Here is a 55897-nt window from a genome sequence, read left to right on the forward strand (position 1 = left end):
GCGATCAGCTCCACTTCCATGGTGATGTTGTCGCCCGGCATCACCATCTCGGTGCCCTCAGGCAGCTTCACCACGCCCGTCACGTCCGTCGTGCGGAAGTAGAACTGCGGACGGTAGTTGCCGAAGAACGGCGTGTGACGTCCGCCCTCTTCCTTCGTCAGGATGTAGGCCTCGGCCTTGAACTTCGTGTGCGGCTTGATCGAGCCCGGCTTGCACAGCACCTGGCCGCGCTCCACGTCCTCGCGCTTCGTGCCGCGCAGCAGAACGCCCACGTTGTCGCCCGCCTGGCCCTGATCGAGCAGCTTGCGGAACATCTCCACGCCCGTCACCGTGGTCTTCTGCGTGTCGCGCAGACCCACGATCTCCACTTCCTCGCCGACCTTCACAATGCCGCGCTCGACGCGACCCGTCACCACCGTGCCGCGGCCCGAGATCGAGAACACGTCCTCAATCGGCATCAGGAACGGCAGATCCACCGGACGCTCCGGCTGCGGGATGTAGCGGTCCACCTCGGCCATCAGCTCGAGAACGCGGTCACGCCCGATCTCCGGCGAACGGTCCTCCAGAGCGCACAGGGCCGAGCCCTTCACGATCGGGATGTCGTCGCCCGGGAAGTCGTACTTCGACAGAAGTTCGCGCACCTCGAGCTCGACCAGGTCGAGAAGCTCGGCGTCGTCCACCATGTCGACCTTGTTCATGAACACGACAAGCGCCGGAACGCCCACCTGGCGCGCCAGAAGGATGTGCTCGCGCGTCTGAGGCATCGGGCCGTCCGCCGACGACACCACCAGGATCGCCCCGTCCATCTGCGCCGCGCCCGTGATCATGTTCTTCACGTAGTCGGCGTGACCGGGGCAGTCCACGTGCGCGTAGTGCCGGTTCGTCGTCTCGTACTCCACGTGCGCGGTCGAGATCGTGATGCCGCGCGCCTTCTCTTCCGGAGCCTTGTCGATCTGGTCGTACGCCGTAAACGTCGCCCCGCCCGACTCCGCCAGAACCTTCGTGATCGCCGCCGTCAGGGACGTCTTGCCATGGTCCACGTGACCAATCGTCCCAATGTTGCAGTGCGGCTTATTGCGCTGAAACTTTTCCTTCGCCATCGTGGCACCCGTTCCTTTGATCGTTCAAATATTCGCTTAGTGGGTTCAGGCGTACTTCGCCTGAACCTCGGCAGCCACGTTCGACGGCACCTGCTCGTAGTGGTCGAACTGCATCGTGTAGTTGGCCCGGCCCTGGCTCATGGAGCGCAGGGTGTTCACGTAGCCGAACATGTTGGCGAGCGGGACCATCGCGTTGATGACCACGGCGTTGCCGCGCATGTCCTGGCCCTGGATCTGGCCACGACGGGAGTTGAGGTCGCCGATGACCGAACCCGTGTAGTCCTCGGGAGTCACGACCTCGACCTTCATCACCGGCTCGAGCAGAACCGATCCGCCCTTCTGGAGGGCCTCGCGGAGAGCGGCGCGAGAAGCGATTTCGAAGGCCAGGGCCGACGAGTCGACTTCGTGGAAGGCGCCGTCGACGAGTTCGACCTTGAGGTCGACCACCGGGAAGCCGGCGATCACGCCAGCGCCCACGACCGACTGGAGGCCCTTTTCGACGCCCGGGATGTATTCCTTCGGAACCGCGCCGCCGACGATCTTCGACTCGAAGGAGAAGCCCGCACCCTGCTCGTTCGGCTGGACGACCAGCTTCACGCGAGCGAACTGGCCCGTACCGCCGGTCTGCTTCTTGTGGGTGTAGTCGATCTCGGCCTTCTTCGTGATCGTCTCACGGTAGGCGACCTGCGGAGCGCCGATATTCGCATCGACCTTGTAGGTCCGACGGAGAATGTCGACCTTGATGTCGAGGTGAAGCTCGCCCATGCCCTTCAGGATCGTCTGTCCCGACTCCTGGTCGGTCGAGACGCGGAAGGACGGGTCCTCGGCGGCCAGCTTCGAGAGGGCGAGGCCCAGCTTCTCCTGGTCGGCCTTGGACTTCGGCTCGATCGCGATCTCGATGACCGGCTCCGGGAACTCCATGCGCTCCAGGATCACGGCCTTGTTCGGGTCGCAGAGCGTGTCGCCGGTACGGACGTCCTTGAGGCCGGCCAGGGCGACGATGTCGCCGGCATAAGCCTCCTTGATGTCCTCGCGGTTGTTCGCATGCATGAGCAGCATGCGGCCGACGCGCTCCTTCTTGTCGCGGGTCGAGTTGAGGATCGAGGAACCGGCCTCGACCTTGCCCGAATACACGCGGCAGAAGGTGATCGTGCCCACGAAGGGATCGTCCATGATCTTGAAGGCGAGCATGGCGAACGCGTCCTCGTCGGACGGCTTGCGGACGGTCTCTTCCTCGGTCTTGAAGTCGATGCCTTCCACCGCGCCACGGTCGACCGGGGACGGCAGGAAGTCGACGACCGCGTCGAGAAGCGGCTGAACGCCCTTGTTCTTGAACGCCGATCCGCAGAGAACCGGATGGAACGCGCGACGCTGCACGGCGGTACGAACCAGGCGACGCAGGGTCGCCTCGTCCGGCTCCTGGCCGTCCAGGTAGGCCATCATGGCCTCGTCGTCCATCTCGACGGCCGCTTCGATCAGCTTGCCGCGATACTCGACGGCCTGGTCCTGCAGGTCGGCCGGGATCTCTTCCTCGCTGAAGGAAGCGCCCAGAGCCTCGCCGTTCCAGACGATCGCCTTCATCTTGATGAGGTCGATCACGCCCTGGAAGTTGCTCTCGGCGCCGATCGGCAGCTGAAGGCAGACGGGCTTGCCGGCCACGCGGTCGATGATGTCGGCCACGCACTTGAAGAAGTCGGCGCCGGTCTTGTCCATCTTGTTGACGAACACGATACGCGGAACGTCGTACTTGTCGGCCTGGCGCCAGACGGTCTCGGTCTGGGGCTCGACGCCCTGGTTGCCGTCGAGAACGCAGACGGCGCCGTCGAGCACGCGCAGCGAACGCTCGACCTCAATGGTGAAGTCGACGTGGCCGGGGGTGTCGATGATGTTCAGGCGCTTGCCGTTCCAGAAGCAGGTGGTGGCAGCGGACGTGATCGTGATGCCACGCTCCTGCTCCTGCTCCATCCAGTCCATGGTGGCGGCACCCTCGTGCACTTCACCGATCTTGTGGGACTTACCGGTGTAGTACAGGATGCGCTCGGTCGTGGTGGTCTTGCCGGCATCGATGTGGGCCATGATGCCGAAATTGCGGTAGTCCTCAATCGCGTGCGTGCGGGGCATCGCTCAGCTCCTCAGGCCGTTACCAGCGGTAATGCGAGAACGCACGGTTGGCTTCCGCCATACGGTGGGTGTCTTCGCGCTTCTTCACGGCATTGCCGCGGTTGTTGGATGCGTCGAGCAGCTCGGCGGACAGGCGCTCGACCATGGTCTTGTCGTTGCGGCCGCGGGCGGCCTGGATGATCCAGCGGATCGCGAGAGCCTGGCGGCGCTCGGCACGAACCTCGACCGGGACCTGGTAGGTGGCGCCGCCGACGCGGCGGGAGCGCACCTCGATCGCCGGGGCGACGTTGTCGAGAGCCTGCTTGAAGACCTCGAGCGGGTTCGCCTTGGCGCGGCTCTCGATGCTGTCGAAGGCACCGTAGACGATGCTCTCGGCAGCGGACTTCTTGCCGTCGTACATGATGGAGTTCATGAACTTGGTGACGACGATATCCCCGAACTTCGGATCCGGGATGATCTCACGCTTTTCGGCGCTGTGGCGGCGGGACATGAGCTGACCTCAATAACGGTTGACGGCTTACTTCGGCCGCTTCGCGCCGTACTTCGAACGGCGCTGCTTACGATTCTTCACGCCCTGGGTGTCGAGAACACCGCGGAGGATGTGATAACGGACACCCGGAAGGTCCTTCACGCGGCCGCCGCGGATCATGACCACGGAGTGCTCCTGAAGGTTGTGACCTTCGCCCGGGATGTACCCGATGACTTCGAACCCGTTCGTCAGACGAACCTTGGCGACCTTACGCAGAGCCGAGTTCGGCTTCTTCGGGGTCGTCGTGTAAACGCGCGTGCACACGCCGCGCTTCTGCGGGCAGGCCTCAAGCGCGGGGACCTTGTTCCGGCTCTTTTGCGCCGTCCGCGGCTTGCGGATCAGCTGAGAGATCGTTGGCATCCTGTGCCCTCTTTCACCAGCCACCGACCCGGTGGCCTTCTGAGTGTCTTCAACGGTTGAACGCTGCGCCTCGCTTCTGCGGACCTTTTGGGTTGCACAAAGCGAAGCCACGCCATTGACTTGGGATAAGCCCCTGGCGCGGTGCGATTGCAGAGGACCACGATCTTTTTTACCGCGGTCGTGCCCTAAATCTGACAAGTGTCAGTCAAGGTTGAGTTCGGCAGCGTTTAGGTGGCATCGGTCGAAGCTAGGCGCTTCGACTGGCGAAAACCTACGGCCAGCCGGAAAGTCCGGTCTCTCTAGCGCCCGAGTCGCGGAAAGTCAACAGGTTTCCGCTAACCAATCGGAAAGGAACCGACCGGGAGGGCTCGTCGCCGGGCTTGTTCTTCATGTGGGGGTCGAACCGGTCGGCGCAAGGGTCTTGTCCCGGCAGCCGGGCTGCCCTGCCCCGGCCGTTCCGCCGACAAGGACGGGCAGGCCGCCAAGCTTGTCAGGGGGCCTGCCTCCCGGAATCGAAAAGGCCGCCCTGAGGCGGCCTTTCCAATCTTGCCGAACGTCTGGAGCCTTACTCGGCCGCCGGCGGCAGCTCGCTGACCTGGGCCTGGGACTCGGAGCGCTTCTGCTGCAGGATCAGCTCGTCGCGATGGGTCGCGACGGCCTTGACCTGGGCGGTGAGCGCGCCGGTGCCGGCCGGGATCAGGCTGCCGACGATGACGTTCTCCTTGAGGCCTTCGAGAGTGTCGACCTTGCCGTTGACCGCCGCCTCCGTGAGGACGCGGGTGGTCTCCTGGAAGGACGCGGCCGAGATGAACGAGCGGGTCTGCAGCGAGGCCTTGGTGATGCCGAGCAGAACCGGCACGCCTTCGGCGGGCTTCTTCTTCTCGGCCACGAGACGCTCGTTGATCTCCTCGAACTCGAGGCGATCGACCTGCTCGCCGGTGAGCAGCTCGGAATCGCCGCCCTCGGTGATCTCGACCTTCTGCAGCATCTGGCGAACGATCACCTCGATGTGCTTGTCGTTGATGAGCACGCCCTGGAGGCGGTAGACCTCCTGGATCTCGTTCACCAGATAGGCCGCCAGCTCCTCGACGCCCTTGATCGCCAGGATGTCGTGGGGCGCCGGGTTGCCGTCGACGATGAAGTCGCCGACCTCGACCACGTCGCCGTCCTGCAGGTGGATGTGCTTGCCCTTCGGGATCAGGTACTCCACCGGCTCGGAGCCATCGTGCGGATTCAGCGTCAGGCGACGCTTGCTCTTGTAGTCGCGACCGAACTGGATCGTGCCGGACTTCTCCGCAATGATGGCCGCATCCTTCGGACGACGGGCTTCGAACAGCTCCGCCACGCGCGGCAGACCGCCCGTGATGTCGCGGGTCTTGGCGCTCTCGGTCGAGACGCGGGCCAGGATGTCGCCGGCCTTGACCTTCGAACCGGGATCGACCGCCAGGATCGCGTCCACGGGCAGCAGGTAGCGCGCGTCGCCGCCGCGGGCGACCTTGGCCACCTTCCCGCCGGCGCCCTGGATCACCACCGCCGGACGCAGGTCGGCCGTGCGGGGAGAACCGCGCCAGTCGATGACCACGCGCTTGGCGATGCCCGTCGACTCGTCCATGGACTCGATCATGGACGCGCCGTCCACCAGGTCCTCGTAGCCCACCGTTCCGTCGATCTCCGTGAGGATCGGACGGGAATACGGATCCCACTCGGCGATGCGCTGGCCACGCTTGATCGTGTCGCCCTCGTCGACCTTCAGGCGCGAGCCGTATTGCAGGCGGTGAACCGCCCGCTCGGCGCCATCCTGGCCGATGATCACGACAGCCACGTTGCGGCCCATGACCACGAGGTCGCCGTCGGAGTTGCGCGCAATGTTCTTGTTGCGGAACCCGATCTTGCCCTCGAAGCTCGACTCGATGAAGGACGAGTCGGCGATCTGGGCGGCACCGCCGATGTGGAAGGTGCGCATGGTGAGCTGCGTGCCCGGCTCGCCGATGGACTGCGCCGCGATGACGCCCACCGCCTCGCCGTGGTTGACCGGGGTGCCCCGGGCCAGGTCGCGGCCGTAGCAGGTGGCGCAGACGCCGTTCTTCGACTCGCAGACCAGCACGGAGCGGATCTTCACCTCCTGGATGCCGGCAGCGCCGATCGCCTCGAGGTGATGCTCCTCGATCATCGTCCCCTTGGGAACGATCACCGAGCCGTCCTGGGCCACCAGGTCCTCGGCCGTCGAACGGCCCAGGATGCGGGAGGCCAGCGACGCGACCACCTGGCCGGCGTCGATGATGGCCCGCATCTTGATGCCCTTCTCGGTGCCGCAATCCGGCTCACGGATGACTGCGTCCTGGGCCACGTCGACGAGGCGGCGGGTCAGGTAGCCCGAGTTCGCCGTCTTGAGCGCGGTGTCGGCCAGGCCCTTGCGGGCGCCGTGGGTCGAGTTGAAGTACTCGAGAACGTCGAGGCCTTCCTTGAAGTTCGAGATGATCGGCGTCTCGATGATCTCGCCCGACGGCTTGGCCATGAGGCCGCGCATGGCCGCGAGCTGCTTCATCTGGGCCGGCGAACCACGGGCGCCCGAGTGGGACATCATGTAGATCGAGTTAACCGGCTTGTCGCGACCCTGATCGTCCTTCTGGACCGTCGAGATGCGGTTCATCATCTCGGCAGCCAGACGGTCCGAGCACTTCGCCCAGGCGTCGACAACCTTGTTGTACTTCTCGCCCTGGGTGATGAGGCCGTCCTGGTACTGCTGCTCGTAGTCCTTCGCGAGGGCACGGGTCTCCTCGACGATCTGCCACTTGTTCTCCGGGATCACCATGTCGTCCTTGCCGAACGAGATGCCGGCGCGGAACGCGTTGTAGAACCCGAGGCCCATGATGCGATCGCAGAAGATCACCGACTCCTTCTGACCGCAATGCCGGTAGACGGCATCGATCATGTTGGAGATCTCCTTCTTGGTCATGAGCTTGTTCACGACGTCGAAGGACAGGGCCGGATGCTTGGGCAGGAGACGTGAGAGCATCACGCGGCCGGGGGTGGTGTCGACGATCTTGGAGACCGGCTTCCCATCCTCGCCGAGGCCTTCCCAGCGGTAGCGGATCTTGGTGTGGAGCGTGATGACCTTCTCGTTGAGGGCGTGCTCGATCTCGCCCATGTCGGCGAAGGCCTTGCCCTGACCGGGCTGGCCGTCCGACACGATGGAGAGATAGTAGAGGCCGAGAACGATGTCCTGCGACGGCACGATGATCGGCTGACCATTGGCCGGGTGCAGGATGTTGTTCGTCGACATCATCAGCACGCGGGCCTCGAGCTGGGCCTCGAGCGAGAGCGGCACGTGGACGGCCATCTGGTCACCGTCGAAGTCCGCGTTGAACGCGGCGCAGACGAGCGGGTGCAGCTGGATCGCCTTGCCCTCGATGAGGGTGGGCTCGAAAGCCTGGATGCCGAGGCGGTGGAGCGTCGGGGCGCGGTTCAGGAGCACCGGGTGCTCGCGGATGACCTCGTCCAGGATGTCCCAGACTTCCGGCTTCTCCTTCTCGACGAGCTTCTTCGCCTGCTTGACGGTGGCCGACAGGCCGCGCGCGTCGAGCTTGGCGTAGATGAACGGCTTGAACAGCTCGAGCGCCATCTTCTTCGGCAGGCCGCACTGGTGCAGCTTGAGCTCCGGACCGACCACGATGACCGAACGGCCCGAGTAGTCGACGCGCTTGCCGAGGAGGTTCTGGCGGAAGCGGCCCTGCTTGCCCTTCAGCATGTCGGCGAGCGACTTCAGCGGACGCTTGTTGGCGCCCGTGATGACGCGGCCGCGGCGGCCGTTGTCGAACAGGGCGTCGACGGCCTCCTGGAGCATGCGCTTCTCGTTGCGGACGATGATGTCCGGCGCACGCAGCTCCATCAGGCGCTTCAGGCGGTTGTTGCGGTTGATGACGCGGCGGTAGAGGTCGTTCAGGTCCGAGGTCGCGAAGCGGCCGCCATCGAGCGGCACCAGCGGACGCAGGTCCGGCGGGATCACCGGCACGACCGTCATGATCATCCATTCCGGCTTGTTGCCCGACTGGACGAACGCCTCGATGATCTTGAGGCGCTTCATGAGCTTCTTGGGCTTCAGCTCGGACGTGGTGACGGCGATTTCCTCGCGGATCTCCTGCGCGGTCTTCTCGAGGTCGAGCTCCTGCAGGATCCGGCGGATCGCCTCGGCGCCGATCATGGCCGTGAACGAGTCCTCGCCGTACTCGTCCTGAGCACGGATGTACTCCTCCTCGGTGAGGAGCTGACGGTCCTTGAGAGGGGTCAGGCCCGCATCGACGACGATGTAGGACTCGAAATAGAGGATGCGCTCCAGATCCTTCAGGGTCATGTCGAGCAGCAGACCGATGCGGCTCGGCAGAGACTTCAGGAACCAGATGTGCGCGACGGGCGCGGCGAGCTCGATGTGGCCCATGCGGTCGCGACGGACGCGGGCCAGCGTCACCTCGACGCCGCACTTCTCGCAGATGACGCCCTTGTACTTCATGCGCTTGTACTTGCCGCACAGGCACTCGTAGTCCTTGATGGGACCGAAGATGCGCGCGCAGAACAAGCCGTCGCGCTCGGGCTTGAACGTACGGTAGTTGATGGTCTCCGGCTTCTTGATCTCGCCGTAGGACCAGGACAGAATCTTCTCAGGGCTCGCGATCGAGATCTTGATCTGATCGAAGCTCTGCGGCTGGGCCGTCTGGTTGAAGAGATTCATGACCTCTTGATTCATCGCCGTCTCCTGGGCTGAAGGGCGCTTACATAAGCACCCTCACCGGCAATTGCATGGGGCCGCGGCAGGAAAGCCGCGGCCGAACGTCAAACTTGAGGCGCCTGGGGCGCGCTTATTCCGCCGCCTCGGACGGAGGCAGCTGCTCCGCCTCGTTGGCGGCGCGCTTGGAGTTGGTCAGCTCCACGTTCAGGCCGAGCGAACGCATTTCCTTCACGAGAACGTTGAAGCTCTCCGGGATGCCCGACTCGAAGGTGTCGTCGCCGCGCACGATGGCCTCGTAGACCTTCGTGCGGCCGGCCACGTCGTCCGACTTGACCGTGAGCATTTCCTGCAGCGTGTAGGCGGCGCCGTAAGCTTCCAGAGCCCAGACTTCCATTTCGCCGAAGCGCTGGCCGCCGAACTGGGCCTTGCCGCCCAGCGGCTGCTGGGTGACGAGGCTGTAGGGGCCGATGGAGCGGGCGTGGATCTTGTCGTCCACGAGGTGATGGAGCTTCAGCATGTAGATGTAGCCCACGGTCACCTTGCGGTCGAACGGCTCGCCCGTGCGTCCGTCATAGAGCGTCACCTGACCGGACGGATTGAGACCGGCCTTCTCCAGCATAGCCTCGATATCCGCCTCCTTCGCGCCGTCGAAGACGGGCGTGGCGAACGGGACACCGCGGCGCAGCTTGTTGCCGAGCTCGACGAGCTCCTCGTCCGAGGCCTCGTCGATCTCCTGCATGTGGCCGTAGATCGACACGAGCTGCTCCCGCAGGCCCTGCGACTTGCCCGACTTCATGTAGGCGTCGACGGCCTGCGCGACCTGCTTGCCGAGACCCGCGGCGGCCCAGCCCAGGTGCGTCTCGAGGATCTGGCCGACGTTCATGCGGCTCGGCACGCCGAGCGGGTTGAGCACGATATCCGCGTGGGTGCCGTCCTCCAGGAACGGCATGTCCTCGATCGGCACGATCCGCGACACGACACCCTTGTTGCCATGGCGGCCGGCCATCTTGTCGCCGGGCTGGATCTTGCGCTTCACCGCCACGAAGACCTTGACCATCTTCATGACGCCCGGAGGCAGCTCGTCGCCGCGCTGCAGCTTCTCGACCTTGTCGAGGAAGCGCTGCTCGAGGCGCTTCTTCGACTCGTCGTACTGCTTCTGCATGGCCTCGATCTCGGTCATCAGAGCATCGTCTTCGACCGCGAACTGCCACCACTGCGACCGCGGGTACTCGTTGAGGAGCTCGCGGCTGATCTGCGTGTCCTTCTTGAAGCCCTTCGGGCCCGCAACGGCGCTCCGGCCCGAGAGGATCTCGGCCAGGCGCGCATAGGTGTTGCGGTCGAGGATCGCCTGCTCGTCGTCGCGGTCCTTGGCGAGACGCTCGATCTCCTCGCGCTCGATGGCCTGGGCGCGCTCGTCCTTGTCGACGCCGTGGCGGTTGAAGACGCGGACTTCCACGATGGTGCCGGTCACGCCCGGGGGCACGCGCAGCGAGGTGTCACGGACGTCGGAGGCCTTCTCGCCGAAGATGGCGCGCAGAAGCTTCTCTTCCGGCGTCATCGGGCTCTCGCCCTTCGGGGTGATCTTGCCGACCAGGATGTCGCCCGCATGGACCTCGGCGCCGATATACACGATGCCGGCTTCGTCGAGGTTCTTCAGCGCCTCTTCCGAAACGTTCGGAATGTCGCGCGTGATTTCCTCGGGACCCAGCTTCGTGTCGCGGGCCATCACTTCGAACTCCTCGATGTGGATCGAGGTGAAGACGTCTTCCTTCACGATCCGCTCGGACAGCAGGATCGAGTCTTCGAAGTTGTAGCCGTTCCAGGGCATGAACGCGACGAGCACGTTCCGGCCGAGCGCCAGCTCGCCGTATTCGGTCGAGGGACCGTCGGCGATGATGTCGCCCTTGCGGACGAGGTCGCCGGCGCGCACCAGCGGCTTCTGCGTGATGCAGGTCGACTGGTTGGAGCGCTGGAACTTCTGCAGGCGGTAGATGTCGACGCCCGGACGGGTCGGATCGGTGTTCTCCGTCGCACGGATGACGATACGGGTCGCGTCCACCTGGTCGACCACGCCGGTACGGCGGGCCGCGATGGCGGCGCCCGAGTCCCGGGCCACGACGGCCTCCATGCCGGTGCCGACGAACGGAGCGTCGGCCTGGACCAGAGGCACGGCCTGGCGCTGCATGTTCGAGCCCATGAGGGCGCGGTTCGCGTCGTCGTTCTCGAGGAACGGGATGAGCGCGGCGGCGACCGACACGAGCTGCTTGGGCGAGACTTCCATCAGGTCGACGCGATCGGGAGCCGCCACAATGTTCTCACCGGCGCGGCGGCAGATCACGAGCTCTTCCGTCAGGGTACCCTGTTCGTCGAGCGGCGAGTTGGCCTGGGCGATGTTGTACTTCGCCTCCTCCATGGCGGAGAGGTAGATCACCTCGTCCGTCACGCGGCTGTCGCGCACGCGGCGGAACGGCGTCTCGATGAAGCCGTACTTGTTGACGCGGGCGAAGGTCGCGAGCGAGTTGATCAGACCGATATTCGGGCCTTCCGGCGTCTCGATCGGGCAGATGCGGCCATAGTGCGTCGGGTGCACGTCGCGCACCTCGAAGCCGGCGCGCTCGCGGGTCAGACCACCCGGGCCCAGGGCCGAAAGGCGACGCTTGTGCGTGACTTCCGAGAGCGGGTTCGTCTGGTCCATGAACTGCGAGAGCTGCGAGGAGCCGAAGAACTCGCGCACGGCGGCGGCCGCCGGCTTCGCGTTGATCAGGTCCTGCGGCATGACCGTGTCGATGTCGACGGACGACATGCGCTCCTTGATCGCGCGCTCCATGCGGAGAAGACCCAGACGGTACTGGTTCTCCATGAGCTCGCCGACCGAACGCACGCGGCGGTTGCCGAGGTGGTCGATGTCGTCGATCTCGCCCTTGCCGTCGCGCAGGTCCACGAGCGCCTTCGTGACCGCCAGGATGTCCTCGCGGCGCAGGGTGCGCACGGTGTCCTCGGCGTCGAGGTCGAGGCGCATGTTCATCTTCACGCGGCCGACCGCCGAGAGGTCGTAGCGCTCGGGATCGAAGAACAGCGAGTTGAACATGGCCTCCGCCGTCTCGAGGATCGGCGGCTCGCCCGGACGCATGACGCGGTAGATGTCGAACAGGGCGTCCTCGCGGGAGGAAGCCTTGTCGATGGCGAGGGTGTTGCGGATGTACGGGCCGACCGTGACGTGGTCGATGTCGAGCACCGGGATCTCGGTGAACCCGGCATCCTCCAGGCCCTTCAGCAGCTTCTCGGTGATCTCGTCGCCCGCCTCGGCGTAGATCTCGCCGGTGGAGGGGTTCACGAGATCTTCGCCGATGTACTGGCCGTAGAGGTCCTCGTCCGAGGCACGCAGGTTCTTGAGGCCCTTCTCGGCGAGCTGGCGGGCGGCGCGCGCCGTCAGCTTCTTGCCGGCCTCGAGCACGACCTCGCCGGACTTGGCGTCGACCAGGTCGACGGAAGCCTTGAAGCCCTTCATGCGCTCGGCGTCGAACGGCACCGACCAGGCGTCGCCGTCCCGGGTGTAGATGACGTGGTTGTAGAAGGTGTTGAGGATCTCCTCCCCGTCGAGGCCCAGGGCGTAGAGCAGCGACGTGGCCGGGATCTTGCGCTTGCGGTCGATACGCGCATAGACGATGTCCTTGGCGTCGAACTCGATGTCGAGCCAGGACCCGCGGTACGGGATGATGCGGGCGGCGAACAGCAGCTTGCCCGAGGAGTGCGTCTTGCCCTTGTCGTGGTCGAAGAACACGCCCGGGGAGCGGTGCATCTGAGACACGATGACGCGCTCGGTGCCGTTCACGATGAAGGTGCCGTTATCCGTCATGAGCGGCATGTCGCCCATGTAGACGTCCTGCTCCTTGATGTCCTTCACGGAGCGGGCGCCGGTGTCCGGGTCCACATCGAACACGATGAGGCGCAGCGTGACCTTGAGCGGCGCAGCGAAGGTCATGCCCCGCTGACGGCACTCGTCCACGTCGTATTTCGGCGGCTCGAACGTGTACTTCACGAATTCGAGCAGGGCGGTATTCGAAAAGTCCGAAATCGGGAAAACCGATTTGAAGACGGCTTGCAAGCCCTCTTCCGGCCGGCCACCCTTTGGCTCTTCGACCATCAGGAACTGGTCGTAGGATGCCTTCTGAACCTCGATCAGGTTCGGCATCTCCGCCACTTCCTTGATTTTCCCGAAGAACTTGCGAATGCGCTTCCGGCCGATCAGTGTGTTGGCCATCTGGACCTCGTTCCTCTACACGGCTAATCGAGAACCCCGGAGGGTCAGGCTTCTCGATTAGCCGCCCGGCGAAAAGCGCCGGTTTTTCGAACCAATCCGGGCTCGCGGGGAGCCCTTCCAAAACGCCGTCAAGGAAGCCCGGCCTCTTTGACGACACAACGGCCCCAAGCGAAATTGCCTGGGACCGCGTATTTTTGAGCCCCGATATCTCGGGGGCAACCCTGCAGCCCTGACGGGCCGCAAAATTACTTAAGCTCGACCTTGGCGCCGACCTTCTCGAGGGTCGCCTTGATCTTCTCGGCTTCGTCCTTGGAAACGCCTTCCTTGACGGGCTTCGGCGCACCTTCGACGAGGTCCTTGGCTTCCTTCAGGCCCAGGCCCGTGATGCCACGGACTTCCTTGATGACCTCGATCTTCTTGTCGCCGGCAGCAGCCAGGACGACCGTGAACTCGGTCTGCTCTTCGGCCGGAGCGGCGCCAGCGCCACCGGCGCCCGGAGCAGCCGCGACGGCAACAGCCGCAGCGGCGGAAACGCCCCACTTCTCTTCGAGCATCTTCGAGAGCTCGGCGGCCTCGAGAACGGTCAGCGACGACAGATCGTCAACGAGCTTGGCAAGATCAGCCATTTCTTAGTTCCTTAAAGTTCAGTTCGAACGGTTTGATGGTTGAGGTTACGGCCTCACGCCGCTTCGCCTGTCTTGGCATAGGCCCCGAACACGCGGGCGAGCTTCGCCGCCGGCGCAGTGCTGAGCTGAGCGATCTTCGTAGCCGGAGCCTGGATAAGGCCGACCAGCTTGCCGCGCAGTTCGTCGAGGGACGGAAGGGTGGCAAGCGCCTTCACTCCGTCCACGTTCAGGGCGGTCGTTCCCATTGCGCCGCCGAGGATCACGAGTTTCTCGTTAGCCTTGGCGAAATCAACAGCGACCTTGGGCGCCGCGACCGGATCGCTCGAGTAAGCGATCAGGGTCGGACCTTTCATGAGGCCCGAAATGGACGCGACGTCCTTGCCTTCGAGAGCGATTTTGGCGAGGCTGTTTTTTGCGACCTTCACGGTGGCGCCGGCCTGCTTCATCTGCGCGCGCAGCTTCTGCATGTCGGCGACCGTGAGACCAGCATAGTGGGCGACGACGACAACGCTCGTGGTGCTAAACACGTCGTTGAGAGTCGAGACGAGCTCGCGCTTTGCTGCTCTTTCCACTGGGCTCTCTCCGGTTGGCGGATATGTCCGCCGGTTGCATTTGCCGTTCAAGGCCCGGACTTGCATCCGAGGGCATCCCTGAACGACGCTCTCGCAAGCCCTGTCCCCCAAATGACGCCTGGCGGCGCACCGGGTGAGATGGTTCGAACCGACTCTCTTCACCTGCGTTGAACAGGTGTCAAACTCGGCTTCCCCGTCTATGCAGGCCCTTTCGAATTAAACCGGCTCGCCGGCACCTGCAGTCTCGGACAGGACATAGCCGGAACGCGCCAAAGGTCGCCCTTTGGCTCGCCGGCTTGTCACCGCCCCGTCTCCGGGACGGATTCGTAGCCAGAAGCCCGCGCAAAAGCGGAGCCTCGGCCTATGTTGGAAACTCAACGCGTTCTATTAAGCCTTTCTGAAGCATTTGCCAAGAGGAATTTTCCCGAGTCGGGGAACTAATTGACGTTACGTCGTTTCCGCAGGCCGTCCGCGCCCGTGCGGGCAGCCGGGAGGCCACGGCGAAGGCTTCAGAATGCAACGATATGGTGGCTCCGGAAGGCCCTTTCAAGAGGGGAACGGTGGCGCCCGGGATCAGGAAGGGCTCACCCGTCGTCGGTCGGGCCGGCCGCTCTCGTCCGGCACAGGGCTGCCCGTTCGAGAAGGAAGGCCTTCTCGCGCTCGTTGCCGCTCAAGGACGCCGCAAACTCGAACTGAACCCTGGCTTCGGCCGCCCGGCCGGCCCGGAGCAGGACATCGCCCCGGGCGGCCGGCAGCGGGGCGTAGCGGGGCAAGGCGGCGGGATCGATCAGGTCCAGCAGCGTCAGGCCTGCCTCCGGGCCGAACGCCATGCTGTGGGCGATCGCCCGGTTGAGGTCGACCACGGGCGAAGGCGTCACGGCGCGCAGCTCATCGTACAGGGCGGCAATCCTGCGCCAGTCCGTGTCCTCCGGGCGGTTCGCCCGGGCATGGCAGGCGGCGAGCGCGGCCTGAAGGGCATAGGGGCCTCCGGCGCCGCCCAGGGCTTCGGCGCGCTCCAGAGCGGCCAGGCCTCGCCGGATCAGGAGCCGGTCCCAGCGGGCCCGGTTCTGCCGGGTCAGCGGGACCGGCAGGCGGTCCGGAGAAAGGCGGGCCGGCAGGCGCGAGGCCTGGATCTCCATGAGGGCCAGGAGGCCGAAGACCTCGGGCTCGTCGGGTGCCAGGCCGGCCAGGATGCGGCCCAGGCGCTGGGCCTCGGCGCAGAGGGTCGGGCGGGTCAGATCTGTCCCGGACGTCGCCGCATAGCCCTCGTTGAAGATCAGGTAGACGACCTCCAGGACCGAGGCGAGGCGCTCCTGCCGCTCCCTGCCCCGCGGCACCTCGAAGGTCAGGCCCGCTTCGCCGAGGGTTCTCTTCGCCCGGACGATGCGCTGGGCGATGGCGGCCTCGCTCGCCAGGTAGGCGCGGGCGATTTCCTGTGTGGTCAGCCCGCCGATCAGGCGCAGGGTCAGAGCCGAGCGGGCGTCGGGCGACAGGACCGGATGGCAGGCCGTGAAGACGAGGCCCAGCAGCTCGTCCCCGACATCGTCGTCCAGGGCGGTCTCGAGCGCCTCGATGCCGGTCTCGTCCCATTCCGACAGGTCACGGCCGAGCTCCGCGTGCTTTCGTGCGAGCATCCGGCCGCGCCGCAGCCGGTCGATGGCCCGGCGCTTGGCCGTGGCCGTCATCCAGGCGCCGGGATTGGCCGGAATGCCGGCTCGCGGCCATTCGGCCAGGGCCGTCACGAAGGCGTCCTGCGCCAGCTCCTCGGCCAGATCCACGTCGCGCGTCATCCGGGCGAGGACCGCGATGATCCTGGCCCGCTCGATCCGGAAGATCGCCTCGATCGCCCGGTGGGTCTCGGCGGCCGTCATGGTCTCACGCAGGAGGTCGCCGGACGTCCGGGCGGATCATCCACGGGCTCAAAGCCCGGGAGTCTTTGCACGGAGCTGCTTTTCCCGCTCGGCGATGTCCGGGGTCACGACATCGCCGAAATCCGCCATCTCGTAGAAGGGCCGGATTTCGATCTCGCTCGGGCCGAACATCGGGTTGGGGCAGCGCTTCACCCACTCGACCGCCTCGGCCATGTCCTTGACCTCCCAGACCCAGAAGCCGGCCACGAGTTCGCGCGTTTCGGCGAAAGGCCCGTCGATCACGGTGCGGCTCGGGCCGTCGAAAGCGACCCGCTTGCCCTGCGAGGACGGCTTGAGTCCGTCCCCGGCCAGGAGAACGCCGGCCTTGACCAGCTCCTCGTTGAATCGGCCCATGGCCTCGAAAAGCTCGGTCGTGGGCATGACGCCCGCTTCGCTGTCCTCGGTGGCCTTGACCAACACCATCACGCGCATCGTCTCATCTCCTTGTGAACCAGGGAGGCCTCACGGGCTCTCCTGTCCCTTACGACGAACGGGCATCGGCCGGATCGACAACCCGCGGAGACTTTTTTGCACCAGGACGGCCGCAAAGGGGACTCGGAAATGAAAAAGCCCGGCGCAGGGGCCGGGCTTTCTCGGTTTTCATGGGGATGGGCTTGATCAGCCGCCGATCACCGACGAGGGATCGACCTTCACGCCCGGGCCCATCGTCGAGGAGATCGCGACGCGCTGGATGTAGGTGCCCTTGGCGCCCGTGGGCTTCGCGCGGGAGACCGCATCGGCGAACGCCTTGATGTTCTCCACCAGCTTGCCCTCGTCGAACGAGGCCTTGCCGATGCCGGCATGGACGATGCCGGCCTTCTCGACGCGGAACTCGACGGCGCCGCCCTTGGCGGCCTCGACGGCGCCCTTCACGTCCATGGTGACCGTTCCGACCTTCGGGTTCGGCATCAGGCCGCGCGGGCCCAGAACCTTACCGAGACGGCCGACCAGCGGCATCATGTCGGGAGTGGCGATGCAGCGGTCGAAGTCGATCGTGCCGCCGTTGACGACCTCGAACAGGTCCTCGGCGCCCACCACGTCGGCACCGGCCGCCTTGGCCTCATCGGCCTTGGCGCCACGGGCGAAGACGGCAACCCGGACCGTCCGGCCGGAGCCGTTCGGCAGGTTGCAGACGCCGCGGACCATCTGGTCGGCGTGGCGGGGATCGACGCCGAGATTCATCGAGATCTCGATGGTCTCGTCGAACTTCGCCTTGGCGCGTTCCTTGATCAGCTTCACCGCGTCCTGGATCGGGTAGAGCTTAGTGACCTCGATGCCCTCGCGGGCGGCGCGGATGCGCTTTCCTTCGTTTGCAGCCATCATGCCCTCCTTACGCCACTTCCATGCCCATCGAGCGCGCGGAGCCCTCGATCATGGCCATGGCGGATTCAACGGTGTCGCAGTTGAGATCGACCATCTTCTTCTCGGCGATCTCGCGGATCTGGTCGCGGGTCACGCGGCCGACATTGCCGCCCTTGCCGGGGGTCTGCGAACCCTTGTCGATCTTCGCGGCCTTCTTGAGGAAGTACGAGACCGGGGGCTGCTTCATCTCGAAGGTGAAGGAACGATCCTGATACGCGGTGATGATCACCGGGATCGGGGTGCCCTTCTCCATCTGCGAGGTCTTCGCGTTGAAGGCCTTGCAGAATTCCATGATGTTCAGGCCGCGCTGACCGAGCGCAGGACCGATCGGCGGCGACGGGTTGGCTGCGCCTGCGGGCACTTGAAGCTTAACGTAGCCCGAGATTTTCTTTGCCATAGGACTGCTCCCAATGGACCAACCGCCCGGCGCCAACCGAGCGGAATGGCAGTTGCAGATCGCGGTGCAGCCTGTTGCCCCCGGCTGGCGACCGGGCAGACCTCCCGCGGATGAAGGCTCCTCTCAGGAAGCCTGGAAAGCGGCACCGTCGAGGTGCCACTTCCCTCCGGTCAGATCTTTTCGACCTGGCCGTATTCGAGTTCGACCGGCGTGGCGCGGCCGAAAATGGAGACCGCCACCTTGAGGCGGGCCCGGGAATGGTCGACTTCCTCGACCACGCCGTTGAAGGAGGCGAACGGACCGTCGGAGACGCGAACCTGCTCGCCGACCTCGAAGCTGACGGACGGCTTGGGGTGGTCGACGCCCTCGGCCACCTGGCCCTTGATCCGCTCGGCCTCCCGGTCCGGGATCGGGACCGGCTTGGACTTGTCGGCGCCCAGGAAGCCCGTCACCTTGGGGGTATTCTTGATGAGGTGATAGACCTCGTCGGTGAGGTCGCACTTGACCAGAACGTAGCCCGGGAAGAACTTGCGCTCGGTGTCGACCTTGCGGCCGCGGCGCACCTCGACGACCTTCTCGGTCGGGACCATGACCTCGTCGAACTTGTCCTCGAGGCCGCGCTGCGCGGCCTGGTCCTTGATCGACTGGGCGACCTTGTTCTCGAAGTTCGAATAGGCGTGGACGATGTACCAACGCTTCGTCATTGCATCCGCCTCTTAACCGCCAAGCCCGAGGATCACCGAGCGAACACCCCAGCCGATCGCCTGATCGACGACCAGGAAGAACAGGCTGGCCACCACCACCATCACGAACACCATAGCGGTCGTGATCATGGTCTCCTTGCGCGTCGGCCAGGTCACCTTCGCGGCTTCCGAGCGGACCTGCTGTATGAAATCGAACGGGTTCGTCTTCGCCATTTCCTTAACGTCCACATCACCTTGAGAGCGGCTGCGAACGTCCTCCATGGGCATGCTTGAGCCCAAATTGAAGGGGCGCGAGGCTGCTTTTCGAGCCTCGCGCCACCTGTTCAAACCATCTACGGGGCGCCTCTCTAGCGCAAAACGCCCGCTTTGTCGACCGCTGGCAGGAGTGGAGGGACTCGAACCCCCAACCCCCGGTTTTGGAGACCGGTGCTCTAGCCGATTGAGCTACACTCCTCCGGCGGTCAACAGGCGGCGGAAGCCCGCCACCTGGATCGGTGTTAGTCCATCACGGCGGCGACGACGCCGGCGCCGACGGTACGGCCGCCTTCGCGGATGGCGAAGCGCAGCTTCTCTTCCATGGCGATCGGGGCGATCAGCTCCACTTCCATGGTGATGTTGTCGCCCGGCATCACCATCTCGGTGCCCTCAGGCAGCTTCACCACGCCCGTCACGTCCGTCGTGCGGAAGTAGAACTGCGGACGGTAGTTGCCGAAGAACGGCGTGTGACGTCCGCCCTCTTCCTTCGTCAGGATGTAGGCCTCGGCCTTGAACTTCGTGTGCGGCTTGATCGAGCCCGGCTTGCACAGCACCTGGCCGCGCTCCACGTCCTCGCGCTTCGTGCCGCGCAGCAGAACGCCCACGTTGTCGCCCGCCTGGCCCTGATCGAGCAGCTTGCGGAACATCTCCACGCCCGTCACCGTGGTCTTCTGCGTGTCGCGCAGACCCACGATCTCCACTTCCTCGCCGACCTTCACAATGCCGCGCTCGACGCGACCCGTCACCACCGTGCCGCGGCCCGAGATCGAGAACACGTCCTCAATCGGCATCAGGAACGGCAGATCCACCGGACGCTCCGGCTGCGGGATGTAGCGGTCCACCTCGGCCATCAGCTCGAGAACGCGGTCACGCCCGATCTCCGGCGAACGGTCCTCCAGAGCGCACAGGGCCGAGCCCTTCACGATCGGGATGTCGTCGCCCGGGAAGTCGTACTTCGACAGAAGTTCGCGCACCTCGAGCTCGACCAGGTCGAGAAGCTCGGCGTCGTCCACCATGTCGACCTTGTTCATGAACACGACAAGCGCCGGAACGCCCACCTGGCGCGCCAGAAGGATGTGCTCGCGCGTCTGAGGCATCGGGCCGTCCGCCGACGACACCACCAGGATCGCCCCGTCCATCTGCGCCGCGCCCGTGATCATGTTCTTCACGTAGTCGGCGTGACCGGGGCAGTCCACGTGCGCGTAGTGCCGGTTCGTCGTCTCGTACTCCACGTGCGCGGTCGAGATCGTGATGCCGCGCGCCTTCTCTTCCGGAGCCTTGTCGATCTGGTCGTACGCCGTAAACGTCGCCCCGCCCGACTCCGCCAGAACCTTCGTGATCGCCGCCGTCAGGGACGTCTTGCCATGGTCCACGTGACCAATCGTCCCAATGTTGCAGTGCGGCTTATTGCGCTGAAACTTTTCCTTCGCCATTGATCTCTACCTTGCATAGGCCAGGAACAAAAAACCCAGGGGCGTCCGATATTGCGGTTAGGCTCTTTGTGCAAGAGCCAATTTCGATATTGCAAAACCTTGTGCCTGATAACCCGCTCCATGGGCCTCCCATGGGGCGAACCGTCACGCATGTCCTCACCGGGCGGGTTCGGCCTGTATAAAGGCGCTGGAGGCCAAAAATACAAGCTGGGCTGGACGCGTCGCGGAAGGTGGAGCGGGTGAAGGGAATCGAACCCTCGTATTCAGCTTGGAAGGCTGCTGCTCTACCATTGAGCTACACCCGCATGCCCTTCTGATTGGGTGGTGGGGGAAGTAGGACTCGAACCTACGAAGGCATAGCCAGCGGATTTACAGTCCGCCCCCTTTGCCGCTCGGGACATTCCCCCTTAAGACCCAACCCGAACGCAAAACGCCGAGGCTGTTCTGCAGAGCGCTTGCCGTGGCCGACGCTCCGTGGCGCTCTTATGGTGACCTGCATGGCCGGTGTCAACCTCAAAGCGCGTCGAAATCGGACGGGTCGTGAACCGGCCCGCTCTGTGCTATGGCGGCTGCATCACCACACGAGATCCCAAGAGCATGAGCGACCGCCCTTTCCCGCCCCGCAAGCCGAGATTCCAGCGCCCGCATGGGAAACCTGGCCGCCGCGATCCCCAGGCGAGACGACCGAATTTCGAGATCGACACCACGATCCTCTATGGGTTCCATCCGGTCGTGGAGGCCCTGCGCAACGGAAAGCGGACGATTCGACGCCTCCTGGCCACCGAGAACTCCGCCAGGCGGCTGAGCGAGGAGCTGGGGGCGCCGCTGGCGATCGAACCTGAGATCGTCCGGCCGGACGAGATCAACCGCCTCCTCGAGCCGGACGCGGTCCATCAGGGCCTCTATGCCGAGGCCGATCCCCTGCCCTCGCCTTCGGTCGATACCCTGAGCGGCAAGCGGGTCGTCCTGGCCCTCGACCAGATCACCGATCCGCACAATGTCGGGGCGATCGTCCGCACGGCCGCCGCCTTCGACGTGGAGGCCATCATCACCACGGCCCGGCACAGCCCGGCCGCCACGGGCGTGCTGGCGAAGTCGGCCTCCGGCGGTCTCGAGCACGTGCCCTTCATGATCGTGCGCAATCTCGGAGACACGCTGACCGCCCTGGGCGAGCGCGGCTTCCAGCGAATCGGCCTCGACTCCTCCGGCGACGCGAATCTGGACGAGGTCGAGATCAGCCTGCCGGTGGTGCTCGTGCTGGGTTCGGAGGGCAAGGGCTTGCGTCAGAGGACGCGGGAATGCTGCGACGTCATGGGCCGGCTCGACATGCCGGGCGCGATCAAGAGCCTGAACGTCTCCAACGCCGCCGCCATCTGCCTTTATGCTGTGGTCAAAGGGGCCTCCAGGGGCGCTCGGAAGTAAAGCCGAGCCTTCGCTTAAATATCTGCGGCCGCTCATTGATTTGATCGACCGGGGGACTTCTTAGACGGAAGTCGCAAATACCAATTGTGAATTGTGGAAAGAAAGGCCGGAGTTAGCCTCCCGTTCGATGGAATTCTTGACTGCCCGTCGCAGTCACGAGGCCTCGGCCCAGAGCCTGCCCGGCAGGCTTGCGGCCAAGAACCCGGATCACCGGGCATACGAACGGAAGGGAACCCTATGGCAACAGCAGCTACCACGCCTCATTCGGCCGCCGCGACGCGGCCGATGACGCGGGAGGAAAAGAAGGTCATTCTGGCCTCCTCCCTCGGTACCGTCTTCGAATGGTACGACTTCTATCTCTACGGCTCGCTCGCCACGATCATCGGCGCGCAGTTCTTCTCCGCCTTCGACGTGACGACCCGTAACGTCTTCGCCCTCCTGGCCTTCGCGGCCGGCTTCCTGGTGCGTCCGTTCGGGGCCATCGTGTTCGGCCGCATCGGCGACCTCGTCGGCCGGAAATACACCTTCCTGGTCACCATCCTGATCATGGGCTGCTCGACCTTCTTCGTGGGCCTGCTTCCCAGCTACAACCAGATCGGCTGGGTCGCCCCGGTGGTCCTGATCGCGCTGCGCATGCTCCAGGGGCTGGCGCTCGGCGGCGAATACGGCGGCGCCGCCGTCTATGTGGCCGAGCACGCTCCGGTGGGCCGCCGCGGCTTCTACACCAGCTTCATCCAGATCACCGCCACGGTCGGCCTGCTCCTGTCCCTCGTGGTCATCCTCGTGCTGCGCACCTGGATGGGCGAGCAGGGCTTCCAGACCGGCGAGGGCTGGCCGATCGCCGGCTGGCGCATCCCGTTCCTGCTCTCGGTCGTGCTGCTCGGCATCTCGGTCTGGATCCGTCTCCAGATGAACGAATCGCCGGCCTTCAAGAAGATGAAGGAAGAAGGCACCCAGTCGAAAGCCCCGCTGAAGGAAGCCTTCGGCCAGTGGAGCAACCTGAAGATGGTGATCATCGCCCTGGTCGGCCTCGCCATCGGCCAGGCCGTGGTGTGGTACACGGGTCAGTTCTACGCCCTGTTCTTCATCCAGAGCATCCTGAAGGTCGACCTGCTCACCTCGAACGTGCTGATCGCCTGGTCGCTGATCCTCGGGACGGCCGGCTTCGTGATCTTCGGCGCCCTGTCCGACAGGATCGGCCGCAAGCCGGTGATTCTCGGCGGCTGCCTGATCGCGGCGATCACCTACTTCCCGCTCTTCGGCGCTCTCACGAACGTCGTGAGCCCGCGGCTGGCCCAGGCGCTCGAGACCGCCAAAGTCCAGGTCGTGGCCGATCCCGCCACCTGCGGCTCGGTGTTCGATCCGGTGGGCATCCGGACCTTCACGGCCCCGTGCGATGTGGCTCGCGTGGCTCTGGCCCGCGCGGCCATCAAGTACGAGCTCGTTCCGGCCGCGGCCGGCTCGCCCGTCAAGGTGACGTTCAACGGCACCGAGGCGCCCATCGCCCCGGCCGTGCCGGCCAACATCACCGCCTTCAGCGAGGCGGCGGCGGCGGCAGGCTACCCGAAGGCCGGCGACCCGAGCATCCTCAAGGTCAGCGGCTTCTTCAACGCCCTCGGCAACGCACAGGCGCTCAAGGCCATCGGCATCCTGACCATCTTCGTGATCTACGTCACGATGGTGTACGGCCCGATCGCCGCGGCCCTGGTGGAGTTCTTCCCCACCCGCATCCGCTACACGGCGATGTCCCTGCCCTACCACATCGCCAACGGCTGGTTCGGCGGCCTGCTGCCTCCGACAGCCTTCGCGATGGTGGCGGCCACGGGCGACATCTACTACGGCCTCTGGTACCCGATCGTGATCGCCCTGGTGACCTTCGTGGTCGGCCTCCTGTTCGTGCCGGAAACCAAGGACCGGGACATCATGACGTTCGACGGTCTTGCCACGAAGCGCTAAGCGTTCGGACGGTTCGACAAGGAAAGCCCCGCCTTTCGGCGGGGCTTTTCATTGGGCCCTGACAGCAGGACCGTCTCAGTAGCAGGTCGTCACCCGGCGGACGATCCAGCCCTCGCCCTCGACGAAAAGGCGCTTGCGGGAAATGTCGCAGGTTCCATTGTCCGGCGATCTCGTCTCGATGGAGGACGTGGTCTCCACGTCCTTCGCAGCGACCGGGGTCACGGGCTCCCGGGCCGATGCCACCATCTGCCGGTCGGGCGTCGCCCCGACGCCCTGACCCGCATGAGCGGCATCCGTGCGCTGCGCGGCAAGGCCGAAGCCCAATGTAACGGCCAGAACGGCCAGGATTTTCAGACCGCCGCCGAGCGGCGAAGATCGTCTACGAGCGGAAGCCCCTGAGGTCTTCATGACACCAACTCCGTCATCAGGTTTTCCAGACAATTCCAGAATTCGGGGTTGGTTTCGGTGTGCCAGGACACTTAATATTTACATTTGTGTGGAACTTGCGTCCTGCCTCCCGGACTGCTACCTGAGCACCCGTGACATCGGCCGGTGTAGCACAGCGGTAGTGCAGCGGTTTTGTAAACCGAAGGTCGGGAGTTCGATCCTCTCCACCGGCACCACATTCCTTCGACGGGTCGCAACCCCTTCAGCAATCACGGAAAATGCGCACGCCGACGGGCGTCCGGGCGTGCCTGACGGGCGCCGCCCACGACCTCGCGACCGGCCAAACGCCTTCGTGCCGCGGGCCGACGAGCGGCCGGCCGTTGCGGCATGCCGACGATCGGGTCGAAAGCGCCTCAGTTCATGACGACGCTCAGATAGACGGCGACCATCAAGGCCAGGAAGCTCAGCCTGAGCGCAGCCAGCAAGGCGAGCCAAAGCGATCTCGTGTCGTCGGCATTCATCGTCAGCCCCATCGTAACGGCCTAGGATAACGGTGGAGGAGCCGCGCTTATTCCCGTCTCGCGCAGATCGCGTCGAGGCTTCTCGCAGAATGACCTTGTCCTGCCGCACGAGGCATGGTTGCCCGGACGCGTTATTGCTGCCTTCGGTCTTTCCGATTACAGGTGGCAATCTGGATCCGACGTTGCGGATGTGGGGGCAATCATGGCGACATTCACCTGGACTGGAACCTACGGGTTTCAGCCGTACCTTTTCGATCTGAGCAACCTGGTGGGGGCTGACAGCTTCGAGCGTTCGTCGACGACGTTCAAGGCGGTCTACGGCCCGTTGAAGCGGTCCTGGGACAAGTTCGACGGGCACGGCTTCACCTACACGGCCGATGGCATTCCGTCCGGCGGGACGGTGACCGGCTACACCGGAGTCGACGGGGGACGAAAAGTCGCCTCTCTGACCGGTGTCAGCATTGCCGTCACGAAGCTCGTCGACGCGGCTTCGACCTATTCCACGGCCGACGATCTCAGAATTCTCCGTTCGGCCCTCTCGGGCCAGGACGCGATCACCGGTGGCAGGTTCGACGATTCGCTGAGCGGCTACAACGGCAACGACACGTTGACCGGAGGCGGCGGTGCCGATTGGCTGTCGGGCGGGAAGGGTGCCGACCGGTTCGTGTTCAAGTCGGTGTCCGATTCCAGAGGCTACAACAACGACGTCATCACCGACTTCTCGCGATCCCAAGGCGACAAGATCGATCTCTCGAAGATCGACGCCAAAGCCGGCCTCGCAGGCAATCAGACCTTCACGTTCATCGGCACCGCCGAGTTCTCGGGCGAGAAGGGACAGCTCCGCTACGACGTGCTCGAAAGCGAAGACGAGGACGGTCGCATCTCCTACACGTCCTATGTCGAGGCCGATGTGAACGGCGACAGCGTGGCGGATTTCGAACTCACGCTCCAGAAGGTCGGGTCGATCACCAAAAGCTATTTCATCCTTTGACCACGGCCGGGGCGCCGACGAGGCGCCCTCTCCCCATTCCGGCCTTGGAGAGACGTGCCGGATTGAACGGGAGGGGATCAGGCCTCCGGAGCAGCCCCGGTTGAACCATGGTCTTTGGGGGCCATGAGCCGGGCGGGATTCCGGCTATCCGCCACCGTTCCCGCCGGACGAACCGCCGCCGCCCTGCCCTCCGGATCCCCCTGAACTCTGACCGCCCTGCGAGCCGCCCCCGGTGCTGCCGGTGCTGCCCGGATTCCCTGAATCCGGGCTGCCGCTGCTCGAACGGCCGGGAGATCTGGTGAGGGGCTGGCAGACGCCTCCGATCTCCTGCTCGCCCTGCATGCAGTTCCGCGTCGCCGGGTCGGACTGAGCCAGGGCGGCGCCCTGTGAGCCCGCCAGGAGCAACGCCGTCAGAACCGGCAACGCCAACGCTTTCATCGTCGCATCCTCAATGGTTGAACGTTCCTGTCGACGGGTGAGCCGCGCGATAGTTTCGAAGCCGGGTGCGATTTCGGCTCTGGAAGGCTTCACATCATCGGGAGCAACGCCCTTGGAGCGCCTACCCCATCGGCGACCGTGGGAACGCCCGCCGAGGTAGTCCGAGTGCCCATGCAGGACTTCCCGCAACGGCGCCTAGGCTGCACCGTCTGAAGACGTGGTGGAGGCACCTGTGGACGTGCTCTTGCTGAACGTGATGGGCTCGGCCGCTGTCGCGTCTGCGGTTGTTGTCGCCGCGATGACGAACCGGCTCTCGAAAGAACTCGCCGGAGGGTCACGCCGCGCTCCCGCGGCGGACCCGAGGCGAGGCAACTGAATGCCTCGGCGGCGGAGGCCGCAAGCTCTCGGCCGCCACTCCCGATCCCCTTCCGTTGTGCCGGAACCGGCAGGGGACTAGCGCATCGTGCGGACCCGAACGCTGCGCCGTTCAAGGAAGTGAGCATCGGATCCGATCCCAAAAGTGGGTCCACTTTTCGCTGACGCGGCCCTCTGGGTCACGTCCGATGCTCTAGCGGACCCGCTCCTTGCCCCAATTCTCGTGAGCGGCCTGATCCGCCATCTCCTTCTCGGCTTGCGTCAGCCTGCGGCGGCGGCTGAAGACGGCCATGAAGATGCCGATCAGCAAAGGCCCGCCGATGATCACCAGGGCCCAGACCCAGCCGTCGGCAATATCCCAATCCATCGATCGTCTCCCTGCGGAGGACCGCGCCTGGCAGTCCCTGCTGTCTCGGGGGGCTAACAGGAATGCCAAGTCGTTGTTCCCGAAGTCGTTGTTCCCGAAGTCGTTGTTCCCGAACCGCCCCTCATAGGCAAAGGCGCATTCGGGGATTACACAGACGCGACAACCCGAACCGTCTTCCATCGACCGAGAACCCATGCCGATTGCCGTGACAGATCCCGACGATCCCCGCATCGAGGCCTACCGCGCCGTGCGGGAGCGCGATCTCGTGGGCCGCCAGCACCGCTTCATCGCGGAGGGGGAAGTGGTGCTGAGGCTCCTCCTGAAGCAGTCGCGCTTCCGGATCGAATCGCTCCTGCTGGCGGAGAACCGCCTGGAGAGCCTCGGCGATGCCTTGGGCCGGCTCTCCCCCGATGTCCCGGTCTATACGGCGAACCGGGCCGTGATGGACGCCGTCGTGGGCTTTCCGATCCACAGGGGCATCCTGGCCGTCGCCCACCGCGCCCCGCTGCTGCCGGTCGGAGAACTGCTTTCGCAAATGCCCGAGACTGCGCTCGTCGTGGGCCTGATCGGTCTGGCGAACCATGACAATGTCGGTGGGATCTTCCGGAATGCAGCGGCGTTCGGCGCCGCCGCAATCCTGCTCGACCCGCAGACCTGCGATCCCCTGTACCGCAAGGCCATCCGGGTGTCGGTCGGCGCCGCCCTGGCGGTTCCCTTCACGCGGGCAGCTTCCGCGGACGCCATGGTGCAGGCCCTGCAGGACGCTTCGTTCGACGTGGTCTCGCTGTCGCCGTCCGGCCGGGAGATCCTCTCCCATGTCCAGCCCTCCCGGCGGACTGCCCTGCTCCTCGGGGCCGAAGGACCCGGCCTGCCGCCGGATCTGCTGGCCCGGACCAGGACCGTATCCATCCCCATGAGCGGCGGCTTCGATTCGCTCAACGTGGCGACGACGAGCGGAATCGCCCTGCATCATCTCTCGGGAGCAGGCCGGGAGGGCGACGGTGCTCGCTGACTTGTGAAAACCCGATGCCTTGTTTCCAAGCATGGCCGTTCTAGCCTCCTGGTCCCATTCCTGGAGACGCTCATGACCATCACACGCCGCACCGTTCTGGCCAGCACCGCCCTCGCCGCCGCTCCCCTCGGCGCTCCCGCCTTGGCTCAAGCGCCCGCCCCGGCTCCGGCGCAGGGATCCGGCAGCCGCCAGGCGCCCGGCTTCTACCGCTACAAGGTCGGCGACATCGAGGTGATGGCCGTCAACGACGGGTCCGCGCCGCGTCCCCTCGAGGGCTTCATCCGCAACGCGGAACTCCCGGCCGTCCAGCAGGCCGCCCGCGAGGCGTTCCTGCCCCAGGACACGATCCAGAACACCTTCAACGGCCTCGTCGTCAGGAGCGGCGACCGGCTGACCGTGATCGATACCGGCAACGGAGACATGGGCGCACCCACGACGGGCCGCTGGATGGAGAACTTCCGTGCGGCCGGCTTCGACCCGGCGCAGGTCAACACCGTGGTCATCAGCCATTTTCACGGCGACCACATCAACGGCCTTCGCCGCAAGGACGGCACGGCCGTGTTCCCGAACGCGGAGGTCATGGTGCCGGCCGCCGAATGGGCCTTCTGGATGGACGATGCCCGCATGAACCAGGCTCCCGAGAATGCCCGAGGAGGCTTCCAGGGCGCGCGCCGGGTGTTCGGCCCCATCGCCAAGGACGTGAAGCAGTACGACATGGACAAGGAGGTCGTGCCCGGCCTGACCAGCATCGCGGCTCCGGGACACACGCCCGGCCACACGGCCTTCATGCTCTCGTCGGGATCGGGCCGCCTGCTGATCCTGTCGGACACCGCGAACCATCCGGCGCTGTTCGTGCGCAACCCGGACTGGTCGGCCATCTTCGACATGGATGCGGATCAGGCCCGGGCCACCCGCCGGAAGATGCTGGACCTCGCCGCCGCGGAGCGGGCGCAGGTGGCGTTCTATCATGCGCCTTTCCCGGCGACCGGTCACATCGCCAAGGAGGGCAACGGGTTCCGCTTCGTGCCGGTGCAGTGGAGCCCGGCCGTTTAAGGTCCGCGTCAGGACGTCTCGCCGATCAGCCACTCCAGGGTGGCTGCATCCGCGCCGGCCGGCTCGATGAAGAGCACGACGGGCGTCTCGTCGGGGTGCCTCTCCTTGAGAGCCCGATTCACCTCATCCTGAAGGCCCCGGCGGGTCTTCAGGATGGCCGCCGCCTCCTGACCCTGTTCGACGCGGCCCCTCCACGCGTAGACGGACCGCATGCCCGGCAGAACGTTGATGCAGGCGATCAGCCGGTCCCGGACGAGGCCCTCGCCGATCCGCAGGGCGGTGTCCATATCGGGAAAGGTCGTATAGACGAGAAGTGGGCGATCCATGCTATGCCTGTCCTCCGCATCCGACCGGACGCCACGAGGGTAACTGGGCATGGCCCGCCGTTTCAACAGCATCGCATTCGTCGCCAGCGCCGCGCCCGACGCCCAGAGCGCCCTGAAGACCCTGCAGGCCCGCTACGCCAACGTGTTGCCCGAAGAGGCCGACGCCATCGTGGCGCTCGGCGGCGACGGCCTGATGCTCCAGAGCCTGCACCGCTTCATGGGCACGGGAAAGCCCATCTACGGCATGAACAAGGGCACGGTCGGCTTCCTGATGAACGACTATCGGGAGGAAGACCTGTTCGAGCGCCTGGACGAGGCCGAGCGCAGCGTGGTGCATCCCCTCCTGATGGTGGCCTGGGACGTGCACGGGGTGGCCCACACGGCCCGCGCCATCAACGAAGTCTCGATGCTGCGGCAGACCTATCAGGCGGGAAAGCTGCGCGTGAGCGTCGATTCCCATGTGCGCATCGCGGAGCTCATCGCCGACGGCATCCTGGTGTCGACGCCGGCCGGCTCGACCGCCTACAATCTTTCGGTCGGCGGGACGATCCTGCCGCTCAATGCGCCCCTGCTGGCCCTGACCCCGATCTCCGCCTTCCGGCCCCGCCGCTGGCGCGGCGCCCTTCTGCCGGACCACGCCAAGATCCAGATCGAGGTTCTGGAATCCGAGAACCGTCCGGTCAGCGCGGTGGCCGACCATACGGAGTTCCGCAATGTCTCCCACGTGCATGTCTCCATGGATCGCAGCGTCGATCTCGTGATGCTGCACGATCCCGGCCACAGCCTGGACGAGCGGATCCTGCGGGAACAGTTCGGCTATTGATGACCGTCAAGGCATGGGTTTCAACATGCCGTTCAAAACGATGAGGACACCGTCATGAACGATGAGACCAGACACCCGAGGGGCGGCCTCTATTTCGAGGATTTTTCCGTCGGCACCACCATCCGGCACCGGCTGACCCGGACGGTGACGCAGATGGACAACATGCTGTTCTCCAACATGACCCTGAACCCGCAGCCGCTCCACATCGATGCGCATTTCTGCGCCACCGAGACGGAATGGGGCAAGCCGCTCATGAACTCCCTGTTCACCCTGGGTCTCCTGATCGGCATCTCGGTCAACGACACCACGGTGGGCACCACCATCGCCAATCTCGGCATGACCGACGTGACGTTCCCCGCCCCGGTCTTCGAAGGCGACACGATCAGCGCGACGACCGAGATCGTCGCCAAGCGCGAATCGAAGTCGCGCCCGGATGCCGGCATCGTCGAGTTCGTCCACCGCGCCTACAAGCAGGACGGCACGCTGGTGGCCCAATGCCGCCGGCAGGCCTTCATGCGCAAGAGGAGCGCCTGATGCGCTCCCTGCTCTTCGTGCCGGGCGACAGCCTGAAGAAGCTCGAGAAAGGCATGGGCTCCGGGGCCGACGTGCTCCTCATCGACCTGGAGGATTCGGTTGCCCTTGATGCCAAGGAGGAGGCCCGCCGCATCACCGCCGCGTTTCTCTCCGAGCGGGGACGGGACGGAGACCGCCCCCGCCTGTTCGTCCGCGTCAACGGCCTGACCACCGGCCTCATCGATGCGGATCTCGACGGCGTGATGCGCTCCGCTCCCGATGGCATCGTGCTGCCCAAGACGGTCGGCGGAGCGGACGTGGCGCATCTCGGCGCCAAGCTGGCGGTGCGCGAGGCGGAGTTCGGCCTGGAGGACGGCGCGACCCGCATCCTGGCCATCGGCACGGAGACGGCCGCCGGCGTCTTCGCGCTCGGCACCTTCGCGGGCTCGAGCCATCGCCTGACGGGCCTGACCTGGGGCGGCGAGGACCTGTCGGCCGATCTCGGCGCCGAGACGAACCGGACGGAGGACGGCGCCTATACCGACCCGTACCGGCTCGCGCGCTCCCTCACCCTCCTGGGCGCCGCCGCCGCAGGGGTCGACCCGATCGATTCCGTCTTCACCAACTTCCGCGACGCGGCCGGTCTCGAGGCCGAGTGCCGGACGGCCCGGCGCGACGGTTTCGTCGCCAAGATGGCGATCCATCCGGCGCAAGTTCCCGTGATCAACCAGGCCTTCACGCCTGCGCCCGAGGCGATCGCGCGGGCACAGGCGGTGATCGATGCCTTCCGGACCCATCCGGGGGCCGGCGTCGTCGGGGTCGACGGCGAGATGCTCGACCGCCCGCATCTCCTGCGGGCCGAGCGTCTCCTGAAGCGCGCCGGCCGGCTCTGACGCGGGCTGCGCTACGCGGCCAGCCGCACCTTGGTCCGGGACAGGCGCGATGGCCGGAAGGTCACGAGGGCCAGGCTCAGAAGGATCAGCCCCGAGCCGAGCACCTCGACGGATCGCACGGGCTCCCCGAGCCATGTGACGGCGAGCGCCTGCGACACGAGCGGAACCGCATAAAGCGCCACCGCGGCGCGCCCGGCGGGCAACCGCGAGAGAGCATGGGCCCACAGGGCGTTCGCGAGCGCGCCGGGCATCAGCCCCAGATAGAGGAGGCAGGCCCATCCTTGCGTTGAAAGCCCCGCCAGCCTGTGAAACGGGAACCCGGACACCAGCCCGAGAGCAAGACTTCCCGAAAGCATCATCAGCGCGGCCACCTTCGTCGGTTCATGCCGCGCGAGAACCGGCTTCTGGAGGATGAAGGAAGCGGCGTGCGATGCAGCGGCCAGAAGCACGACGAGAGCCGCTCCGTTCCATCGCACATCGGTCAGGCGAAGCTCCGCCGCCCCCTCGGACGCAATGCAGGCAACCCCGGTGAATCCAACCGCCACGCCGATCCAGGCGAGGCGTCCCAGGCACTCGCCGAAAACGAGCGCCGAGCCGAGGATCGTGAGAGGGGTGCCGAACTCGATGATGAAGCTCGCAGGCCCCGCCCCGATTCGGGAAAGACCGAAGTTCAACGCCGTCGCATAGACCCCGACGCCGAGGATTCCAGCAGGCAGGATCAGGGCGCAATCCCGCGCGGAAAAGCTTAGTCTGGTCCGCAACAGCATGGGCGCCACCGCCGCGGACGCGATCGCGAAGCGGAGGAAGGCGAGTTCCATCGGGCTCATCTCCGTCAGAGCCGTCCGCGTGACGGGAAAAGACGACCCCCACATGATCACAGTGGCCGCGATGGCGACGAGGGTCGTCTTTGGCATGGCCGGCCTCAATCCGAAGGCGAAATCGGATCAGTGCTTGCCGTCGGTGGGCAGGCCGGAATCGATCCAGTCCTTCTTGCCTTCGACGTAGACCTGCACGTCCCGATAGCCCAGCTCGGAGAGGCGCTGGGCCGCGATGTGCGAGTTCTGGCAGGTGGCGCTGGCGCAATAGACCACCACGGTCGCGTCCTTCCGCGGGAGAGCGGAGGCCGCCAGCTGATCCACCTGGTCGTGCGGCATGTTGATGGCGCCGGGAAGATGGGAGTGGCTGAAGTACTTCTCGGGCAGGGCCTCGACCAGGATCGGCCGGTCCTTGCTCAGCAGCCTGCGGAGAAGCTCGGTGCGGGAAATGGGGTTCGTCATGATCTGGTCCTCTGGTTGTGACGGGCCCACGCCACGTCGGCCTTCAGGGAAGATCAGCGCCCGCCTGATGACAAACGACAAAACGGGCGTAATATGTTACTCAATATCACAAGTGAGACCTGCTCACGCGCGCGAAACGGTAGGAACTGCAATGTCTTACAAGGCGCCGCCTGGAAACGCCCCACGATGAAGGCGCGCAAACTCCCGTCCCTGACGGCCCTGCGCGCCTTCGAGGCGGCCGCTCGCCTCATGAGCTTCAGCCGGGCCGCAGACGAGCTGAACGTCACCCATAGCGCGGTCAGCCGCCAGATCCGGGAGCTCGAGATCTTCATCGGCCGTCCGCTCTTTCACCGGTCGACCCGCCGGGTCGAGCTGACCGCCGCCGGCGCGCGCTACGCCGGCGTGCTGCACAGGTCCTTCGACGAGATGGCGGCTGCCACCCAGGACGCCCAGGAGCGGGACCGGGCCGCCCCACTCGTCATCAGCACCATGGATTCCTTTGCCATCAAGTGGCTGATTCCGCGCCTGTCGCGCTTTCAGGACGCGCACCCGGAGATCGGCGTCAGGATCCGGACGTCGGATGAGCTCGTCGACTTCTGGCGCGGGGATGTGGACCTGGCGATCCGATACGGTACCGGCCGCTACCCGCGCTGCGTCTCGACCCTGCTGATGGGCGAGGAGGTCATCGCGATCTGCAGCCCGGCTCTGGTCGAAGGAGACCATCCGCTCCGGACCCCGGACGATCTCGTGCATCACAGGCTGCTCCATAACGAGCGGCACGACTGGCTCCGGTGGCTCGAGCGCGCCGGGGCGACGTCCGTCGCGGCGAATGGAGGGGTCACGATGGCGCACTCGCTCCTGGTGATCGAGGCTGCCATCCGGGGCGACGGGGTCGGGCTGACGCGGCGCGCCCTCGTGGAGGACGACCTTCGGGCCGGGCGTCTCGTCAATCCTTTCGGGATCGGCGTCCAGGTGAGCGCATCCTACTACATCGTCACGCCCAAGGAATCAGCCGCCGACGCGCGGATCAAGGCCTTCACGGCCTGGGCCAGGCGGGAAGCCCGACAGTCCGTGCGCTCCGGCGCAGCCTTTGTCCCGCCGGCCTGAACGTCACCCGCCCGGACGGGTGATCGAGAACTTGGTCTCGGGCGTCGCCACGAAGTAGTCCCTGTAGCCCGAGCGGGCGATGGGGCGCATGGCGGCGGTGTCGACGAGGCCGTTCACGATGTAGCGGTCGTCGATGTGGATGCCCACCACCTGGCCAATGACGAGGTAATAGGACGGATCGCCGCCCCCGAGCGGGTTGAGCGGCACCGTCTGGAGCCATCGGCACTCGAGAGCCGCCAGGGCGTCGGCCACCCGGGGCGGCTTCACCAGCCGGGAGGGCGCGGCTTGCAGCCCGGCATGGTCCATCTCGTTCTCGCCGCGCGGCAGGACCGCGGAGGTCAGGTTCATCTGCTCGCGCAGGTCGTAGGTCGCCAGGTTGCAGACGAACTCGCCGGTCTCCTCGATGAAGGTGAGCGCGTCCTTCTTGCCCGCCGAGGAGAACGCCACCATGGGCGGCCGCTCGGACACGGCGTTGAAGAACGAATAGGGCGACAGATTGACCTCCCCGTTCGCGCTCATGGCGGTGATCCAGCCGATGGGACGGGGCGTCACAATGGCCTTGAACGGGTCGTGCGGAAGGCCGTGGGCGTTGGTCGAGGTTTCGTAGAACATGTGGAGCAATTCCCGGCGAAGTGGTCACCGGTCCGCCGCAGGGCGACGAACGAGCGTTGATCAGAACCGCGTGACGACGGCGGAGAGTTCGGGCCTCTCGCGATCGGGCGGGGTTTCCTTGGCGGTCCCGATATGGACGAAACCGGCGATCCGCTCGTCGGGCGTCAGGCCGAGGGCGTCCAGGACCCGCCGGTCGAAGGCGGCCCAGCCGGTGAGCCAGGAGGCGCCGTAGCCGAGGGCGGTCGCCCCGGTGAGAAGGTTCATGCAGACCGCACCGGCCGAGAGAACCTGCTCCCAGTCGGGGATCTTCACATGCGGCGCCACGCGGGACACCACCGCGACGACGAGGGGCGCCTGCGTGAAGCGTTCCCGCTCGACGGCGATCTGCTCGGCGCCGGCGTCCGGGTTGTCCGCCTGGAAGGCCGCCGCCAGGATCTCCCCGAGCCGTGCCCTGGCCTCGCCCTGGATCAGGATGAACCGCCAGGGAACCAGCTTGCCGTGGTCCGGCACCCGGGAGGCGACCGTCAGGAGGGTCTCCACCTCCCGGTCGTCCGGACCCGGCCCGCCCAGCCAGCGCGGGGGCACGGAGCGGCGCTGCAGGAGTCGGGAGAGGCACTCATTCATGGGATCTTCATCCGGCTTCGATAATGTGGAACAATGAAGATGGACGCCCTCGAAGGCTGCGGACCCGGCAGGCCCCGGCTTGCCATCGTGTCGCCGTCTTGCTGCGCTTGAGGAGGCGCGGGCGTCCGAACGACACGCCGCTGCACAAAAGAAACAGCAGCGGATGTATAGGGGGAGTGCGGTCAGACGCCAAGCAGGTTTCAGCCCGTGACGGAGCCGGCGGCATGCATCAGGCAGGCCGAGGGCGGGTCCCATGGCAGAAGGTGAGTTGGCGCAGCGCCGCCTGAGTGCAATGCAAACATCGATGACCGGACCGGACAGTCCTCCTTCTCCGACAGCCTGGACCCAGCGCCAGGCTCTGATCGCCTTGGCGCTCATCCTGGCCGCCTGGGCCGTGGCGGCCGCCATCTGGCCCCTGACGGGAACGGTCGTCCCGTGGGACTCCAAGAACCAGTTCTACCCGACCCTGCGCTATCTCGGCAGCGCCCTGGCCCATGGGGAATTACCCTTGTGGAACCCCTACCATTTCGGCGGGCATCCGTCGGCGGCCGATCCCCAGTCCCTCCTCTTCACGCCCACCATGCTGCTGTTCGGATGGCTCGTCCCCGAACCGTCCATGGAGCTCTTCGACGGGGTCGTGTTCGCCCATTTCCTCCCCGGCGCCCTGGCCTTCGTGCCCCTGTTCCGCCGGCGGGGCTGGCACCCGGCGGGCGCCGTGGCGGCGGCTCTCGTGTTCATGCTCGGCGGCTCCGCGACGGCCCGGCTCCAGCACACGGGCATGATCTTCAGCTACGGCTTCTTTCCCCTCTCCTTCTGGCTGCTGGAGGAAGCCCTCGACCGCCGCTCCTACGTCTATGGCCTCCTGTTCGCCTTGAGCGCCGCCATGATGGTCATCGGCCGGGATCAGGTCGCCTTCCTCTGCGCGCTCACCCTCATCGGCCTGGCCGCGCAGCGGATCTGGGCCGCGCCGCATTCCCTCGCCTATCTCCGGTCCCGGCTGGGGCTCCTCGTCCTCATGGGCCTGGTCGGCGGCGCGCTCCTCGCCGTGCCGGTCGTGCTGACGATGCAGTTCCTCGCCACGTCGACACGTCCGTCCTTCGGCTTCGGGGTCGCGGCCATGGGGTCCCTGCCCCCCGAAAGCCTGGCGACGATCCTGTTCGGCAATGTCTTCGGGTCCCTGCGCTGGACCTACGACTACTGGGGACCGGACTGGCACAGCCTGTCCGAGGGCACCTGGACCGACCGGGCCACCAATTACCTGTTCGTCGGCACGATCCCGGCGCTCCTCCTCCTGTGGCACGGGATCGCGGGCGGGCGCCTGTTCGCGCGCGAATTCCGCTTCTTCCTGATCGTCGGCTTCGCAGCCCTGCTCTATGCCCTCGGGCGCTATACGCCGGGCTTCGAGGTCATCTTCGATCACATGCCGGGGGTGAACCTCTACCGCAGGCCCGCGGACGCCACCTTCCTCATCAACATCGCCCTGGCCTTCGCGGCCGGCTACCTCGTCCACCGCTATGCCACGGACGGTCTCCCGCGCTGGAACCGGGCGTCGCTCGGACGGCTCTGGGCCGTCCTGCCGCTCCTGGCCCTGGGCCTCCTCGTCGCGGCCATCGCGAGCGCCCTGGCCTTCGCCATCAAGGGAGGCCATGTCTCCCCGGCGGTGGCCGAGATCGCCGCGAGCCTCGCCGTGGCGGCCTTGGCCGTTGCCGCGATCACCCGGGCCAGCGGGTCCGCGGCCGCCCGCGGCGCCATGGCTCTCGTGCTGGTGACCCTGACGGGCGCGGAGCTCATCGCCCGCCATGCGGCCTCGGCCCTGAACGCGGAGCCGGCCGAGCGCTACACGGTGTTCACGAAGCTGCCGCCCGAGCAGTTGCAGGGCCTGCAGATCCTCAAGCGGGAGCTCGCCGAGCGCCATGCGCAGGGTGAATACCCCCGCGTCGAGATTCTCGGCCTGAAGGGGGCCTGGCAGAACGCCTCCATGGTTCTCGGAATCGAGGACATCATCGGGTACAACCCGCTGCGGCTGGCCGATTACGAGCGGGCCATCGGCCCCGGCGAGAACGCGGAGGACCCCAACCTGCGCCGGTTCCCGACGAGCTTCCGCGGCTACAAGTGCCAGCTCGCGAGCCTGCTCGGGCTCGACTACATCGTGCTCGACCGGCCAGTGGAGAAGCTGCCGCGCCACTTCCCGCGCCTGACCGGGGCGGAGGTCGTGTATGGAACCGGCCGGATGTGGATCTATCGGCTCAACACCTCCGTGCCGCGCGCCTACGTGGCGCAGCATGTGACGCCCGTGGATTCGGAAGCCGTGCTGGGCCAGGAGGAGCTGCCGGAGTTCAACCGCGAGACCGAAGCGCTCATCGACGACGACAGCATGTCCCTGGTCAAAGGATCCTACGCACCGGCGGGTGCGGCCCGCGACAGGGCCAAGGGAGAGGCGCGCATCGTCAGCTACCAGCGCAACTCGGTCACGCTCGATGTGGAGAGCAGCGAGAACGGCATCCTGGTGCTGCACGACATCCATTATCCGGGCTGGGAGGCCTGGGTCGACGGCGAGCGCCGGCCGGTCCTGCGGGCCAATCTCCTGTTCCGGGGCGTCGAGATCGGTCCCGGTCGGCACCGGGTCGAGTTCCATTTCCGGCCGATGTCGCTCGAGAATCTGGTTGCCGCGGCGGCCGATTTGGTCAAAAGCGACGAGGCGCCGATCCGGACGGCAATCGCCTCGCCGCTCGAATGAAAGCCCTTTTTCGATCGATGAACCTGTTCGTGAAACAGCCCTTTTGGATTCTCGGCCTGCTCGGCCTTATGGCGGCCGGCTCCGCTTCGGCTCAGTCGCCGTCGGTGCCGTCCATGTCCCAGAGCCTGCCCCAGATCCAGGTCGGGCAGGTCACCCTGAATGCCGGCGCGACCTTTGCCGGCAGCAACGAGCCGATCCGGTCGGGCCTCGTCTGGCGGATCTTCGAGGATCGCGGCGACGCGTCCCAGCCCACCATCGTCGCCCGCTCCACGAGCCCGACCCCGAGCTTCACCCTCTCGCCCGGCAACTACATCATCCACGTGGCGTACGGCTTCGCGAGCGCCTCGAAGCGCATCAGCGTGCAGCGGGGCAACCTCAATGAGCGGCTGGCCATCAATGCGGGGGCGCTCCAGCTCAAGGGCGCGGTGAGCGGGAACCCCATCGCGCCCAACCGGGTCACCTTCTCGGTCTACGTGCCGGAGGCGCAGAACTCCGAAGGCCGCCTCGTGATCGCCGACGCCAAGGCGAACGACATGATCCGCCTGCCCGAGGGCACGTATCACGTGGTGTCCACCTACGGCGACGCCAATGCCATCATGCGCAGCGACCTGAAGGTGGAATCCGGGCGCGTCACCGAGGCGACCCTCAACCACCGGGCCGCCACGGTGATCCTGAAGCTGGTCGGTTCGGCCGGCGGCGAGGCCTTCGCCGGCACGGCCTTCAGCGTGCTCACCCCGGGCGGCGACGTGATCCGCGAAGCGATCGGAGCCTTTCCGTCGGTCACCCTGGCGGAGGGCGAGTACGTGCTGATCGCGCGCCACGAGGGCAAGGTCTATACCCGCGAGTTCAAGATCGAGAGCGGGCTCGACCGGGACGTCGAGATCATCGCCACCCCCTGAACCCGCTGAACCTTTCCGCCCCGGCGGCATTGACCGAGGGTGACGCATCGTGCGGAAAAGTGGATCCGGTTTTCACTTGCGTGGCCCTTCGGGTCCGCACCGGACGATGCGCTGCTTGAAATTGAAGCATCGGATTGATCCCAAAAGTGCAATCCACTTTTGGGACCGATGCCTTGTCACCGGTCGCGCCGCTCATGAGCCTGAACTCCCAAGGCGTGATCTTGCTGGAGAGGAAGCTCATGAAAATCGCAGAGATCATGACCCGCAACGTGCGCGTGGTGAGTCCGGACCGGACCATCCAGGAAGCGGCGCGCCTCATGGACGAAATGAATGTCGGCGTCCTGCCCGTCTGCGACGGACGACGGCTGCGCGGCATGGTGACGGACCGGGACATCACCGTCCGGGCGACCGCCGCAGGCCTGCCTCCCGACACCACCCGCGTGCGGGACATCATGTCGGACAATGTCTGGTGGTGCTTCGACGACGATGACGTCAACCACATCGTGGAGCTGATGAGCGACCATCAGATCCGCCGCCTGCCGGTGGTGGATCGCGACAAGCATCTCGTCGGCATCGTGGCGCTGGGCGATCTCGCGTCCGATCGGGAGGGCGACGCTTCCCGGGCTCTGCACCGCATCTCCACGCCGTCGGAGCCCGACCGCTCGGGTACGCCGACATCGTCGCGGGCGGACCAGACCCGCGGCGGCGGAGAAGCGCGCCTGACCGGCGACGAGCGGCGCGAGCTCGACCGGCGCCTCAGAAGCGACGACGACGACTGGCGTCATCGCCCGCACGACTACCATGACGATCGGCGCGGCCGCGACGAACGCTCGCGCAACGCCGGCCGCGAGCCGTTCCGCTTCCGCGAGGAGGACGACGTGCGCGCCGCCTTCGGGAGCTTCGGCTATCCCGGCGAGGAGAATGCCCGCAACGCCCGCATGCGCGGGGGCTTCGGAGGCGACGGCTATCAGGGCTACGGCGACGAATATGCCGGCCGCGGCTCGGCTGGCCGGGGCTACCATCCCAAGCGCTTCGGCGCCTCTACCATCACGGGCGAGCGCGCCCGCCCCGGCGACGACAGCAGCGAGGACGATCGCCGCATGCAGGATCGCGAGCGCACCTGGAGCCTGGTGAACGAGCGCCGGGATCACAGCAATTACGGCATGGGTCCGGGCAACACCCGCTTCGGCAACGACGCGACCGCGAGCCGCGGCGAGGTCCGCCGGGGCGAGCATCAGGGCCGCGGCCCGAAAGGCTACCAGCGCTCGGACGATCGCATCCGGGAGGACATCAGCGAGCGCCTGACCGACGACGCCATGATCGACGCCTCGGAGATCGAGGTTCAGGTCCAGAACCGTGAGGTCATCCTGACGGGCACTGTCCGCGACCGCAACGAGAAGCGGCGTGCCGAGGATCTCGCCGAATCCGTGTCCGGCGTCAGCCATGTGCAGAACAACCTGCGGGTCGGCCAGCGGCAGGGAACCCATGCCACCGGGACGGAAGCCGGCGACGCGGGCGCGGCCACGAGCAACCCGGGCGTGGGCACCGCCGGCACCACGGCCGGCACGGCGCCCGGCGGCCGCACCACGGGCCGTCAGCGGCAGACCACGTGATCTGCCGCGGCAACCGTCGCGCTTTTCCGCATCGGGATGGCCGGCGAGAGGCGGCTGATGACCGGCCGGCCATGATGTGTGGAGGCTATCATCACCCGCTCACACCACCCTCCACGTCATCACCGGGCTCGTCCCGGTGATCCGGATGCGAGAGGCGCTGCACCTGACCTGATCGAGATGGTGGGACGGGCCCTCGGGACGACGTCGATCGCCGGAAAAGAGAAAGGCGGCGCCTCCTGCGGGAAGCGCCGCCTTTGTCATGCAGGCGATCAGTCTTAAGCGATCGTCCGCTCGACCACGTGATGCCCGTCGAGGGTCACGTGTCCTTCCGGCTCGGTGACGGCTTCGGCCGCCTGTCTGCGGTCCGGCGTGACGGCCTCGGCGGCGAGAACCTTCAGGGCCTCGTCGAGGGTCAGGGTCTGCTGGTTCGGGCTCCCCAGGCGGCGGATCGAGACCGTGCGCTCGGCCGCCTCCTTGCGGCCGACCACGAGAAGCACCGGCACCTTCACGAGCGAGTGCTCGCGGACCTTGTAGTTGATCTTCTCGTTGCGCAGGTCCGCCTCGACCCGAAGGCCTGCGGCCTCGGCGGCGCGCACCACCTCCATGGCGTATTCGTCGCCCTCGGACGTGATGGTGGCGACCACCGCCTGCACGGGCGCGAGCCAGAGCGGGAAGTGGCCCGCATAGCTTTCGATCAGGATCCCGAGGAACCGTTCGAGGGAGCCGCAGATCGCCCGGTGCACCATCACGGGCTGCTTCTTCTCGCCGTCGGGAGCGATGTAGAAGGCGCCGAACCGCTCAGGCAGGTTGAAATCCACCTGCGTGGTTCCGCACTGCCAGTCACGCCCGATGGCATCCCTCAGGGTGTACTCGAACTTCGGGCCGTAGAACGTTCCCTCGCCCTCGTTCACGCCGGTCTTGATCCGGCCGCCGGACTCCTTCGCCATCCGGTCGAGGACGCGCCGCAGGATTCCCTCCGCATGATCCCACATGGCGTCGGTGCCGACGCGCTTCTCGGGCCGTGTGGCCAGCTTCACCACCACTTCCTCGAAGCCGAAGTCCCGATAGACGGACAGCATGAGGTCGTTGATCTTGAGGCATTCCGCCTCGAGCTGCTCCTCGGTGCAGAAGATATGGGCGTCGTCCTGGGTGAAGCCGCGCACGCGCATCAGCCCGTGCAGGGCGCCGGACGCCTCGTAGCGGTGAACCGCGCCGAACTCGGCCAGCCGCACCGGCAGGTCCCGGTACGATTTCAGGCCGTGCTTGAAGATCTGGACATGGCCCGGGCAGTTCATGGGCTTCAACGCGAAGACGCGCTGATCCGCCTCCGGATCGTTCGGCCGCAGGAAGGCCGAGGCCGATTTCACGGCGAACATGTTGTCCGAGTACCAGCCCCAGTGGCCCGAGGTCTCCCACAGGGACTTGTCCAGGATCTGCGGCGCGTTGACCTCCTTGTAGGTGCCCTTCAGGCGGCGGCGCATGTAGGAGATCAGCTCCTGGAACACCGTCCAGCCCTTCGGGTGCCAGAACACGACGCCCGGCCCCTCCTCCTGGAAATGGAACAGGTCCATCTCGCGGCCCAGCCGCCGGTGGTCGCGCTTCTCGGCCTCCTCGAGCTGGCGGATATAGGCGTCGAGATCCTCCTGGTTCGCCCAGGCGGTCGCGTAGATGCGGGTCAGCATGGCGTTGTTCGAGTCGCCGCGCCAATAGGCGCCCGCCACCTTCATGAGCTTGAAGGCGTTGCCGATCTTGCCCGTCGAGGTCATGTGCGGGCCGCGGCACAGGTCGAACCAGTCGCCCTGGGCGTAGATCTTGAGATCCTGGCCTTCCGGGATCGCGTCGATGAGCTCGATCTTGTAGGTCTCGCCCTTGTCCCTGAAGACCTGCCGGGCCTTGTCGCGGCTCCAGACCTCCTTGGTGAAGGGTTTGTCGCGCGCGATGATCTCGCGCATCTTCGCCTCGATGGCCGGGAAGTCCTCGGGCGTGAAGGGCTCGTTGCGGGCGAAGTCGTAGTAGAAGCCGTTCTCGATCACCGGCCCGATGGTGACCTGCGTGCCGGGGAACAGCTCCTGCACGGCCTCGGCGAGCACGTGCGCGGCATCGTGCCGGATCAGCTCCAGGGCGCGCGGGTCCTCGCGGTTCAGAAACTCGATCTTGGCGTCCCGGGTGATCGGATCGGCGAGATCGGCGACCGTGCCGTCGAGCGCCATGGCGACGGTGCGCTTGGCGAGCGACTTGGCGATGCCTTCCACGATCTCCCGGCCGGTGACGCCGGATTCATACTGGCGCTGGGCGCCATCGGGGAATGTCAGGGTAATCATCGGATGGTTCTCCTGGCTCACTCCTGCCAACGGAGCAGGTAAGCGGGGGCCGACGGGGCGTTGAGAGGGAGCGAGCTCAGCCGCCGTCAGGTTCGACTGAATCGCAGGTGATCGCCGAGGCGGCTCGAGGCGCGTTGACGCCCCGCCAGCGACCATAGGCCCAGGGCTTATACCAGGCCGCGCCGTCGGGCAATGTTTCAGGCACCAGGTCGATCCCGTGGGTGCCGAAGGGGCCGCAGCGGCAGATGCGGGCGAGCCCCATCCAGCCGCCCGGCCAGAAGCCGTGCCGCTGGATCGCCTCGTCGGTATAGTCGGAGCAGGACGGCAGGTGACGGCACTGGCGGCCGATCAGGCCGGAGAGCGTCAGCTGATAACCCCGGATCGCCACGTGGGCGGCCCGGCGGGGCAAGCGCTTCGCCGCTGTCTCAAAAGCCCTGATTCCCACGCCCGTTCCTCGGCCCGACATCATTTTACGTAACTGAGTTACACACCTTCATACAGGTGACTCTACGGCATTCTCGCATGAGTACAACCTAGGATTTGATCGTTATATCATGCCGCCAGGCGAAGACTCAACCACCGCGCAGTAGCATCTATATAACGTGTGAAAGATACTTCATTTCGTTGCCCTTCCTTCCATTTGAGCCGCCGGGCATCCTTCGGAGCGCAAATAATGACTGTCAAAATCAGGAAATTCATCTGGAACATTACCTATAACTGCCCTCTCAAGTGCGGGCATTGCTATTCGGAGTCCGGCCGCCGGCCGGCCCGCACGCTGGACCGGGCCGCGGCCATGCAGGTCGTCGACGTGATGCTCGGCGCGCAGGCCGAGAACGTGATGTTCAGCGGTGGCGAACCCATGTCCGTCCCCTGGGCGGTCGAGGCCATGAAACGCCTCCATGATGCCGGCATCGAGGTGACCTTGTTCACGACCGGCTGGTCGATGAAGGAGAGGTCCGCCGCCGCGCTGGCTGATGCGGTCTCGGGCGTGGCCGTGAGCGTCGACGGCGCCGACGCGGCCATCCACGATGCCGTGCGCGAGCGCGCCGGCGCCTTCGAGCGCGGCATGAGAGCGCTGGACATCCTGCACCGGGTCAAGGATGAACGCAGGGCCGCCGGCCAGGCATGCTACACGCTGGGGATCGACTACACCCTGACCCGCCCGGGCGCCGCGGAGGCGGATCTGGAGCGCTTCGTCGATGCGGCCGTCGAGCGCTTCCCGAGGCTCGACTTCATCCGCTTCGGCGCCGTCATCCCGTCCGGCCTGGCGGCCGAGCGGGCCTTCGAGACGAGCGGGCTCCTCACCATCGACGAGCTGGTCGGCATGATCGATGTCGGTCGGCGCTTCGCTGCCCGCCACGACGGCGGTCCCCGCATCACGGTGACGGACGTTCGCTATTTCCTGCCCCGTCCCGGCTCGAGCGTCGTCGACCTCGACATTCTGCAGATCGAGCCCGATGGCGGGCTGCGGGCCTTCCCGATCTACGAGGCGAAGATCGGCAACGTCCTTCACGAGCCGCTGGACGTCCTCTGGCCGCGGGCGCAGGCCTGGCGCGCCGACCCCTTCGTGGCCGAGCAGATGGACAAGGTCAGGACCATGGCCGACTGGGCCGACACGACCCGGACCCTGGACCGGCGCTACGGCTCCGCGGACGACCGGGCTCGAATCGCGCGGCGCGGCCCGGCGACGGCGGTGCCCGCCTAGCGCATCGTGCGGACCCAGAGGGCCGCGTCAGCGAAAAGTGGACCCGGTATTCGCTGACGCGGCCCTTCGGGTCACGAGCGTGGCCCTTCGGGTCGCTTGCGCGGCCCGCTGGGTCCGCTCCGAACGATGCGCCGCTTCAGGAAGTGAGCATCGGACGGACGAAAGCGACAGGATGGGAGCATCGGACAATCGGGATGGCCGGCAAGAGGCGGGTGATGACCGGCCAGCCATGACGTGGAAAAGGGCGCGCCACAGCGATGGTCACCCTCCCCCTGTCATCACCGGGCTCGTCCCGGTGATCCCGATACGAGAGGCGCGGCGCTTTTCCGCATCGCGATGGCCGGCACAAGGCCGGCCATGACGTGTGGTGGGTGTTGTCACAGGACCGGGTGTTCACCCTCCCCCTGTCATCACCGGGCGTGTCCCGGTGATCCCGATCGTCTGAAGCGCCGAGCGCATCCAGCGGACAGGAGGGGGCCACGCTCGTGACCCGAACGATGCGCCAGCCAAGAGAAACGATGCGCCAGCCAAGAGAGGAGCATCGGATCCGATGCCAAAACGGGGGCCACTTTTCCCGCCCGGTGCTCGAGCCCGGCGGATCGGGCCCGAACGCGGTGCCGTGTTTGGCCCGGCCCCTTAGGCATTTATCCAGCCCGTTCGACGCGCCGGGCCTCGATCTGATCGAGCGCGTCGACGACCGCCTCGAAGGTCAGCAGGATGGAGGCGTGGCGAGCCTTGTAATCCCTCAACGGTTCCAACACCTTGAGCTCCCCCCACTTGCCCTGGGGCGCCTCCCCGCCGGCCTTGAGCAGACGACTTGCCGCATCGCGCACCCCGCGAAGCTCCTCTATGGTCGCGCCGATTATATTCCGCCCCATGATGGACGACGAGGCCTGGCCCAGCGCGCAGGCCTTCACCTCGTGGGCGAAAGCCGTCACGACATCGTCTTCAAGCTTCACATAGACATTCACGGTCGAGCCGCAAAGCTTGGAATGCGCGGTCGCGGACGCATCGGGGTCGGGCAGCCGGCCCAGATGGGGGATATCGGCCGCGAGCTCGAGAATGCGCCGGCTGTAGATGTCGTTCAACATGACGGCCGTGAGATGACGGTTGGGAATGTGCACATATACCTATATAAGCCCTGTGAAAGAGTTCTGCGACAGCGGTTGCCGCAGGATTGTCCGGAAAGAGAATAGAAACCGCTGGGCGCCAAAGCTTCCTCGGTTCAAAAGTTGAGAAATGAGGCTCCACGTGAGTGATGTGGTTAAGTCCCTGTCGACGCGTCTGAGTACACCTGTCGACAAGCCCGGTGTTCCGTCGCGGGAGGAAGCCGAAGCGGCTGTCCGCACCCTGCTCCGCTGGGCCGGCGACGACCCGACCCGCGAGGGCTTGCAGGACACCCCGAAACGGGTCGCCAAGGCCTTCAAGGAATTCTACTCCGGCTACGGGGAGGATCCGTCGGAAATCCTCGACAAGATCTTCGCCGAGGTCGAAGGTTATGACGACATCGTGCTCGTGCGCGACATTCCCTTCTACTCCCATTGCGAGCACCACATGGTGCCGTTCTTCGGCGTGGCGCATGTGGCCTATTACCCCACCAAGGGCGTCGTCGGGCTGTCGAAGCTCGCCCGTCTAGTCGACGCCTATGCCCGCCGCCTGCAGACGCAGGAGACCATGACGTCTCAGATCGCCAAGGCCATGGTCGATGCGCTCGAGCCCCGCGGCGTCGCGGTCATGATCGAGGCCGAGCACATGTGCATGTCCATGCGCGGCATCCAGAAAGCCGGCGCCCTGACGCTCACCACCCAGTTCACCGGAATCTTCAAGGAGGATCCGGCCGAACAGGTGCGCTTCCTGACCCTCGTTCGCGGCGGTCGGGGCTGAGGCCTGCCATGGGCACGACCCCGACCGGCCTCTTTCCCGCGCCCGGCTCCAAGGCGGAGCTCGAGGAGGGAACCGTCCTGTCGCCCCGCTTCGGGCCTGACGGGCTGATCACCTGCGTCACGACGGACGCGACCACCGGCGAGATCCTGATGGTCGCGCACATGAACGCCGCGGCCCTCGCCAAGACCCTCGAGACCGGCGAAGCCTGGTACTGGTCCCGCTCGCGGGGCGAGCTCTGGCACAAGGGCGCGACGAGCGGTCAGATCCAGACCGTCACGGAGATGCGGGTCGACTGCGATCAGGACGCCCTGCTCATGAAGGTGCAGGTGGCCGGCGACGGCGGCTGCTGCCATACGGGACGCCGCTCCTGCTTCTACCGGAGGATCGAGACCTCCGGCGACGGTCCCCGCCTCGTGATCGCTTGAGACGGCAGCCCTTCCAAAAATCGAGGGCTGCCATCCCCCTTGAAGCGGGTGCAGTCTGCACCTGCTCGGGTTAGGAAAGCCCGATGACACGACGTGACCTTCTTCCCGCGCGGCTGGCGGCCAGCGCGCTCTTCTTCGGCAACGGGTTCGGCATCGGCACCTGGGCGGCCCAGCTTCCCCGGTTCAAGGAATCCCTCGGCCTGTCCGACGGCCAGCTCAGCCTCGGGCTGCTGGCCTTCTCCCTCGGCGCGGTGGCGCTCATGCCGATCATCGGCTGGGCCGTGACGGTGGTCGGCAGCCGCACCATGACGGTCGCGGCGGCGTTCTCGTTCGCAGCCGCCCTGGTGCTTCCCGGTCTCGCGCCGTCCCTGAGCCTGTTCGTGGCCGCCGCCCTCGTGGCCGGGGCCTGCAACGGCACCATGGACATCGCCATGAACACCAATGCCACCGTGGTCGAGAAGGCCTGGGGCTCGGCGATCATGTCGTCCTTCCACGCCTATTTCAGCCTCGGGGGGCTGGCCGGGGCCGGAGCCTCGGGCCTCCTCATCGCGCTCGATGTCGGGATCGTCCCGACCTTGCTCGTCTCCTGCCTCGGGATGGCCCTGCTCTTCCTGCCGGCCGCCTTCTGGACCCTGGGGGAGCGCGAACGTCCGAGCGAGGGCCACGGCTTCGCCTGGCCCAGGGGGAGCGTGCTCCTTCTGGCCGTGCTCGCCATGTTCTGCTTCATCGTCGAGGGCGCCATGGTCGACTGGACGGCCATCTATCTCCAGACCGTCGCCGGCGCGAGCCTCGAGGCGGCGGTGACGGGCTTCGCCGCCTTCTCGCTTGCCATGACGGTCTGCCGCTTCATGGGCGACTTCGTCGTCCGGCATCTCGGCCGCATCCGAACCCTGCAGCTCGGCGGCCTGCTCTCGGCCTTCGGCCTGGCCCTCGCCATGCTCCTGCCCCAGCCCCTGCCCGCCTCGGTCGGCTTCGCCCTCGTCGGCGTCGGCCTCGCCAACGCGGTGCCGGTGCTGTTCAGCGCCGCGGGACAGATGAAGGATCTTCCGCCCAGCATGGGCGTCGCCATGGTGGCAACTCTGGGGTATGGCGGCCTCCTGCTCGGCCCACCGCTGATCGGATTCGGGGGCGAAATCTTCGGCCTGCGCGCCATGCTGGGCCTCCTGATCGCCTTTGCCTTCATCATCATCATTTTGTCGCAGCGCGCTTTGAAGCGCTCCACTGTTCAGTTTTCCTGAACCAGTCCTAATTGAAACTTGAGGGCACCCTTCATGCGGCTTTCACGGAAGGCTGGCACGAACGGGACGGGATGCCTTGGAGTCGATCAATGTTGTGGGACGGGATTGCCCGGCGCAGCGCCGGTTCAGGGGGTGGCGGAGGAGCGGTCGAGACCAAGCCTCCGGCCGAACGCGATCCCCGAGCGAAGGCAAGGATCGGCCTGGCGCTGGGCGGAGGCGCCGCCCGCGGCTGGTCCCATATCGGCGTCCTGCGGGTCCTCGCCGAGGCCGGCATCGTGCCGGACGTGATCGCCGGCTCCTCGATCGGCGCCGTGGTCGGCGGCTGCTACGCGGCCGGCAAGCTCGACGAACTCGAGGCCTTCGCCCTGTCCCTGACCAAGCGGCGCGTCATGGGGCTCCTCGACTTCCATTTCAGCGGCGCCGGCCTGATCGCCGGCGGGCGCCTGCAGCGCCTCCTCGACCAGGACCTGATGGACCGCCGGGTCGAGACCCTGCCGGTCAAGTTCTGCACCATCGCGACCGAACTCGTGAGCGGCCACGAGATCTGGCTGACGCGCGGCCCTCTGGTCCAGGCCATGAGGGCCTCCTACGCCCTGCCGGGCGTGTTCGATCCCGTGATGATCGGCGGCCGCTGGCTCATGGACGGCGCCCTCGTAAATCCCATCCCCATCACGGCTGCCCGGGCGCTCGGCGCCGACATCGTCATCTGCGTGAACCTCAACGGCGAGGTGCGCGTGCGCGGCACCGTGATCCAGTCCTACGACGCGGGGACGAGCGACGAGCAGGAGATCGAGGAAGCGATCGACGAGGCGCCCCGCCGCTGGGGCATCTTCCCCGGGCATCGCGGGGACAAGCCGCGCAAGCCGAACGCGCCGGGCCTCGCCACCGTGATGGTGGACGCCTTCAACATCACCCAGGACCGCATCGCCCGTTCGCGGCTCGCAGGGGATCCGCCCGACATCATGGTGGCGCCCAAGCTCGCCAAGATGGGCCTGTTCGAGTTCCACCGGGCCGGGGAGTGCATCGCCCTGGGTCGGCAGGCCACCGAGCGCGCCCTGCCGGATATCCTCGAACTGCTCCAGGAGACGCAGGCGACCTGATCAGGCGGTCGCGATGTATTCCTTGATCGCCTGAGCTTCCGCCTCGACCTCCTCGAGCCGCAGCTTCACTACGTCTCCGATCGACACGATGCCGGACAGGCGCCCGCCTTCGACCACGGGGATGTGCCGGAACTTCTGCTGGGTCATGAGTTCCATCACGTCGTTGATGGAGGTTTCGCCCGTGCAGGTGACCACCTTCTCCGTCATGAAGCGGGAGACCGGCTCGTCCAGGGCCTTGGCCCCATGGGCCGCGACGGCGCGCACGATGTCGCGCTCCGAGATGATGCCGGCGACCGGCCGATGAGCGTCCACGATGAGTAGGGCACCAATTCTGCGCTCCGCGAGAACCCCGGCGGCTTCGCTCAAGGATCGGCCCGGCTCGATGGTGGCAACCTCGCGGCCCTTGAGCGAAAGGATTCGATTGACGATCATTCATTCCCTCCCGTTGTGCGAACGGCGAGGACCGTCAGCCCTCGCCTTCGCAAGGCTGATCCTGAGGGCGCGCCCCATGACAGCGGGGCGAAAACCCTCCATCAGCCTTACGATGATTGGGGCAAACCATGTCGGTTTCAAGCCGAGATGCGGCCGGGCCGGGCCGGGAGCGGGTCCACAAGAGGGAAAATGAGAAGCCCGGCCAGGAAGCCGCCGAGATGCGCCTCCCAGGCGATGCTCGCATCCATCATCCCCAGCGGCTGGACGAAGGCGAAGATGTAGTTCGCGGCGAACCAGATCCCGAGGAAGATCAGGACCTGCCGGTTGCGCACCATGTGTCCGAGGGTTTCGCGCGGCCGCTCGTGCGGCTGGGTCAGGCGTCCTTCCCGGTGCCACGAGGCCGGGGCGAACATGAACCAGGAGGCGGCCGCCATCAGCCCGGACACGGCCCCGGACGCGCCGATCATCGGCAGCACCTGGAAGGGGTTCATGGCCGCGTACACGATGGCCCCGCACACGGCGGCGGCCGCCGACAGGACGAGGAACCGGCCGGCGCCGCAGCGCCTGACGATCGGCGTTCCGAAGGCGGCGAGCCAGACGCCGTTGATCAGCACATGGGCCCAGGAGCCGTGCAGGAACGCATAGGTCAACGCCGTCCAGGGCCGCGCCTCGTCCGGGGCCAGCACGTATTGCGCCAGGGCCATCATGGGCGTGACCGTATCGTCCGGGGCGCCGTCCCGCAGGGACTGCACGATCTCCTCGACCTGCGCCCCCCCGAAGGCGACGGCCCAGCGCGCCGGGATGACGGCCCAGTCGATGACGACCGTGAAGTCGGTTTCATCGGACAGAAGCATCCGGACGCCGTGGATGCCGATCAGCACCGCCAGGCACAGGCTGATGGTGGCCGGCAGGTTGAGAATCGGCTCGCGGACGCGGGGCGGGTTTGGAGACATGACGCGCTTTTCGTCTGGCCGCCGCCCGGGATCCCGGTGCCGGCGGCGTTCGGTTCATGGCCTGACTAGAGCATCGGACGGACCCAGAGGGCCGCGTCAGCGAAAAGTGGACCCGGTTTTCCGTTCTGACCGATGCTCTCATTCGAGAAGAAAGCATCGGATGGATCCCAAAAGTGCAAGTCCACTTTTGGGTCCGATGCTTTAGCGCCAATCCGGGTCGGCCGTCGAGAGAAACCCGCGGCCTGGTAGTTCCAAGGCGTACCAGCCGCCCCCCGCCCTGGCCCCGCAAACTTTTTGTTAACCATGTTGGAACCGCTCGGGCCGCGACGCGTTAACTCACCTTTTACTTTCCGCTTGAGCCGAAAATGCAACCATGTCAGTTTGGTTAAAAGAACGTTAACCGGCTGGTGGGGCATGCGGAAGGTTTATTTCAAGAACGGCCTTTTCTGTGGCGTAAATGAGAAGCCTGCCTCCATCGGCACCATCGTCAAATCAGCGCTCCTCGCCCTGTCGCTCCTGCTCGCCGGCACCGCCGCCCAGGCTCAGACCCTGGCCGCCCTGCCCGTTTCGAGCGCTCCGATCACGAGCATGGGCGCCGCCAAGCCGCTCCAGGGCTGGTCGCAATTCTGCGAAACCTTTCGGTCCGAATGCGTCGTGAACACGGCCGAGCCGGACACGATCGACCTGACGCCCCAGGCCTGGAAGACCATCGTGTCGGTGAATCAGCGCGTGAATTCGACCATCAAGGCGGTGACGGATGCCGACCATTGGGGCGTCGTCGACGTGTGGGGTTTCCCCGACGACGGCCGCGGCGACTGCGAGGATTTCCAGCTCCTGAAGCGCAAGCTCCTCGCCGAGGCGGGCCTTCCCCGCCGCGCCATGCGGATGACGGTCGTGATCGACGAACTGGGCGAAGGCCACGCGGTCCTCATGGTCCGCACCAACCGGGGCGACTTCGTCCTCGACAACAAGACCTCGTCGGTCCTGCCCTGGCACCGTACCGGCTACGTCTACATCAAGCGCGAGAGCCAGGACACGATCGGCTGGGTGTCGCTCGGCGGCATCGTGTCGTCGCCGACCACCACGGCGAATCGGTAAGACCGGCGGAGTGTCCGTGTTCGGCGTGAGCCGGCGCCGACCCTCCCTGCCTCCGCGACATTGCCTCTACGCGACGACGTCGTGGGAATCGCGACCGACGAAACACGAAGCGGGAATCAATCGACCCGCCGCATTCCCTTCTCGAACCGCTTCCAGTTGTCCACGTAGTTCCGGGCCGACCAGCGCAGCCGCTCGATCGCGTCCGCGTCGAGCACGCGGATGGCCTTGGCCGGCGCGCCGACGATGAGGGAATTGTCGGGAAATTCCTTGCCTTCCGTCACCAGGGCATGGGCGCCCACCAGGCAGTTCGCCCCGATGCGGGCATGGTTGAGAACCGTCGCGCCCATGCCGATCAGAGAGTTCTCGCCGACCGTGCAGCCGTGCAGGATCGCCTTGTGACCGATGGTGCAGCCCGGCCCGACGGTCAGCGGCGCCCCCATGTCGGTGTGGAGCAGAGCCGCTTCCTGGATGTTGGTCCCCTGGCCGATGTCGATGAGCTCGTTGTCGCCGCGCAGCACGGCGCCGAACCAGATTCCCACGTCGCGCCCCAGCCGCACCTTGCCGATCACATGGGCGTCGGGAGCGATCCAGAACCCGCCGGGCTCGGGCAGGATGGGCGAGATGGCGTCGAGGCTGTAGATCGGCATCGCGGGTCCGCAGGGAAAAACAGCAGAACCCCGGTGAGGTTCTGCTGCGGGAAAGCCGGTCAGTCCTCGAGGTCCGTGTCGAGGATCGCCATGGTGAAGTTGTAGGAGCGGTCTCCGTCCTCGTCGTCGACGAAGAGAACGCCGACGAATTCCTCACCGATGTAAACTTCCGCCGAGTCGGTCTTCTTCGGGCGACCGACCACGCGGATCGAGTGGTTCGCAAAGCTCTGGCGCAGATAGCGCTCGACTTTAGCCATCTCGGTCTTGTCCACTACAGGTCCTTTCTTGATGTCACGGATGCTGCACTTGCCATGCCGGGCAAACGCGAGCAAGCGGCGATAGGTCCCTGGAGGGCGGCTTTGCTCAGATTCCATCCGCCTCGGAGAAGCAGTGGTTCATGGACCGGGACGGCTCCTCGCATCCGGCCGCGCCGACGACCTTGGCCGGAACCCCGGCCACCGTGGCGTTCTGGGGCACGGGCTTGAGAACCACTGATCCGGCGGCGATGCGCGCGCAGGAGCCGACCTCGATATTGCCGAGGATCTTCGCCCCGGCGCCGATGAGCACGCCCTGGCGGATCTTGGGATGCCGGTCCCCGCGCTCCTTGCCGGTGCCCCCGAGGGTCACGTCCTGGAGCATCGAGACGTTGTCCTCGATGACCGCGGTGGCGCCCACCACCAGCCCGGTGGCATGGTCGAGGAAGATGCCCCGGCCGATCCGGGCGGCCGGGTGGATGTCGGTCTGGAACGTGTCGGACGAGCGGCTCTGGAGATAGAGGGCGAGATCCTGCCGTCCCCGGGACCACAGCCAATGGGCCAGCCGGTGAGTCTGGATGGCGTGGAAGCCCTTGAAGTAGAGCACGGGCTCGAGCGCCCGGGTGACCACCGGGTCGCGGTCGATCACCGCGCTGATGTCGGCCCGCATGGACGCCCCGATGGCCGGGTCATGCTCCACCGCCTCGAGGAAGATCTGCTCGATGATGTCCGCGGGAACGGCCGCATGGCCGAGGCGCGAGGCCACCCGATGGATGACCGCGGCCTCCAGGCTCGGCTGATGCAGGATCGCGCTGAGCATGAGGCCCGCGATGGCCGGCTCGGCCTGAACGACGGCCTCGGCCTCGGCGCGAAGACGATTCCAGATCGGATCGACCGTTCCGGCGATGACGTCCGAGGCTTCGGGCTTCAGGCGCGTTTGGGTCATGATAGTCTCCTTGCCGACTCCGCTATCGCTTCGGGATAGATAAGAAGCCTAGCCTTTTTACCACAGATGCAAGCGTGCCATGACGTACTCTTTTTCTCCCGCCACGTCCAAACTCGGCGTATCCCTCTCGGGGGGTATCGCGACCCTCGCCATCGACAATCCGTCCAAGCACAACGCGCTCGACCTCGAGATGTGGCAGGCCTTTCCCGGCCTCATGGCGGCCCTCGGCTGCGACCCCGAGGTCCGGGTGGTGGTGGTCCGGGGCGCGGGCGGCGAATCCTTCGCATCCGGGGCCGATATCGGCGAGTTCGCGACCCTGCGGGCCGATGCGGAGGGCGGACGGCGCTACGAGGCCGTCAACGAGGCCGCCTTCTGGGCCGTGGCCCATTGCGCGAAGCCTGTCATCGCCATGATCCGCGGCTTCTGCCTGGGCGGAGGCTTCGGCCTCGCCCTCTCCTGCGACCTGCGAGTCGCCTCCGAGAGCGCCGTGTTCGGCATCCCGGCGGCCCGGCTCGGGATCGGCTATCCGCCGGGCGCCATGAGGCTCGTGACCGCGGCCGTGGGGGCTCCGGCGGCCAAGGACCTGTTCTTCACCGCGCGGCGGATCGACGCCCGGGAGGCGGCGCGCCTGGGCGTGGTGCAGCGGGTGGTGCCTGACGGGCAGCTGGAGGACACGGTCCTGGCGCTCGCCGAGGCCATCGCCGGGAACGCCCCGCTGACGATCCGGGCCGCCAAGGCGGCCATCGACCGGGCGGTCGGCGTGGCGCACCCGGACGTGGATCCGGTCGCCCTCGCGGACCGGTGCTTCGACAGCCTCGATGCCGCCGAGGGCCGCAACGCCTTCCTGGAGAAGCGCCAGCCGGTCTTCACCGGCCGGTAGGGTCCGCTGGACCACCCCGTCCTGGCCGGCTTTGTGCTGGCCATCCCGATCGGAGAAGCGCTCTGCCTCGGACGATCGGGATCACCGGGACGAGCCCGGCGATGACGAGAGAAGCGGCCCTGACCCGCCCTCACGTCTCCCGGCGATAGACGAAATAGCGCCCTTCCGGCACGCCGGTCTCGGCCGAGACGTCCCGGCAGGACGGCATCGGGAAGGCCCGGTCGCCGAGCAGGATGCCGCCCGGCCGCAGGAGGGCTTCGAGGAGCGGCGCCAGGCGCCGGGCGAGGCTGGCGTTCGCCGCCTCGTCGCCGGACCCGATATCGATGTGGATCAGGGCCGCCGCGCCCGCCCCGTGCCGCGCGGTGAAGGGCGGCAGGGTGTCGAAGAGGTCGCCCACCACCAGGTAGCCCTCGGGCGGGTAGCAGTCCGGGTGGGCGGCGGGCGCGCGCTCGAACACGTGGATGTCCCGCCCCGGCAGGCGGGCGCGCAGGTGATCGTAGGTGCGTCCGTTCCCGAGGCCGATCTCGAGCACGAGGCCCGTGGGGCCGATCGCCCGGGCGGCCCAGTCGAGCAGGTCGCGCTGGGCGGTCAGGCGTCGGATGGCGCTGTCGAGGCGGGTCATGGACGGATCCTCATGGGCGTCTCCCGGTCACGGCCGGCGGGCCAGGAAGTCGAGCACGCCCTGCTTGTGCACCTTGTCGCCCACCGCGAGGTTGTGGTCGCGGCCCGGGATGTCGAGGGCGGTCGCGCCGGGGATCAGCGCCGCCAGCGCCGGACCGGAGCCCGCCACGTCGTCGGCCGTGCCGACCGACACCAGGGTCGGCAGCCGGATCGACGCCACCTCGGCCGGGGTGAGCACCTGCCGCGAGCCGCGGATGCAGGCGGCGAGCGCCCGGCGGTCGCTCCGGTTCTGGTCCGCGAAGGCGCGGAACATGCGCTGCATCGGGTCGGTCAGGTCGTCGAGGGACGGGGCCTCCATGGCGTCCGCGATGCCGAGCGGCAGGCCGACGCCCTCCACCAGGTGGATGCCCAGGCCCCCGAGCAGCATGGAGCGCATGCGGTCCGGCGTGGCGATGGCCATGTGGGCGGCGATGCGCGCCCCCATGGAATAGCCCATGACGTCGGCCCGCGGGATGCCGAGATGGTCGAGCAGCCGGCGCCCGTCCTCGGCCATGCGGTAGGAATCGTAGGCCGCGGGCTCGTAGAGCTTCTCGCTCTCCCCGTGGCCGCGGTTGTCGAAGGCGATCACCCGGTAGCCGGCCCGCGTCAGGGTTTTCACCCACAGCGTGTTCACCCAGTTCACCGCATGGGTCGAGGCGAAGCCGTGGATGAGAAGGATCGGCTCGCCCGCGCCCTCGTGGGGCGGGACGTCGATATAGGCGATGCTCACGCCGTCGGAATTGAAGTAGCGCATGGAGTCCAAGGGAGGTTGCCGGATGCCGCGCACCCTAGCGCATCGCGCGAAAAAGTGGACCCGGTTTTTCCACGCGCCGACGATGCGCGGCGCGGGGAGCGCCGACACGTCTGCCGCCTTGGGGGGCCACCAGGACCGGCGCGGCCGCAACAGCCCCCGTCATGGCACCCTCCGCCCGTCCTGACATCCTCCCCACGTCATGGCCGGGCTTGTCCCGGCCATCCCGATACAGGAAGGTGCCGTGCCTCTCAGAAGCGGGATCAGCGGGAGGAGCCCGGTGACGACGGGGAGATTGGCAGGA

The 55897-nt window shown here is 66.4% G+C and carries 52 protein-coding genes and 4 tRNA genes; 20 read left to right on the forward strand and 36 right to left on the reverse strand.

Annotated elements, in window-relative coordinates:
• From tuf (OCW50_RS02635) to OCW50_RS02720, 18 genes are all read right to left on the reverse strand, one after another.
• Positions 1-1100: elongation factor Tu (gene tuf, locus OCW50_RS02635; protein ID WP_262296356.1), on the reverse strand; the 1100-nt coding region annotated here is incomplete at its 3' end.
• Positions 1101-1145: 45 nt separating this feature from the next.
• Positions 1146-3221, reverse strand: a complete 2076-nt coding sequence (gene fusA / locus OCW50_RS02640) for an elongation factor G (RefSeq protein ID WP_262273340.1) — start codon at positions 3219-3221, stop codon at positions 1146-1148.
• Positions 3222-3240: 19 nt separating this feature from the next.
• Positions 3241-3711, reverse strand: a complete 471-nt coding sequence (rpsG, locus tag OCW50_RS02645; protein WP_036358330.1) for a 30S ribosomal protein S7 — start codon at positions 3709-3711, stop codon at positions 3241-3243.
• A 27-nt stretch (positions 3712-3738) separates the two neighbouring features.
• Positions 3739-4110, reverse strand: a complete 372-nt coding sequence (gene rpsL, locus OCW50_RS02650) for a 30S ribosomal protein S12 (RefSeq protein ID WP_009764294.1) — start codon at positions 4108-4110, stop codon at positions 3739-3741.
• Between the two features lie 565 nt (positions 4111-4675).
• Positions 4676-8851 carry a DNA-directed RNA polymerase subunit beta' gene (gene rpoC, locus OCW50_RS02655; RefSeq protein ID WP_262273339.1) on the reverse strand — a complete coding sequence of 1392 codons (4176 nt, stop codon included), beginning with the start codon at positions 8849-8851 and terminating at the stop codon, positions 4676-4678.
• 112 nt (positions 8852-8963) lie between these two features.
• Positions 8964-13094 (reverse strand): DNA-directed RNA polymerase subunit beta, encoded by a 4131-nt coding sequence (gene rpoB, locus OCW50_RS02660; RefSeq protein WP_262296357.1) that lies wholly within the window; start codon positions 13092-13094, stop codon positions 8964-8966.
• A gap of 245 nt (positions 13095-13339) precedes the next feature.
• Positions 13340-13720, reverse strand: coding sequence for a 50S ribosomal protein L7/L12 (rplL, locus tag OCW50_RS02665; RefSeq protein ID WP_262273337.1), 381 nt, complete (start codon positions 13718-13720; stop codon positions 13340-13342).
• Between the two features lie 53 nt (positions 13721-13773).
• A complete protein-coding gene (gene rplJ, locus OCW50_RS02670) occupies positions 13774-14292 on the reverse strand; it encodes a 50S ribosomal protein L10 (RefSeq protein ID WP_262273336.1) in 519 nt (172 codons plus the stop codon).
• Between the two features lie 584 nt (positions 14293-14876).
• Positions 14877-16163, reverse strand: a complete 1287-nt coding sequence (locus tag OCW50_RS02675; protein WP_262296358.1) for an RNA polymerase sigma factor — start codon at positions 16161-16163, stop codon at positions 14877-14879.
• Between the two features lie 48 nt (positions 16164-16211).
• Positions 16212-16634 carry a YciI family protein gene (locus tag OCW50_RS02680; RefSeq protein ID WP_262273334.1) on the reverse strand — a complete coding sequence of 141 codons (423 nt, stop codon included), beginning with the start codon at positions 16632-16634 and terminating at the stop codon, positions 16212-16214.
• Between the two features lie 186 nt (positions 16635-16820).
• Positions 16821-17522 carry a 50S ribosomal protein L1 gene (gene rplA / locus OCW50_RS02685; RefSeq protein ID WP_262273333.1) on the reverse strand — a complete coding sequence of 234 codons (702 nt, stop codon included), beginning with the start codon at positions 17520-17522 and terminating at the stop codon, positions 16821-16823.
• A 10-nt stretch (positions 17523-17532) separates the two neighbouring features.
• On the reverse strand, positions 17533-17961 hold the full coding sequence (gene rplK / locus OCW50_RS02690; protein WP_262273332.1) for a 50S ribosomal protein L11: 429 nt from the start codon (positions 17959-17961) through the stop codon (positions 17533-17535).
• Between the two features lie 170 nt (positions 17962-18131).
• Positions 18132-18665 carry a transcription termination/antitermination protein NusG gene (gene nusG / locus OCW50_RS02695; RefSeq protein ID WP_262273331.1) on the reverse strand — a complete coding sequence of 178 codons (534 nt, stop codon included), beginning with the start codon at positions 18663-18665 and terminating at the stop codon, positions 18132-18134.
• A gap of 12 nt (positions 18666-18677) precedes the next feature.
• Positions 18678-18878 (reverse strand): preprotein translocase subunit SecE, encoded by a 201-nt coding sequence (gene secE / locus OCW50_RS02700; protein ID WP_173945259.1) that lies wholly within the window; start codon positions 18876-18878, stop codon positions 18678-18680.
• Positions 18879-19042: 164 nt separating this feature from the next.
• Positions 19043-19119: transfer RNA gene (locus tag OCW50_RS02705), tRNA-Trp, on the reverse strand.
• 43 nt (positions 19120-19162) lie between these two features.
• Positions 19163-20353: an elongation factor Tu gene (tuf, locus tag OCW50_RS02710; RefSeq protein WP_259060525.1), complete on the reverse strand. Its 1191-nt coding sequence runs from the start codon at positions 20351-20353 to the stop codon at positions 19163-19165.
• Between the two features lie 231 nt (positions 20354-20584).
• Positions 20585-20658, reverse strand: a tRNA-Gly gene (locus OCW50_RS02715).
• A 17-nt stretch (positions 20659-20675) separates the two neighbouring features.
• Positions 20676-20760: transfer RNA gene (locus OCW50_RS02720), tRNA-Tyr, on the reverse strand.
• A gap of 190 nt (positions 20761-20950) precedes the next feature.
• Between OCW50_RS02720 and OCW50_RS02725 the strand changes: the two genes are divergently transcribed.
• The gene (locus tag OCW50_RS02725) at positions 20951-21775 is read left to right on the forward strand and encodes a TrmH family RNA methyltransferase (protein ID WP_262296359.1); all 825 of its coding nucleotides are present in this window, start codon (positions 20951-20953) and stop codon (positions 21773-21775) included.
• Between the two features lie 237 nt (positions 21776-22012).
• Entirely contained in the window at positions 22013-23731 is a 1719-nt protein-coding gene (locus tag OCW50_RS02730; RefSeq protein WP_262296360.1) for an MFS transporter, read from the forward strand.
• 75 nt (positions 23732-23806) lie between these two features.
• Here the strand turns inward: OCW50_RS02730 and OCW50_RS02735 are convergent, their stop codons facing one another.
• Complete coding sequence (locus OCW50_RS02735; RefSeq protein ID WP_262296361.1) at positions 23807-24139, reverse strand: hypothetical protein; 333 nt, start codon at positions 24137-24139, stop codon at positions 23807-23809.
• A gap of 140 nt (positions 24140-24279) precedes the next feature.
• Between OCW50_RS02735 and OCW50_RS02740 the strand changes: the two genes are divergently transcribed.
• Positions 24280-24354 (forward strand) — tRNA-Thr (locus OCW50_RS02740).
• A gap of 487 nt (positions 24355-24841) precedes the next feature.
• Positions 24842-25630: a calcium-binding protein gene (locus OCW50_RS02745; protein WP_262296362.1), complete on the forward strand. Its 789-nt coding sequence runs from the start codon at positions 24842-24844 to the stop codon at positions 25628-25630.
• A 144-nt stretch (positions 25631-25774) separates the two neighbouring features.
• Here OCW50_RS02745 and OCW50_RS02750 read toward each other — a convergent pair whose 3' ends face one another.
• Positions 25775-26068, reverse strand: coding sequence for a hypothetical protein (locus tag OCW50_RS02750; RefSeq protein ID WP_262272764.1), 294 nt, complete (start codon positions 26066-26068; stop codon positions 25775-25777).
• Between the two features lie 568 nt (positions 26069-26636).
• On the reverse strand, positions 26637-26810 hold the full coding sequence (locus OCW50_RS02755) for a hypothetical protein (RefSeq protein ID WP_262272765.1): 174 nt from the start codon (positions 26808-26810) through the stop codon (positions 26637-26639).
• A 193-nt stretch (positions 26811-27003) separates the two neighbouring features.
• Here OCW50_RS02755 and OCW50_RS02760 point away from each other — a divergent pair, with 193 nt between their 5' ends.
• Both OCW50_RS02760 and OCW50_RS02765 read left to right on the forward strand, forming a co-directional pair.
• Positions 27004-27822 (forward strand): TrmH family RNA methyltransferase, encoded by an 819-nt coding sequence (locus OCW50_RS02760; RefSeq protein WP_262272766.1) that lies wholly within the window; start codon positions 27004-27006, stop codon positions 27820-27822.
• A 72-nt stretch (positions 27823-27894) separates the two neighbouring features.
• On the forward strand, positions 27895-28875 hold the full coding sequence (locus OCW50_RS02765) for an MBL fold metallo-hydrolase (protein ID WP_262296363.1): 981 nt from the start codon (positions 27895-27897) through the stop codon (positions 28873-28875).
• An 8-nt stretch (positions 28876-28883) separates the two neighbouring features.
• On the opposite strand, the gene cutA is transcribed toward OCW50_RS02765, so the two are convergent.
• Positions 28884-29201, reverse strand: coding sequence for a divalent-cation tolerance protein CutA (gene cutA / locus OCW50_RS02770; RefSeq protein ID WP_262296364.1), 318 nt, complete (start codon positions 29199-29201; stop codon positions 28884-28886).
• A gap of 49 nt (positions 29202-29250) precedes the next feature.
• Between cutA and OCW50_RS02775 the strand changes: the two genes are divergently transcribed.
• From OCW50_RS02775 to OCW50_RS02785, 3 genes are read left to right on the forward strand one after another with little or no spacing between them, the layout of a single operon-like run.
• The gene (locus tag OCW50_RS02775; protein ID WP_262296365.1) at positions 29251-30024 is read left to right on the forward strand and encodes an NAD kinase; all 774 of its coding nucleotides are present in this window, start codon (positions 29251-29253) and stop codon (positions 30022-30024) included.
• Positions 30025-30078: 54 nt separating this feature from the next.
• Entirely contained in the window at positions 30079-30558 is a 480-nt protein-coding gene (locus OCW50_RS02780; protein WP_262272770.1) for a MaoC family dehydratase, read from the forward strand.
• Positions 30558-31430 carry an HpcH/HpaI aldolase/citrate lyase family protein gene (locus tag OCW50_RS02785; protein WP_262296366.1) on the forward strand — a complete coding sequence of 291 codons (873 nt, stop codon included), beginning with the start codon at positions 30558-30560 and terminating at the stop codon, positions 31428-31430. The genes OCW50_RS02780 and OCW50_RS02785 overlap by 1 nt, the downstream gene beginning before the upstream one ends.
• Before the next feature lie 11 nt (positions 31431-31441).
• Here OCW50_RS02785 and OCW50_RS02790 read toward each other — a convergent pair whose 3' ends face one another.
• Both OCW50_RS02790 and OCW50_RS02795 read right to left on the reverse strand, forming a co-directional pair.
• Complete coding sequence (locus tag OCW50_RS02790) at positions 31442-32344, reverse strand: DMT family transporter (RefSeq protein ID WP_262296367.1); 903 nt, start codon at positions 32342-32344, stop codon at positions 31442-31444.
• Positions 32345-32374: 30 nt separating this feature from the next.
• On the reverse strand, positions 32375-32707 hold the full coding sequence (locus OCW50_RS02795) for a rhodanese-like domain-containing protein (protein WP_262272773.1): 333 nt from the start codon (positions 32705-32707) through the stop codon (positions 32375-32377).
• Positions 32708-32893: 186 nt separating this feature from the next.
• Here OCW50_RS02795 and gcvA point away from each other — a divergent pair, with 186 nt between their 5' ends.
• Positions 32894-33814: a transcriptional regulator GcvA gene (gene gcvA, locus OCW50_RS02800; protein ID WP_262296368.1), complete on the forward strand. Its 921-nt coding sequence runs from the start codon at positions 32894-32896 to the stop codon at positions 33812-33814.
• Between the two features lie 3 nt (positions 33815-33817).
• On the opposite strand, the gene OCW50_RS02805 is transcribed toward gcvA, so the two are convergent.
• Together OCW50_RS02805 and OCW50_RS02810 are read right to left on the reverse strand one after the other, a co-directional pair.
• Positions 33818-34426: a flavin reductase family protein gene (locus OCW50_RS02805; protein WP_262272775.1), complete on the reverse strand. Its 609-nt coding sequence runs from the start codon at positions 34424-34426 to the stop codon at positions 33818-33820.
• 60 nt (positions 34427-34486) lie between these two features.
• The gene (locus OCW50_RS02810; protein ID WP_262272776.1) at positions 34487-35050 is read right to left on the reverse strand and encodes a nitroreductase family protein; all 564 of its coding nucleotides are present in this window, start codon (positions 35048-35050) and stop codon (positions 34487-34489) included.
• A gap of 304 nt (positions 35051-35354) precedes the next feature.
• Here OCW50_RS02810 and OCW50_RS02815 point away from each other — a divergent pair, with 304 nt between their 5' ends.
• The 3 genes from OCW50_RS02815 (at position 35355) to OCW50_RS02825 (ending at position 40299) form a co-directional block, all read left to right on the forward strand.
• A complete protein-coding gene (locus OCW50_RS02815) occupies positions 35355-37787 on the forward strand; it encodes a putative glycosyltransferase family protein (RefSeq protein ID WP_262296369.1) in 2433 nt (810 codons plus the stop codon).
• A gap of 17 nt (positions 37788-37804) precedes the next feature.
• On the forward strand, positions 37805-38686 hold the full coding sequence (locus OCW50_RS02820) for an RgsD C-terminal domain-containing protein (RefSeq protein WP_262296370.1): 882 nt from the start codon (positions 37805-37807) through the stop codon (positions 38684-38686).
• 239 nt (positions 38687-38925) lie between these two features.
• Positions 38926-40299, forward strand: coding sequence for a CBS domain-containing protein (locus OCW50_RS02825; protein WP_262296371.1), 1374 nt, complete (start codon positions 38926-38928; stop codon positions 40297-40299).
• A 275-nt stretch (positions 40300-40574) separates the two neighbouring features.
• On the opposite strand, the gene thrS is transcribed toward OCW50_RS02825, so the two are convergent.
• Complete coding sequence (thrS, locus tag OCW50_RS02830) at positions 40575-42620, reverse strand: threonine--tRNA ligase (RefSeq protein WP_262296372.1); 2046 nt, start codon at positions 42618-42620, stop codon at positions 40575-40577.
• A gap of 76 nt (positions 42621-42696) precedes the next feature.
• On the reverse strand, positions 42697-43029 hold the full coding sequence (gene yidD, locus OCW50_RS02835; protein ID WP_262272782.1) for a membrane protein insertion efficiency factor YidD: 333 nt from the start codon (positions 43027-43029) through the stop codon (positions 42697-42699).
• Positions 43030-43293: 264 nt separating this feature from the next.
• On the opposite strand from yidD, the gene OCW50_RS02840 reads away from it, so the two are divergent.
• Positions 43294-44325 (forward strand): radical SAM protein, encoded by a 1032-nt coding sequence (locus OCW50_RS02840; RefSeq protein ID WP_262296373.1) that lies wholly within the window; start codon positions 43294-43296, stop codon positions 44323-44325.
• Positions 44326-44969: 644 nt separating this feature from the next.
• On the opposite strand, the gene OCW50_RS02845 is transcribed toward OCW50_RS02840, so the two are convergent.
• Entirely contained in the window at positions 44970-45416 is a 447-nt protein-coding gene (locus OCW50_RS02845) for an iron-sulfur cluster assembly scaffold protein (RefSeq protein ID WP_262296374.1), read from the reverse strand.
• A 160-nt stretch (positions 45417-45576) separates the two neighbouring features.
• Between OCW50_RS02845 and folE the strand changes: the two genes are divergently transcribed.
• From folE to OCW50_RS02865, 4 genes are all read left to right on the forward strand, one after another.
• On the forward strand, positions 45577-46209 hold the full coding sequence (gene folE, locus OCW50_RS02850; RefSeq protein ID WP_262296375.1) for a GTP cyclohydrolase I FolE: 633 nt from the start codon (positions 45577-45579) through the stop codon (positions 46207-46209).
• Between the two features lie 8 nt (positions 46210-46217).
• Positions 46218-46634: a phosphoribosyl-AMP cyclohydrolase gene (gene hisI, locus OCW50_RS02855; protein WP_262296376.1), complete on the forward strand. Its 417-nt coding sequence runs from the start codon at positions 46218-46220 to the stop codon at positions 46632-46634.
• Positions 46635-46717: 83 nt separating this feature from the next.
• Positions 46718-47872, forward strand: a complete 1155-nt coding sequence (locus OCW50_RS02860; RefSeq protein WP_262270638.1) for an MFS transporter — start codon at positions 46718-46720, stop codon at positions 47870-47872.
• A gap of 89 nt (positions 47873-47961) precedes the next feature.
• The gene (locus tag OCW50_RS02865) at positions 47962-48972 is read left to right on the forward strand and encodes a patatin-like phospholipase family protein (RefSeq protein ID WP_262296377.1); all 1011 of its coding nucleotides are present in this window, start codon (positions 47962-47964) and stop codon (positions 48970-48972) included.
• On the opposite strand, the gene OCW50_RS02870 is transcribed toward OCW50_RS02865, so the two are convergent.
• Together OCW50_RS02870 and OCW50_RS02875 are read right to left on the reverse strand one after the other, a co-directional pair.
• Positions 48973-49404: a CBS domain-containing protein gene (locus tag OCW50_RS02870; RefSeq protein WP_262270636.1), complete on the reverse strand. Its 432-nt coding sequence runs from the start codon at positions 49402-49404 to the stop codon at positions 48973-48975. It abuts the gene before it with no gap.
• A 137-nt stretch (positions 49405-49541) separates the two neighbouring features.
• On the reverse strand, positions 49542-50357 hold the full coding sequence (locus OCW50_RS02875) for a rhomboid family intramembrane serine protease (RefSeq protein WP_262296378.1): 816 nt from the start codon (positions 50355-50357) through the stop codon (positions 49542-49544).
• A 414-nt stretch (positions 50358-50771) separates the two neighbouring features.
• Between OCW50_RS02875 and OCW50_RS02880 the strand changes: the two genes are divergently transcribed.
• Positions 50772-51455 carry a transglutaminase-like cysteine peptidase gene (locus OCW50_RS02880; RefSeq protein ID WP_262270634.1) on the forward strand — a complete coding sequence of 228 codons (684 nt, stop codon included), beginning with the start codon at positions 50772-50774 and terminating at the stop codon, positions 51453-51455.
• 116 nt (positions 51456-51571) lie between these two features.
• On the opposite strand, the gene OCW50_RS02885 is transcribed toward OCW50_RS02880, so the two are convergent.
• The 3 genes from OCW50_RS02885 to cysE form a co-directional block, all read right to left on the reverse strand.
• Positions 51572-52102, reverse strand: coding sequence for a gamma carbonic anhydrase family protein (locus tag OCW50_RS02885; protein ID WP_262270633.1), 531 nt, complete (start codon positions 52100-52102; stop codon positions 51572-51574).
• Positions 52103-52161: 59 nt separating this feature from the next.
• Positions 52162-52374: a DUF3126 family protein gene (locus tag OCW50_RS02890; protein ID WP_262270632.1), complete on the reverse strand. Its 213-nt coding sequence runs from the start codon at positions 52372-52374 to the stop codon at positions 52162-52164.
• A gap of 91 nt (positions 52375-52465) precedes the next feature.
• Positions 52466-53302, reverse strand: coding sequence for a serine O-acetyltransferase (gene cysE / locus OCW50_RS02895; protein WP_262270631.1), 837 nt, complete (start codon positions 53300-53302; stop codon positions 52466-52468).
• Positions 53303-53381: 79 nt separating this feature from the next.
• Between cysE and OCW50_RS02900 the strand changes: the two genes are divergently transcribed.
• On the forward strand, positions 53382-54182 hold the full coding sequence (locus OCW50_RS02900; protein ID WP_262296379.1) for an enoyl-CoA hydratase: 801 nt from the start codon (positions 53382-53384) through the stop codon (positions 54180-54182).
• Positions 54183-54312: 130 nt separating this feature from the next.
• On the opposite strand, the gene OCW50_RS02905 is transcribed toward OCW50_RS02900, so the two are convergent.
• Both OCW50_RS02905 and OCW50_RS02910 read right to left on the reverse strand, forming a co-directional pair.
• Positions 54313-54804, reverse strand: coding sequence for a class I SAM-dependent methyltransferase (locus OCW50_RS02905; protein ID WP_262296380.1), 492 nt, complete (start codon positions 54802-54804; stop codon positions 54313-54315).
• A gap of 27 nt (positions 54805-54831) precedes the next feature.
• The gene (locus tag OCW50_RS02910; RefSeq protein ID WP_262270628.1) at positions 54832-55596 is read right to left on the reverse strand and encodes an alpha/beta fold hydrolase; all 765 of its coding nucleotides are present in this window, start codon (positions 55594-55596) and stop codon (positions 54832-54834) included.
• Positions 55597-55897: the final 301 nt, after the last annotated feature.

It is taken from the genome of Microvirga sesbaniae (assembly GCF_025460805.1).
GTDB classification, from domain to species: Bacteria; Pseudomonadota; Alphaproteobacteria; order Rhizobiales; family Beijerinckiaceae; genus Microvirga; species Microvirga sesbaniae.

Excerpts from the sequence above, each read along its gene's own strand:
- fusA (WP_262273340.1), bottom strand. The coding sequence starts at position 3,221 with ATGCCCCGCACGCACGCGATTGAGGACTACCGCAATTTCGGCATCATG.
- rpsG (WP_036358330.1), bottom strand. The coding sequence starts at position 3,711 with ATGTCCCGCCGCCACAGCGCCGAAAAGCGTGAGATCATCCCGGATCCG.
- rpsL (WP_009764294.1), bottom strand. The coding sequence starts at position 4,110 with ATGCCAACGATCTCTCAGCTGATCCGCAAGCCGCGGACGGCGCAAAAG.
- rpoC (WP_262273339.1), bottom strand. The coding sequence starts at position 8,851 with ATGAATCAAGAGGTCATGAATCTCTTCAACCAGACGGCCCAGCCGCAG.
- rpoB (WP_262296357.1), bottom strand. The coding sequence starts at position 13,094 with ATGGCCAACACACTGATCGGCCGGAAGCGCATTCGCAAGTTCTTCGGG.
- rplL (WP_262273337.1), bottom strand. The coding sequence starts at position 13,720 with ATGGCTGATCTTGCCAAGCTCGTTGACGATCTGTCGTCGCTGACCGTT.
- OCW50_RS02675 (WP_262296358.1), bottom strand. The coding sequence starts at position 16,163 with ATGACGGCCGCCGAGACCCACCGGGCGATCGAGGCGATCTTCCGGATC.
- OCW50_RS02680 (WP_262273334.1), bottom strand. The coding sequence starts at position 16,634 with ATGCGCGTGATGGTGTTGGTCAAGGCCACCGAGGACAGCGAAGCGGGC.
- rplA (WP_262273333.1), bottom strand. The coding sequence starts at position 17,522 with ATGGCTGCAAACGAAGGAAAGCGCATCCGCGCCGCCCGCGAGGGCATC.
- rplK (WP_262273332.1), bottom strand. The coding sequence starts at position 17,961 with ATGGCAAAGAAAATCTCGGGCTACGTTAAGCTTCAAGTGCCCGCAGGC.
- nusG (WP_262273331.1), bottom strand. The coding sequence starts at position 18,665 with ATGACGAAGCGTTGGTACATCGTCCACGCCTATTCGAACTTCGAGAAC.
- secE (WP_173945259.1), bottom strand. The coding sequence starts at position 18,878 with ATGGCGAAGACGAACCCGTTCGATTTCATACAGCAGGTCCGCTCGGAA.
- tuf (WP_259060525.1), bottom strand. The coding sequence starts at position 20,353 with ATGGCGAAGGAAAAGTTTCAGCGCAATAAGCCGCACTGCAACATTGGG.
- OCW50_RS02725 (WP_262296359.1), top strand. The coding sequence starts at position 20,951 with ATGAGCGACCGCCCTTTCCCGCCCCGCAAGCCGAGATTCCAGCGCCCG.
- OCW50_RS02730 (WP_262296360.1), top strand. The coding sequence starts at position 22,013 with ATGGCAACAGCAGCTACCACGCCTCATTCGGCCGCCGCGACGCGGCCG.
- OCW50_RS02735 (WP_262296361.1), bottom strand. The coding sequence starts at position 24,139 with ATGAAGACCTCAGGGGCTTCCGCTCGTAGACGATCTTCGCCGCTCGGC.
- OCW50_RS02745 (WP_262296362.1), top strand. The coding sequence starts at position 24,842 with ATGGCGACATTCACCTGGACTGGAACCTACGGGTTTCAGCCGTACCTT.
- OCW50_RS02750 (WP_262272764.1), bottom strand. The coding sequence starts at position 26,068 with ATGAAAGCGTTGGCGTTGCCGGTTCTGACGGCGTTGCTCCTGGCGGGC.
- OCW50_RS02755 (WP_262272765.1), bottom strand. The coding sequence starts at position 26,810 with ATGGATTGGGATATTGCCGACGGCTGGGTCTGGGCCCTGGTGATCATC.
- OCW50_RS02760 (WP_262272766.1), top strand. The coding sequence starts at position 27,004 with ATGCCGATTGCCGTGACAGATCCCGACGATCCCCGCATCGAGGCCTAC.
- OCW50_RS02765 (WP_262296363.1), top strand. The coding sequence starts at position 27,895 with ATGACCATCACACGCCGCACCGTTCTGGCCAGCACCGCCCTCGCCGCC.
- cutA (WP_262296364.1), bottom strand. The coding sequence starts at position 29,201 with ATGGATCGCCCACTTCTCGTCTATACGACCTTTCCCGATATGGACACC.
- OCW50_RS02775 (WP_262296365.1), top strand. The coding sequence starts at position 29,251 with ATGGCCCGCCGTTTCAACAGCATCGCATTCGTCGCCAGCGCCGCGCCC.
- OCW50_RS02780 (WP_262272770.1), top strand. The coding sequence starts at position 30,079 with ATGAACGATGAGACCAGACACCCGAGGGGCGGCCTCTATTTCGAGGAT.
- OCW50_RS02785 (WP_262296366.1), top strand. The coding sequence starts at position 30,558 with ATGCGCTCCCTGCTCTTCGTGCCGGGCGACAGCCTGAAGAAGCTCGAG.
- OCW50_RS02790 (WP_262296367.1), bottom strand. The coding sequence starts at position 32,344 with ATGCCAAAGACGACCCTCGTCGCCATCGCGGCCACTGTGATCATGTGG.
- OCW50_RS02795 (WP_262272773.1), bottom strand. The coding sequence starts at position 32,707 with ATGACGAACCCCATTTCCCGCACCGAGCTTCTCCGCAGGCTGCTGAGC.
- gcvA (WP_262296368.1), top strand. The coding sequence starts at position 32,894 with ATGAAGGCGCGCAAACTCCCGTCCCTGACGGCCCTGCGCGCCTTCGAG.
- OCW50_RS02805 (WP_262272775.1), bottom strand. The coding sequence starts at position 34,426 with ATGTTCTACGAAACCTCGACCAACGCCCACGGCCTTCCGCACGACCCG.
- OCW50_RS02810 (WP_262272776.1), bottom strand. The coding sequence starts at position 35,050 with ATGAATGAGTGCCTCTCCCGACTCCTGCAGCGCCGCTCCGTGCCCCCG.
- OCW50_RS02815 (WP_262296369.1), top strand. The coding sequence starts at position 35,355 with ATGACCGGACCGGACAGTCCTCCTTCTCCGACAGCCTGGACCCAGCGC.
- OCW50_RS02820 (WP_262296370.1), top strand. The coding sequence starts at position 37,805 with ATGAACCTGTTCGTGAAACAGCCCTTTTGGATTCTCGGCCTGCTCGGC.
- OCW50_RS02825 (WP_262296371.1), top strand. The coding sequence starts at position 38,926 with ATGAAAATCGCAGAGATCATGACCCGCAACGTGCGCGTGGTGAGTCCG.
- thrS (WP_262296372.1), bottom strand. The coding sequence starts at position 42,620 with ATGATTACCCTGACATTCCCCGATGGCGCCCAGCGCCAGTATGAATCC.
- OCW50_RS02840 (WP_262296373.1), top strand. The coding sequence starts at position 43,294 with ATGACTGTCAAAATCAGGAAATTCATCTGGAACATTACCTATAACTGC.
- OCW50_RS02845 (WP_262296374.1), bottom strand. The coding sequence starts at position 45,416 with ATGTTGAACGACATCTACAGCCGGCGCATTCTCGAGCTCGCGGCCGAT.
- hisI (WP_262296376.1), top strand. The coding sequence starts at position 46,218 with ATGGGCACGACCCCGACCGGCCTCTTTCCCGCGCCCGGCTCCAAGGCG.
- OCW50_RS02860 (WP_262270638.1), top strand. The coding sequence starts at position 46,718 with ATGACACGACGTGACCTTCTTCCCGCGCGGCTGGCGGCCAGCGCGCTC.
- OCW50_RS02865 (WP_262296377.1), top strand. The coding sequence starts at position 47,962 with ATGTTGTGGGACGGGATTGCCCGGCGCAGCGCCGGTTCAGGGGGTGGC.
- OCW50_RS02870 (WP_262270636.1), bottom strand. The coding sequence starts at position 49,404 with ATGATCGTCAATCGAATCCTTTCGCTCAAGGGCCGCGAGGTTGCCACC.
- OCW50_RS02875 (WP_262296378.1), bottom strand. The coding sequence starts at position 50,357 with ATGTCTCCAAACCCGCCCCGCGTCCGCGAGCCGATTCTCAACCTGCCG.
- OCW50_RS02880 (WP_262270634.1), top strand. The coding sequence starts at position 50,772 with ATGCGGAAGGTTTATTTCAAGAACGGCCTTTTCTGTGGCGTAAATGAG.
- OCW50_RS02885 (WP_262270633.1), bottom strand. The coding sequence starts at position 52,102 with ATGCCGATCTACAGCCTCGACGCCATCTCGCCCATCCTGCCCGAGCCC.
- cysE (WP_262270631.1), bottom strand. The coding sequence starts at position 53,302 with ATGACCCAAACGCGCCTGAAGCCCGAAGCCTCGGACGTCATCGCCGGA.
- OCW50_RS02900 (WP_262296379.1), top strand. The coding sequence starts at position 53,382 with ATGACGTACTCTTTTTCTCCCGCCACGTCCAAACTCGGCGTATCCCTC.
- OCW50_RS02905 (WP_262296380.1), bottom strand. The coding sequence starts at position 54,804 with ATGACCCGCCTCGACAGCGCCATCCGACGCCTGACCGCCCAGCGCGAC.
- OCW50_RS02910 (WP_262270628.1), bottom strand. The coding sequence starts at position 55,596 with ATGCGCTACTTCAATTCCGACGGCGTGAGCATCGCCTATATCGACGTC.